The 57,671-nt window shown below is 54.9% G+C and carries 53 protein-coding genes and 3 tRNA genes (2 of these 56 running past the window's edge); 46 read left to right on the top strand and 10 right to left on the bottom strand.

The window, feature by feature from the left end; translation table 11 throughout:
- From ENH71_RS12725 to ENH71_RS12690, 8 genes are all read left to right on the top strand, one after another.
- Positions 1-264, top strand: partial view of a heme lyase CcmF/NrfE family subunit gene (locus tag ENH71_RS12725; RefSeq protein ID WP_294134875.1) — the end only. 1,761 nt of this gene lie to the left of the window's left edge; only the last 264 of its 2,025 coding nucleotides appear in the window; its start codon lies off the left edge, out of view; its stop codon occupies positions 262-264.
- Entirely contained in the window at positions 261-803 is a 543-nt protein-coding gene (locus ENH71_RS12720) for a DsbE family thiol:disulfide interchange protein (RefSeq protein ID WP_294134872.1), read from the top strand. Before ENH71_RS12725 ends, ENH71_RS12720 begins: the two co-directional genes overlap by 4 nt.
- 5 nt (positions 804-808) lie before the next feature.
- Complete coding sequence (locus ENH71_RS12715) at positions 809-1,312, top strand: cytochrome c-type biogenesis protein (protein ID WP_294134869.1); 504 nt, start codon at positions 809-811, stop codon at positions 1,310-1,312.
- Positions 1,313-1,355: 43 nt separating this feature from the next.
- Entirely contained in the window at positions 1,356-2,639 is a 1,284-nt protein-coding gene (gene ccmI / locus ENH71_RS12710; RefSeq protein WP_294134867.1) for a c-type cytochrome biogenesis protein CcmI, read from the top strand.
- A 44-nt stretch (positions 2,640-2,683) separates the two neighbouring features.
- Positions 2,684-3,757, top strand: a complete 1,074-nt coding sequence (moaA, locus tag ENH71_RS12705) for a GTP 3',8-cyclase MoaA (RefSeq protein ID WP_294134863.1) — start codon at positions 2,684-2,686, stop codon at positions 3,755-3,757.
- 10 nt (positions 3,758-3,767) lie between these two features.
- Complete coding sequence (gene moaB, locus ENH71_RS12700) at positions 3,768-4,289, top strand: molybdenum cofactor biosynthesis protein B (RefSeq protein WP_294134860.1); 522 nt, start codon at positions 3,768-3,770, stop codon at positions 4,287-4,289.
- A 484-nt stretch (positions 4,290-4,773) separates the two neighbouring features.
- Positions 4,774-5,589: an exodeoxyribonuclease III gene (locus tag ENH71_RS12695; protein ID WP_294134857.1), complete on the top strand. Its 816-nt coding sequence runs from the start codon at positions 4,774-4,776 to the stop codon at positions 5,587-5,589.
- Complete coding sequence (locus ENH71_RS12690) at positions 5,586-6,185, top strand: peptidylprolyl isomerase (protein WP_317622398.1); 600 nt, start codon at positions 5,586-5,588, stop codon at positions 6,183-6,185. The genes ENH71_RS12695 and ENH71_RS12690 overlap by 4 nt, the downstream gene beginning before the upstream one ends.
- A gap of 34 nt (positions 6,186-6,219) precedes the next feature.
- On the opposite strand, the gene ENH71_RS12685 is transcribed toward ENH71_RS12690, so the two are convergent.
- Positions 6,220-6,519, bottom strand: a complete 300-nt coding sequence (locus ENH71_RS12685) for a YciI family protein (protein WP_294134854.1) — start codon at positions 6,517-6,519, stop codon at positions 6,220-6,222.
- A 261-nt stretch (positions 6,520-6,780) separates the two neighbouring features.
- Here ENH71_RS12685 and ENH71_RS12680 point away from each other — a divergent pair, with 261 nt between their 5' ends.
- From ENH71_RS12680 to rluB, 5 genes are all read left to right on the top strand, one after another.
- Positions 6,781-7,401 (top strand): L-threonylcarbamoyladenylate synthase, encoded by a 621-nt coding sequence (locus ENH71_RS12680; RefSeq protein WP_294134851.1) that lies wholly within the window; start codon positions 6,781-6,783, stop codon positions 7,399-7,401.
- 124 nt (positions 7,402-7,525) lie between these two features.
- Positions 7,526-8,740, top strand: coding sequence for a tryptophan--tRNA ligase (locus tag ENH71_RS12675; protein ID WP_294134849.1), 1,215 nt, complete (start codon positions 7,526-7,528; stop codon positions 8,738-8,740).
- A gap of 24 nt (positions 8,741-8,764) precedes the next feature.
- Positions 8,765-9,601 (top strand): segregation and condensation protein A, encoded by an 837-nt coding sequence (locus tag ENH71_RS12670; RefSeq protein ID WP_414704711.1) that lies wholly within the window; start codon positions 8,765-8,767, stop codon positions 9,599-9,601.
- A 48-nt stretch (positions 9,602-9,649) separates the two neighbouring features.
- Positions 9,650-10,525 (top strand): SMC-Scp complex subunit ScpB, encoded by an 876-nt coding sequence (scpB, locus tag ENH71_RS12665; RefSeq protein WP_294134847.1) that lies wholly within the window; start codon positions 9,650-9,652, stop codon positions 10,523-10,525.
- Positions 10,518-11,336, top strand: a complete 819-nt coding sequence (gene rluB / locus ENH71_RS12660) for a 23S rRNA pseudouridine(2605) synthase RluB (protein WP_294134845.1) — start codon at positions 10,518-10,520, stop codon at positions 11,334-11,336. The genes scpB and rluB overlap by 8 nt, the downstream gene beginning before the upstream one ends.
- 17 nt (positions 11,337-11,353) lie before the next feature.
- Here the strand turns inward: rluB and ENH71_RS12655 are convergent, their stop codons facing one another.
- The 6 genes from ENH71_RS12655 to ENH71_RS12630 all read right to left on the bottom strand — a co-directional run bounded on the left by ENH71_RS12655 (position 11,354) and on the right by ENH71_RS12630 (position 16,570).
- Positions 11,354-11,797, bottom strand: coding sequence for a hypothetical protein (locus tag ENH71_RS12655; RefSeq protein WP_294134843.1), 444 nt, complete (start codon positions 11,795-11,797; stop codon positions 11,354-11,356).
- Between the two features lie 46 nt (positions 11,798-11,843).
- A complete protein-coding gene (locus ENH71_RS12650; RefSeq protein ID WP_294134840.1) occupies positions 11,844-12,776 on the bottom strand; it encodes a GGDEF domain-containing protein in 933 nt (310 codons plus the stop codon).
- Positions 12,777-13,003: 227 nt separating this feature from the next.
- On the bottom strand, positions 13,004-13,801 hold the full coding sequence (locus tag ENH71_RS12645) for a YciK family oxidoreductase (RefSeq protein WP_294134836.1): 798 nt from the start codon (positions 13,799-13,801) through the stop codon (positions 13,004-13,006).
- Positions 13,802-13,818: 17 nt separating this feature from the next.
- Positions 13,819-14,511: an HAD family hydrolase gene (locus tag ENH71_RS12640; RefSeq protein ID WP_294134834.1), complete on the bottom strand. Its 693-nt coding sequence runs from the start codon at positions 14,509-14,511 to the stop codon at positions 13,819-13,821.
- Positions 14,508-15,218 (bottom strand): bifunctional 2-polyprenyl-6-hydroxyphenol methylase/3-demethylubiquinol 3-O-methyltransferase UbiG, encoded by a 711-nt coding sequence (gene ubiG, locus ENH71_RS12635; RefSeq protein ID WP_294134832.1) that lies wholly within the window; start codon positions 15,216-15,218, stop codon positions 14,508-14,510. The genes ENH71_RS12640 and ubiG overlap by 4 nt, the downstream gene beginning before the upstream one ends.
- Positions 15,215-16,570, bottom strand: a complete 1,356-nt coding sequence (locus ENH71_RS12630) for a TRZ/ATZ family hydrolase (protein WP_294134829.1) — start codon at positions 16,568-16,570, stop codon at positions 15,215-15,217. The genes ubiG and ENH71_RS12630 overlap by 4 nt, the downstream gene beginning before the upstream one ends.
- 244 nt (positions 16,571-16,814) lie before the next feature.
- Here ENH71_RS12630 and gyrA point away from each other — a divergent pair, with 244 nt between their 5' ends.
- From gyrA to ENH71_RS12575, 11 genes are all read left to right on the top strand, one after another.
- Positions 16,815-19,433, top strand: coding sequence for a DNA gyrase subunit A (gene gyrA / locus ENH71_RS12625; RefSeq protein ID WP_294134826.1), 2,619 nt, complete (start codon positions 16,815-16,817; stop codon positions 19,431-19,433).
- Positions 19,426-20,292, top strand: coding sequence for a prephenate dehydratase (gene pheA / locus ENH71_RS12620; RefSeq protein WP_294134823.1), 867 nt, complete (start codon positions 19,426-19,428; stop codon positions 20,290-20,292). The genes gyrA and pheA overlap by 8 nt, the downstream gene beginning before the upstream one ends.
- A 3-nt stretch (positions 20,293-20,295) precedes the next feature.
- A complete protein-coding gene (locus ENH71_RS12615) occupies positions 20,296-22,179 on the top strand; it encodes a prephenate dehydrogenase/arogenate dehydrogenase family protein (RefSeq protein WP_294134821.1) in 1,884 nt (627 codons plus the stop codon).
- Positions 22,172-22,864, top strand: coding sequence for a (d)CMP kinase (gene cmk, locus ENH71_RS12610; protein WP_294134819.1), 693 nt, complete (start codon positions 22,172-22,174; stop codon positions 22,862-22,864). The genes ENH71_RS12615 and cmk overlap by 8 nt, the downstream gene beginning before the upstream one ends.
- A gap of 236 nt (positions 22,865-23,100) precedes the next feature.
- Entirely contained in the window at positions 23,101-24,777 is a 1,677-nt protein-coding gene (gene rpsA, locus ENH71_RS12605) for a 30S ribosomal protein S1 (protein ID WP_294134816.1), read from the top strand.
- 19 nt (positions 24,778-24,796) lie between these two features.
- Positions 24,797-25,087 (top strand): integration host factor subunit beta, encoded by a 291-nt coding sequence (gene ihfB, locus ENH71_RS12600; RefSeq protein ID WP_294134813.1) that lies wholly within the window; start codon positions 24,797-24,799, stop codon positions 25,085-25,087.
- A gap of 122 nt (positions 25,088-25,209) precedes the next feature.
- Positions 25,210-25,500, top strand: a complete 291-nt coding sequence (locus ENH71_RS12595) for a lipopolysaccharide assembly protein LapA domain-containing protein (RefSeq protein ID WP_294134808.1) — start codon at positions 25,210-25,212, stop codon at positions 25,498-25,500.
- Positions 25,501-25,563: 63 nt separating this feature from the next.
- Positions 25,564-26,268 (top strand): orotidine-5'-phosphate decarboxylase, encoded by a 705-nt coding sequence (gene pyrF, locus ENH71_RS12590; RefSeq protein WP_294134805.1) that lies wholly within the window; start codon positions 25,564-25,566, stop codon positions 26,266-26,268.
- A gap of 92 nt (positions 26,269-26,360) precedes the next feature.
- Positions 26,361-26,705 (top strand): ComEA family DNA-binding protein, encoded by a 345-nt coding sequence (locus ENH71_RS12585; protein WP_294134800.1) that lies wholly within the window; start codon positions 26,361-26,363, stop codon positions 26,703-26,705.
- Positions 26,706-26,834: 129 nt separating this feature from the next.
- Positions 26,835-27,872: an MraY family glycosyltransferase gene (locus tag ENH71_RS12580; protein ID WP_294134798.1), complete on the top strand. Its 1,038-nt coding sequence runs from the start codon at positions 26,835-26,837 to the stop codon at positions 27,870-27,872.
- Positions 27,869-29,851 carry a polysaccharide biosynthesis protein gene (locus ENH71_RS12575; RefSeq protein ID WP_294134795.1) on the top strand — a complete coding sequence of 661 codons (1,983 nt, stop codon included), beginning with the start codon at positions 27,869-27,871 and terminating at the stop codon, positions 29,849-29,851. The genes ENH71_RS12580 and ENH71_RS12575 overlap by 4 nt, the downstream gene beginning before the upstream one ends.
- A 22-nt stretch (positions 29,852-29,873) precedes the next feature.
- On the opposite strand, the gene ENH71_RS12570 is transcribed toward ENH71_RS12575, so the two are convergent.
- Together ENH71_RS12570 and ENH71_RS12565 are read right to left on the bottom strand one after the other, a co-directional pair.
- The gene (locus tag ENH71_RS12570; protein ID WP_317622397.1) at positions 29,874-30,578 is read right to left on the bottom strand and encodes a peptidylprolyl isomerase; all 705 of its coding nucleotides are present in this window, start codon (positions 30,576-30,578) and stop codon (positions 29,874-29,876) included.
- 155 nt (positions 30,579-30,733) lie between these two features.
- Positions 30,734-30,808 (bottom strand) — tRNA-Asn (locus ENH71_RS12565).
- Positions 30,809-31,013: 205 nt separating this feature from the next.
- Between ENH71_RS12565 and uvrB the strand changes: the two genes are divergently transcribed.
- The 21 genes from uvrB (at position 31,014) to ENH71_RS12460 (ending at position 56,667) form a co-directional block, all read left to right on the top strand.
- Positions 31,014-33,038: an excinuclease ABC subunit UvrB gene (gene uvrB, locus ENH71_RS12560; RefSeq protein WP_414704710.1), complete on the top strand. Its 2,025-nt coding sequence runs from the start codon at positions 31,014-31,016 to the stop codon at positions 33,036-33,038.
- Positions 33,039-33,188: 150 nt separating this feature from the next.
- Positions 33,189-33,265: transfer RNA gene (locus ENH71_RS12555), tRNA-Val, on the top strand.
- A gap of 88 nt (positions 33,266-33,353) precedes the next feature.
- Complete coding sequence (gene thrS, locus ENH71_RS12550) at positions 33,354-35,273, top strand: threonine--tRNA ligase (RefSeq protein WP_294137850.1); 1,920 nt, start codon at positions 33,354-33,356, stop codon at positions 35,271-35,273.
- Between the two features lie 54 nt (positions 35,274-35,327).
- Complete coding sequence (gene infC / locus ENH71_RS12545; protein ID WP_414704676.1) at positions 35,328-35,858, top strand: translation initiation factor IF-3; 531 nt, start codon at positions 35,328-35,330, stop codon at positions 35,856-35,858.
- 70 nt (positions 35,859-35,928) lie between these two features.
- On the top strand, positions 35,929-36,123 hold the full coding sequence (gene rpmI / locus ENH71_RS12540; protein ID WP_070115615.1) for a 50S ribosomal protein L35: 195 nt from the start codon (positions 35,929-35,931) through the stop codon (positions 36,121-36,123).
- Between the two features lie 26 nt (positions 36,124-36,149).
- Positions 36,150-36,506: a 50S ribosomal protein L20 gene (gene rplT / locus ENH71_RS12535; RefSeq protein WP_070115614.1), complete on the top strand. Its 357-nt coding sequence runs from the start codon at positions 36,150-36,152 to the stop codon at positions 36,504-36,506.
- Between the two features lie 88 nt (positions 36,507-36,594).
- The gene (gene pheS / locus ENH71_RS12530) at positions 36,595-37,611 is read left to right on the top strand and encodes a phenylalanine--tRNA ligase subunit alpha (RefSeq protein WP_294129734.1); all 1,017 of its coding nucleotides are present in this window, start codon (positions 36,595-36,597) and stop codon (positions 37,609-37,611) included.
- Positions 37,612-37,655: 44 nt separating this feature from the next.
- Positions 37,656-40,070: a phenylalanine--tRNA ligase subunit beta gene (gene pheT / locus ENH71_RS12525; protein ID WP_294129736.1), complete on the top strand. Its 2,415-nt coding sequence runs from the start codon at positions 37,656-37,658 to the stop codon at positions 40,068-40,070.
- A gap of 2 nt (positions 40,071-40,072) precedes the next feature.
- On the top strand, positions 40,073-40,378 hold the full coding sequence (ihfA, locus tag ENH71_RS12520) for an integration host factor subunit alpha (RefSeq protein ID WP_070115611.1): 306 nt from the start codon (positions 40,073-40,075) through the stop codon (positions 40,376-40,378).
- Entirely contained in the window at positions 40,362-40,715 is a 354-nt protein-coding gene (locus tag ENH71_RS12515; protein WP_294129739.1) for a MerR family transcriptional regulator, read from the top strand. The genes ihfA and ENH71_RS12515 overlap by 17 nt, the downstream gene beginning before the upstream one ends.
- A 252-nt stretch (positions 40,716-40,967) precedes the next feature.
- Positions 40,968-43,892, top strand: a complete 2,925-nt coding sequence (locus ENH71_RS12510; protein ID WP_294129741.1) for a TonB-dependent receptor domain-containing protein — start codon at positions 40,968-40,970, stop codon at positions 43,890-43,892.
- Positions 43,893-44,039: 147 nt separating this feature from the next.
- Positions 44,040-44,116: transfer RNA gene (locus ENH71_RS12505), tRNA-Pro, on the top strand.
- Between the two features lie 194 nt (positions 44,117-44,310).
- Complete coding sequence (locus ENH71_RS12500; RefSeq protein WP_294129743.1) at positions 44,311-45,627, top strand: EAL domain-containing protein; 1,317 nt, start codon at positions 44,311-44,313, stop codon at positions 45,625-45,627.
- On the top strand, positions 45,624-46,088 hold the full coding sequence (locus tag ENH71_RS12495) for a DUF6644 family protein (RefSeq protein WP_294129744.1): 465 nt from the start codon (positions 45,624-45,626) through the stop codon (positions 46,086-46,088). Before ENH71_RS12500 ends, ENH71_RS12495 begins: the two co-directional genes overlap by 4 nt.
- A gap of 4 nt (positions 46,089-46,092) precedes the next feature.
- Positions 46,093-46,581 carry a DUF6644 family protein gene (locus ENH71_RS12490; RefSeq protein WP_294129746.1) on the top strand — a complete coding sequence of 163 codons (489 nt, stop codon included), beginning with the start codon at positions 46,093-46,095 and terminating at the stop codon, positions 46,579-46,581.
- A 15-nt stretch (positions 46,582-46,596) separates the two neighbouring features.
- On the top strand, positions 46,597-47,784 hold the full coding sequence (locus ENH71_RS12485; protein ID WP_294129747.1) for an acetyl-CoA C-acyltransferase: 1,188 nt from the start codon (positions 46,597-46,599) through the stop codon (positions 47,782-47,784).
- Complete coding sequence (locus tag ENH71_RS12480; protein WP_294129748.1) at positions 47,774-49,459, top strand: protein adenylyltransferase SelO; 1,686 nt, start codon at positions 47,774-47,776, stop codon at positions 49,457-49,459. The genes ENH71_RS12485 and ENH71_RS12480 overlap by 11 nt, the downstream gene beginning before the upstream one ends.
- Positions 49,460-49,668: 209 nt before the next feature.
- A complete protein-coding gene (locus ENH71_RS12475) occupies positions 49,669-50,799 on the top strand; it encodes an efflux RND transporter periplasmic adaptor subunit (RefSeq protein ID WP_294129749.1) in 1,131 nt (376 codons plus the stop codon).
- A 60-nt stretch (positions 50,800-50,859) separates the two neighbouring features.
- Positions 50,860-54,033 carry an efflux RND transporter permease subunit gene (locus ENH71_RS12470; RefSeq protein ID WP_294129750.1) on the top strand — a complete coding sequence of 1,058 codons (3,174 nt, stop codon included), beginning with the start codon at positions 50,860-50,862 and terminating at the stop codon, positions 54,031-54,033.
- A 49-nt stretch (positions 54,034-54,082) separates the two neighbouring features.
- Positions 54,083-54,679, top strand: a complete 597-nt coding sequence (locus ENH71_RS12465) for a LemA family protein (RefSeq protein ID WP_294129752.1) — start codon at positions 54,083-54,085, stop codon at positions 54,677-54,679.
- A gap of 17 nt (positions 54,680-54,696) precedes the next feature.
- Positions 54,697-56,667, top strand: a complete 1,971-nt coding sequence (locus ENH71_RS12460) for a M48 family metallopeptidase (RefSeq protein ID WP_294129754.1) — start codon at positions 54,697-54,699, stop codon at positions 56,665-56,667.
- A gap of 33 nt (positions 56,668-56,700) precedes the next feature.
- Here the strand turns inward: ENH71_RS12460 and ygfZ are convergent, their stop codons facing one another.
- Positions 56,701-57,576 carry a CAF17-like 4Fe-4S cluster assembly/insertion protein YgfZ gene (ygfZ, locus tag ENH71_RS12455; RefSeq protein WP_294129756.1) on the bottom strand — a complete coding sequence of 292 codons (876 nt, stop codon included), beginning with the start codon at positions 57,574-57,576 and terminating at the stop codon, positions 56,701-56,703.
- Positions 57,577-57,659: 83 nt separating this feature from the next.
- Between ygfZ and ENH71_RS12450 the strand changes: the two genes are divergently transcribed.
- Positions 57,660-57,671, top strand: partial view of an FAD assembly factor SdhE gene (locus ENH71_RS12450; RefSeq protein WP_294129758.1) — the start only. It continues 258 nt past the right edge of the window; only the first 12 of its 270 coding nucleotides appear in the window; it begins with the start codon at positions 57,660-57,662; its stop codon lies off the right edge, out of view.

Below are 57,671 nucleotides of genomic sequence, written 5' to 3'. Positions count from 1 at the left end.
GACGGCCGCTTCTTCCGGGATCTTTTCGTTTCTCTGGGCGATCCTCGAGCTGGTGGCGCTTGGTCCATGACCCTGTACGTCAAGCCGTTTGTGCGCTGGATCTGGACCGGAACCATATTCATTGCCCTGGGCGGCATTCTGGCAGTGACTGACAAACGCTACCGTCGCTATAAAGTCAGGCGTGGTGAAGCGGTCAGTGTTGACTCTAAGCAAAAAACCGGGGACCAGACGAGCGCAGTTTCCGGCGGAGAGCTGACATCATGAAAAATCTGAAACTGTATCTACCTGTCATTGGTTTTGCGGTGCTGGCAGTGTTCATGTGGCGTGGCTTGTATCTGGATTCGCGAACCTTGCCTTCGGTGCTGCTGGACCGACCGCTACCCGAATTTGAGCTCAGGGCCCTGGAGACCGGCGATCAACTGGTTTCGCTGGAGGATTTGCCGGATGAGCCCTTTATTCTCAATATCTGGGGTAGCTACTGTTTACCGTGCCTGCAGGAGAATCCCATCTTCATGGCGGCCAGGGAACAGGGCATCATTCCCATTGTCGGTGTCAATTACAAAGACACTGACGACGCCGCACGTGAATGGCTCGATGACAATGGTAATCCTTTCACGCTGAGCATCGTTGATGACACCGGACGCTATGGCATAGACCTCGGTGTTTACGGCGCACCGGAAACCTTTATCGTCGATTCTCAGGGTGTGATCCGCTACAAACACATCGGTGTGATTGACTATCAGGCCTGGGATGATGAAATCATGCCGGTGATCGCTGCCGTTCAGGCTGAGGCCAGGTCATGATGCCCATGCGCGTTGTGTCCGGTTTTGCTTTGATAGTGATGCTTACGCTGGTGTCACTGGTGAGTGACGAAGCGCAGGCGGCGATTGATGTTTACGAATTTGAAACAGTAGAGCAGGAACAGCGCTTTCGTGACCTGTCCAACGAGTTTCGTTGTCCCATGTGTCAAAACGCAAACCTGACGAGTTCCCCCGGCGGCGTTGCGGCCGATTTGCGTCGCGAAATTTATCGCATGATCATGGAAGGGCAAACCGATCAGGAAATCGAAGCTTTCATGCTGGCCCGCTACGGTGATTTCATTCTGTATCGGCCCCGACTGACGATGCAGACGCTGTTGCTTTGGTTTGGGCCTCTGCTGTTTTTGCTGATTGGTATCTGGGTTGCCTTTACCATCATGAGACGCAGCGGCACCGAGTCCCCCGGATCCGGCGAGTCACTGAACGCAGACGAAGAAGCGCGCCTGAAGAAATTACTGGCGCAAAAAAACCAAGACGCTTCGGACCAGGCCTGAGCTTGCAAGTTGTTAACCTCCCCACTGCCAAAAAGGTGATATTTTGTTCTGGATAGTCAGTTTTCTGCTCATGCTACTTGCGGTACTGTTTGTTGCGGTGCCGGTGATCCGGTTTGCACGGCAGCATCAAGGAATCGATGCGGATGCTGCCAGCCAGCATTATCGCGATTCTGCGAATCTGATGATCTTCGAGGAAAGGTTGGCAGAGCTTGATGCGGAGCTGGCGACGGGCGCGCTGGATGCGGATCAGCACCAGGCCCTGAAGGCAGAGTTGCAGCGCACCCTGTTGGCTGATATCAAAACCGAAGAGGCCGCGACCGCCAGTCGCGAGCCAGCGCAGTCTGCGGCAAAACTGACATCGTCGGCTTTGTTGACGCCATCGCGCCTGATTCCCATCCTCTGTGTCGTTCTTATATTGCCAGTGTCTTTTTATCTGTATGGCCTGTGGGGATTTGAGCGTGACCTGCAGGTTGCCGATGTATTTGAACGAAGTCGTGATAATCAGGGGGATCCGGAGGAGCTTCGGGACCTGGTATTCGAGCTGGGTGCCATTATCGAAGAAGACAGGGAAAATGGTTGGGCCTGGTACTATCTTGCGCGACATCTGATCAGTCTGGGCCAGGTGCAGGAAGCCGCGCGTGCGTTTGAACGTGCGGCAGGACTCATCGAAAACACACAGGACAGAGCCATTGTGCTCGGTCAGTATGCACAGGCGGCCTACATTGCATCGGGGCAACAAATCACGCAGGAAGTACAGGCGATCATTGACCAGACTCAGCGACTCAACCCGGCGGAACAATCCGTGCTGCAGCTGCTGGGCGCCGATGCTTTCATCAACGAGAACTATCAAGGTGCGCTGACTTACTGGCAACAACTACTTGGCATGTCACCACGCGCGGAGGATCGGCAATTTCTTCAGGAGATGATCGCGGAAGCTCAGCAGCGGATGGCGGCAAACGGCGAATCAGCAGCACTTGCTGATGGCCCGCGACTGGAGATCAGTCTGTCGCTGAATCCTGATCTGGATCTGGCGCCGGACACCCGGGTATTTGTGTCTGCCCGCAACCTGCAGGCTGCCGGGCCGCCGTTGGCCGCCAAAGTGCTGACTGCCGGTGACCTGCCGGCGATTGTCACCCTGTCTGACGCGGACGCGGTGGGACCGTTTAACCTGTCATCAGCTCAGGAAGTCACGGTTGTAGCGACGGTTTCACTCAGTGGCTCTGCCGATGTACAATCAGGAGACTTCCAGGCGCGCTCAGCCACACTGCCATTGACTGACGAAGAACCGGTGAGACTGCAGCTGCAGATCACTGACCCGGTTCCCTGAATTATTCGTTGACTGGCATCATGTTTTAGCAAATCCGAGTTTTTATGTCCCGATCTGATGAAATTGAAAGCAAGCAAACATCGGCGCTTATCGACCGCTTCGGCCGGCGCGTTGATTATGTGCGGCTATCGGTTACCGATCGATGTGATTTCCGTTGTGTGTATTGCATGACCGAAGACATGCAGTTTCTGCCTCGCCAGCAGGTGCTGTCGCTGGAAGAAATCTACCGCGTAGGCCGTGCCTTTACCGAGCTTGGCGTCAGTAAACTGAGACTGACCGGCGGCGAGCCGCTGGTACGCAACAACGTGATGTCACTGATTCAGGCGCTGGGCAGGTTGCCGGGGCTGGAGGAACTGTTGCTGACCACAAACGGTGCCCAGCTCGACAAACTTGCCGGACCTCTGCGTGACGCCGGTGTTAACCGGATCAATATCAGCATCGACAGCCTTGATGCCGAACGTTTTCGTCGTATCACCCGGGTAGGGCGGCTGGACAAGGTGTTGAGCGGCATTGATGCCGCGCGCAAAGCGGGTTTTGACCGCATCCGGCTGAATGCGGTGGTCATGAAAGGTTACAACGACGATGAAGTGCTGGCACTGACTGATTATGCGGTAAGCCACGATATCGATATCGCGTTTATTGAAGAGATGCCGCTGGGACAAGCTTCCGACCATAGCCGCGAAGACACCGTGTGCAGCAATGACTGGGTGCGGGAACAGATTGAAGCGCGTTACACGCTGGTCAACAGCGCAGCGACAACGGCGGGTCCTTCGAAGTATTACCAGATTCCCGGGCAGAAAAGCCGCATCGGCTTCATTTCTCCCATGTCACATAATTTTTGTGCGGATTGCAATCGCGTGCGTGTCACCGTAGAGGGCCGACTGTTGTTGTGTCTTGGTAATGAGCATTCTGCCGACCTGCGCTCGGTGCTGCGTCAGGGGCAGGAGGTTGCGATTCAGGATGAGTTGGCCAGTCTGGAGCGAGCCAGTGCGACGCCTGTCAGCGATGCATTGAAACAGGCCATCATTGCTGCCATGGACCTCAAGCCCGAGCGACACCACTTTTACGAGCAGGATTATGCACAACCGGTGCGCCTGATGAACATGACAGGAGGCTGATAGCCCTTCGATGAGCAATAATCCCATTCCGGTAAACACTGTTGTGGTGACCGTATCCGACACCCGTACTGAAGACACCGACAGTTCCGGCCGATATCTGGCCGAACAGTTACAAGACGCCGGTCACCGACTGGTCAGTAAAGTCATTATAAAGGACGATACTTATAAGCTGCGCGCACTGGTGGCGACGCTCATCGCGGATGAACAGGTACAGGCAGTATTGTTGACCGGCGGCACCGGATTCACTGCACGTGACAATACCGTCAAAGCAGTAACACCATTGCTGGACATGCACATTGATGGTTTTGGCGAAACTTTCCGCTATCTGTCTCATGCCGAGATAGGCAGCTCAACGATTCAGTCGCGGGCGTTTGCTGGAATGAGCAATGGCACTATTGTGTTTTGCATGCCGGGCTCGACGGGTGCATGTCGTACGGCGTGGGAAGGGTTGATCGCACAGCAGCTCGACAGTCGTCACAAACCCTGTCATTTTGTGGACAAGCTAAAACAAGTGCATCAGCCCGACAACTGATCCCTGCACATTGGCAGAGTCAAAGGGCTGATGCAGAAAAAACCGTCCAGGCGGGTAATGCTAAAAACAGAGTCACGGCCAGCGTGTTAAACATCAACACTCCTGCAGACTCGTGGTATATCTGATCTATCATAATAAGCTCCCGTTTCGGGTAGGCTATCTAAGACCTCCGATTGATTTCCCTGCTGAATGTCATCAGGGCTATCGCATGGCGCTTATTTATTACTGTGCTGCCAGTATGGTCAGAACAGGTACAGCAACAGACGCGGTTACGATGGCTGCAGTTACTAATGCTGCTCGTGCGCTGATGATGAGTTCGCTCATAAAATCTTCTCCTTGTGGGTGATTCGATCAATTTTTGATTTTTCGTTACTTTCAACGTTGTGCATCTCAGTAACTGCGCGCATAGTAACATATATGCGAATAAAAGTAACACTTATGTGGTGAGATATTCACATACTCGATGAAAGGTAACGTTTAGACGATGAAAACCGGCAAACGGTTTACAATAACCACATTTAATTGTAACGGTGTGCGCTCGGCCGCCCGCAAAGGCTTCTTTCAATGGCTGGAGAGTCAGCAGCCGGATGTTGTTTGTCTGCAGGAAACCAAGGCGCAGGAGCATCAGTTGCAGGAAGGACCGTTTTTCCCTGCCGGTTACCACTGTCATTACTTTGATGCAGAAAAAAAGGGCTACGCTGGTGTCGCCATTTACAGTCGCCGGCAGCCTGACCGCATCATCAAAGGCATGGGTTGGGATATTACTGACAAGGAAGGGCGCTATATTCAGGCTGACTTCGGAGATCTGAGTGTCATTTCCCTGTATATGCCTTCCGGCTCCAGTGGCGAGGCAAGACAGGCTGTCAAATTAAGGTTTCTGGCTAATTTTATGGCGCACCTGCAAGATTTGCGCGCCGACGGTCGCGAGTATGTCATTTGTGCCGACTGGAACATGTGCCATAAGGAGATAGATCTGAAGAACTGGCGTGCAAACCGCAAAAACCCCGGTTTTTCGCCGGAGGAGCGCGCCTGGCTGGATCGGCTGTATGATGAGGTTGGTTTCGTGGACGCCTTCAGGCTGGTGAATCAGGCGCCGGATCAATATAGCTGGTGGTCAAACCGGGGGCAGGCCAGGGCCAATAACGTCGGGTGGCGTCTGGATTATCATGTCATCACACCGGCACTTGTGCCTGCAGTCAGAGCTGCTTCGATATATACTGACGAATATTTCTCGGACCATGCGCCGGTGACACTGGAGATGGATCGACAGAGCTGTTTTTCGAAAGAGGCAGGAACATGAGATTAAACAACTGTGTGGCGTTTATATTAACGATAGTTGTATTGATGGTGCCTGTCGGCAGCGTCTACGCTCAGGCAATATCAGCGGTAATCAGCACCAGCAAGGGCGATATCATGCTGGAACTGAATCAGCGCGCTGCGCCCACCACCGTGGCCAATTTTGTAAACCTGGCCAAGCGTGGGTTCTACGATGGTTTGACGTTTCACCGGGTGGAGCCGCGCTTCATGATACAGGGTGGGGACCCGCTGGGCACAGGTACCGGTAACCCCGGCTATCGTTTTAGTGGCGAAACCCATTTGCGTCATAACCGTCCGGGGGTCATTTCCATGGCGAATTCAGGGCCCGGCACCGAGGGCAGCCAGTTTTTCATCACCCATGTGCGAGCGCCTCACCTGGACGGGTTGCACTCGGTATTCGGAGGCGTGACGCAGGGCATGGAGGTTGTGAACAGCATACGGCCGGGTGATGTCATCGAACAAATCACCATAACCGGCGACATCAGTTCGCTGTGGACGCAAAAATCCGCAGTGCTGGAGAGCTGGAATGCCACCCTGGACGAGAACTACCCGGATCTTCGCCCGGCACCCACGCCGTGAACCTGGCCCTGGCACTGACCGGGCGTGCAACCCATCAGGGCAGCACCTGCTTGAAGGGTTTCACCGTGACTTTCCGGTACACACCGGCTGTCACGTAGGGATCGGCTGCGGCCCAGGTCTCTGCGTCAGCCAGAGACTCAAAGCTGGCGATAATAAGACTGCCCGTGAACCCGGCATCGCCCGGGTTCTCATCGTCAACGGCAGGATGGGGACCGGCGATAACCAGTTTGCCGGCGGCCTGCAGCGCTTCGACTCTGGCCAGGTGCGCGGGTCGGGCCTGCATGCGCAAAGGCAGGCTATTTTCAACGTCTTCACTGATAATGGCGTAAAACATAAATCTCCCTGTCACCGGTGCCGACAGCGACGCCGCGGGCAGGTGAATTGTGGTAAAAATCAAGTCATCGACTTTGGCTAAGCGGCCTGTTATTGTTGCCGGTTTGCAGCCACCGGCATGATAGAAAATCGTTGCCACAAAGGCAATTATAGCGACGCTGGACAGTTGCCGAAGCCCTATCCTGGCTGGCCGCACATAGGTCTTTGAACACAGGTCTTTGAACACAGGTCTCTGAATACAGGCAAGAGCGAACGGATTGGTATGGCACAACTATTGGAAATTCACCCGGTCGACCCCGAGCCCAGACTGATCAGGCAAGCGGCGGACGCTTTGCAGCAAGGCGGCGTCATCGTGTATCCGACGGACTCGACTTATGCACTGGCTTGTCACATGGGTGACAAAACGGCGCTGGAAAAAGTTCGACGCATTCGGCAATTGGGCGACAAACATAACATGACGCTGATGTGTTCGGATCTTTCTGCGATTGCGACCTACGCCAAGGTCAGTAACAGTGCCTATCGTTTGCTGAAAGCCTACACGCCGGGGCCATACACGTTCATCCTGGCGGCCACCGCTGAAGTTCCTCGCCGCCTGATGCACCCCAAACGTAAAACCATCGGCCTGCGAATCCCTGACCATCCGGTGGCACAGGCACTGCTGGCGGCGGTGGGCGAACCCATTCTCAGCACCAGTCTTATTCTGCCCGACGATGATCAGCCCTTATCCGAAATTTATGACATTGAAGATAAACTGGGGAAACTGGTTGATCTGATCATTGAGAGCGGCGCCTGCGGTATAGAACCATCGACAGTTATTGATCTGGTGGACGGGGTACCGGTTGTGGTCCGGGTAGGCAAAGGGGATCCGGAGCCATTCGCCTGACCGGGAAGCGCGAAGATTCAACGCGCGGTGCATGTGGCAGGCATATTTAGTGCATGTTTCATGCAATAATAGTTGGGCGTTAATAATTTGAATAGCTGGTACTCAGCAAGCAGAGGGAAAGAGTTTGTCTACAGTGGAATCGCAGAAACGGGTGTTGTCAGGCATGCGCCCGACAGGACAACTGCATTTGGGTCATTATCATGGTGTTCTGAAGAACTGGGTGAAACTTCAACACGAGTACGAATGCTTCTTTTTTGTTGCTGATTGGCATGCGCTGACGACACATTATGCGACGCCTCAGGTGATCGGTGACAACGTCCTCAGTATGGTAATTGATTGGCTCGCAGCCGGTGTTAATCCGGGTTCGGCATCCATCTTCGTTCAGTCCCGGGTGCCCGAGCACGCCGAGCTGCATCTGCTGCTGTCGATGATGACGCCGCTGGGCTGGCTGGAACGGGTTCCCAGCTACAAGGATCAACAGGAAAAATTGCGTGACAGGGATCTGGAAACCTACGGTTTTCTGGGTTATCCGTTGTTGCAAAGCGCCGACATCCTGATTTATCGCGCCGGACAGGTGCCAGTGGGGGCTGACCAGGTCGCGCACGTCGAGCTGACCCGTGAGGTTGCACGTCGCTTTAATCATCTTTATGGTCGCGAACCGGGCTTCGAGGACAATGCCGAGGCGGCGATCAAAAAAATGGGCAAGAAAGCTGCGAGGCTTTACAATAATCTGCGCACAGCCTATCAGGAGCAAGGCGATCACGATGCCCTGGAGCGTGCTCAGGCACTGATCAAAGAACAGCAGAATATCTCGCTGGGTGATCGCGAACGCCTGCTGGGTTACCTTGAAGGCAGTGGCAAAATGATCCTCGCCGAACCCCAGGCATTGCTCACTCCTGCGGCTAAAATGCCGGGTCTGGACGGACAGAAGATGTCCAAGTCCTACGGTAATACCATCGCCCTGCGTGAACCGATTGATGACGTGGCGAAAAAGATCAACACCATGCCGACAGATCCGGCCAGGGTTCGTCTCAAGGATCCCGGTGATCCGGATAAATGTCCGGTCTGGCAATTACATGAAGTCTATTCTGACGACGATACAAAAGCCTGGGTACAACAGGGATGCCGTAGTGCCGGCATTGGCTGTCTGGCTTGTAAAAAGCCCGTGATTGACGCCGTTGTCGCAGAACTGGAGCCCATCCAGCAAAGAGCCCGGCAATACGAAAAAGACCCTGATATAGTGCGCACCATCATCGCTGAAGGTTGTGAGCAGGCGCGTGAATCGGCCCGCGAAACCCTGCAGGATGTCAGAGAAGCCATGGGGCTGTCGTACCGCTAGCGCGGTCGTAACGGGAATATCGGGATGAGCGAACAGGCAGACACGTCCGGCACCAACGATATCCAGATTGTGGCGGCGCCGCCACAGCATGAGATGCCGTTTGCCTATGTGGCAGGTAAGGCAATTACTCAGTTGCCGCAGGATCTTTATATCCCGCCGGATGCACTTGAAGTTTTTCTCGAGGCCTTCGAGGGTCCACTGGATCTGCTGCTGTATCTGATCAAGCGCCAGAACATCGACATTCTGGATATTGATGTCGCCATGATAACCGAACAGTACATGGCCTACGTTGATTTAATGGAAGCGCATCAGTTTGAACTGGCCGCTGAATACCTGGTGATGGCAGCGATGCTGGCGGAAATCAAGTCGCGTATGTTGCTGCCACGCAGTACCCATGAAGAGGACGAGGAAGAGGACCCACGCGCCCAGTTGATCCGCCGTCTGCAAGAGTATGAACGCTATAAGAAGGCCGCGGAAGACATTGACCAGCTGCCCCGGCTGGAGCGTGATGTTTTTCTGGCCGGTGCCCAGGGCCCGCAGCTGGAGCGCAATACACCGGACCCGGTGGTGGAGCTACAGGAAATCCTGATGGCGCTGTCGGGTGCCTTGCGCCGGGCCGATATGTTTGAACATCACCAGATTCAGCGTGAAACGCTGTCGACGCGAGAGAAAATGGCCGAGATTCTGGTGCGACTGTCCTCGGAGCGTTTTGTCCCACTGGTGTCACTGCTGATGCGAGAGGAAGGTCGCCTTGGCGTGGTGGTGACGTTTTTGGCGGTGATGGAATTGATCAAGGATTCGCTTGTCGACATTGTGCAAAGCGAACCTTTCGCGCCTATCCATATCAAGGCGCGCAGCTAGCGGGTCTGAGCAGAAAATGACTGACAACAAACAACCGACATGACTGACATGACTGACATCAAAAACGAAGAAATGACCCAGGGTGATGACACCGATATCGATACTGTGACCGATGCTGAAGAGGCATTTGAGGAGGTTTCATATCCGGTGCAGGATATCGATGAGGAAACACGGCAACAGATCATTGAGGGTTTGTTACTCAGTGCTGGCCGGCCGTTATCAGTTGCAGCCCTGTCAGATCTGTTTCTGGAAGCCGAGCGACCCAGTGCCGAGCAAATACGCGATTCCCTGAATGCCATTGCACAAGCATGTGAAGGGCGTGGTTTCGAATTAAAGGAGGTAGCGTCCGGGTTCAGATTTCAGGTGCGTCAGAAACTGAGTCCATGGATTTCGAGATTGTCGGAGGAGAAGCCGCAACGCTACACTCGTGCATTGCTGGAAACGTTGGGCCTGATCGCTTATCGGCAACCCATTACCCGTGGCGATATCGAAGAAATCCGGGGGGTGGCGGTCAGCTCCACGATTATCAGAACCCTGCTGGATCGTGAATGGATTCGCGTTGTAGGCCACCGGGATGTACCCGGGCGCCCGGCCATGTTTGCCACCACGCGGCATTTCCTGGACTATTTTAATCTGAAGAATCTGCAGGAATTGCCACCGTTAGCGGAAATCCGTGATCTCGACCAGCTCAATCCGGAGCTTGATCTGAGTGATGAAGAAGGGCGCGTCCTGTTACTGCCGGAAGAGTCTGCCGATGGCGACGAAACAGACTCAGATATTGATCAGGCTGAGCTGCTGGACGAAGAAGAGGCTATGGCACTGGCCAAGCGGCCATTGGATGACATTCTCGGTTACGGGCGAAAACATGAAGAAGCAGCGCAAGACACCGAAGTAACGGGATCTCAGGATAAAGACAATGATTGATGCAGTGCAGGATGAAAAGATACAAAAAGTACTGGCTCGTGCCGGTTTCGGATCGCGCCGCCAGATGGAAAGCTGGATCAGTCAGGGCCGCGTACGACTGAATGGCAACGTGGCCACACTGGGTGACCGCGCCGGGCCTGATGACAAAATCGTGGTTGATGGCAAAAAAGTGTCAAATACCGCACCGGACAACACAGAGCCTCGTGTTCTTGTTTATAACAAGCCGGAAAATGAAATTTGTTCGCGTCGCGATCCGGAAGGCCGCAAGTCAGTATATGACCATCTGCCCATGATTAAACATGGCCGCTGGGTTGCTGTCGGCCGCCTGGATTTTAATACCAGCGGTTTGTTGTTGTTTACCACCGATGGTGAGCTGGCAAACCGGCTCATGCATCCGTCTGCCAATATTGATCGGGAGTATGCGGTCCGGGTCATGGGCGATGTCAGCGATGAAATGATCGCCAATCTGCAAAAAGGGGTGATGATTGAAGATCACCTGTGTCGCTTTACCGACGTGCAGTTCTTTGCCGGTGAGGGCCGCAACCGCTGGTACCATGTGGTCATCATGGAAGGGCGTAATCGGGAGGTACGAAAGCTCTGGGAATCTCAAGGCGTCAAAGTGAGCAGGCTGAAGCGTGTGCGATATGGCCCGGTGTTTATTCCCAGCCGCGTCAAAAAAGGACAGTTCTACGAAATGAAGGCCGCCGAGATCACCGGCCTGTACGAGGCAGTCGGTATGACGCCACCGGTCACCAGCAGGAAACGACCTGTTTCCCGCAACCGTAAAGACGGCAGACCAGGTCGGGGGTGATCAGCGGTTGTTCGTTGTCAGGGCGCTGATGTATCCGATCCTTCCAGTTTCTTTGATCTGAGGCTGTTGCGCAGCGGATTGACCAGCGCCGGGATCAGCGCTTCAATCAACTGTAATTCACGCTCGGTGAATTTACGGTTACGCTTGAAGACAATCTCTCCCAGATATTCGTCAGTGCATAACAGTCGATAGCCGCAGCTATGGGAAGACTGGGTTCCCACGCGAATATCAACGTCCAGGGCTTCGTGGTGATAGTGCAGTCCGTCCAGCGCTACTCCGCGTGTCATACTGTGCAGCAGGCGCTGTTGCAAAGTTGATATCTCAAGCGTACCACCCAGGTTTTCGGTCAGTATCTGACGTAATTCCTGTTCGCGTTGTTTGCGCCTGACAGATGCTTTGGTATCGGTTTCTGCAGGTTGGTGCCCGGCATCTTGTAGCGTGCTTTGCATGTAAGCTGTCATCAAACTTTCCCCTGGTTCTCCTCGCGGAGACGTGCATAAAAATGGTTTAAAGGAACGCGGACCCGTTCCCGCCCGCATTTTTCACTTTGTACATGGCCTTGTCCGCCCGATTCATCAGCAGCTGGATATTGTCGGTTTCAGCAAACGATGCAGCACCGATACTGACCGTGACCTGTAACGGTCCGGATTCGGCGCAGATCCTGAGACTGGCAACGGCTTCGCGCAACCTCTCGGCGATGACCATGGCGCCATACTTGTCAGTCTTGCTAAGCACAACAACAAACTCTTCGCCGCCGTAGCGATAACATCGATCGGTGTTGCGATTTACGTTATTGATCAGACGTACCATTTCCCGCAGCACATTGTCACCGGCAGTATGGCCTTCGGTATCGTTGATCTTTTTGAATTTATCAATATCAATCACCAGCAGTGACAGTTCATGATGATAACGCCGCGTCAGGTTCAGCTCGTGTTCCAGATTGGTCATCATCGCCAGCCGATTACCGGCGCCGGTTAACGGGTCAGTCATAGAGGCGTCAATGGCAGCCTGGTACTGCAGCGCGTTACGCAGTGGACAGAGCAGGGTACTGAGCAGGGTTTCAATACAGTCGAGATCGGCATCGGCAAACGGGGCGTTATGGTAAAGCACTATTTCACCCAGATTGTCGCGTTGGGTGATAAGGCGGTAGCTGCAACTGTGCAACTCGACACTGCCCACTGACTTTTGAATCTGCTGCGCTTCATTGACGTAAACCAGGCCACAATGATCGACCAACTCACTGGTTTCCTCATGGAAAAGGGTCAGAATTTTTTCCAGCTCCAGTGACGACTGCAATCGGGTCAACAGGCGATAGCGTGTCTGTGCCAGTGGTTTACTACCGTCTGGTAAATAGTCATTGGCAGCCGGAATCAGCATAAGCTGAGAGCGGCCCTGGGTGGCGGTATCTACTGCTGTCGCCGAGCTGAGTGGCATAGCCATGTCGGTCTCCGGGGTAAACGTCTACCGAAGACAAGCGATTATTGTGCCAAAGTGCTGATATTTTAATTAATTATATAAAAAACAGCAGGGTAGGATTCTAATGGTCGGTCGGCTGTGGTTTTGCCACCATTAAGCAGGGGTGAGTGGCAAGCGTCGGCGGCAACAATTTGCCGGTTTACTGACGCTTGCCGTACCGGGTGTCAGTTTGCTGTCACCGTAGGCTGAGTTTAGCCGGGCAGTTCGGTCAGCAGTGTCCGGATATCAATCGTTTCGCCATGGTGTGACGCGCTCCCGGGTTGCATGAGGTGCAGATAGGCCGGCATCAGGGATTCTGCCGTGGGTAAGGACATTGGATTTTCTGCCGGATAGGCCGCGCGGCGCATCTCTGTGCGGGTGGCACCCGGATTAATGCTGTTTACGCGAATCCGGGTGGTTTCTGCCAACTCTTCGGCAAGGACCTGCATCAGGCCCTCGGTGGCGAATTTGCTGACCGCATAGGCGCCCCAATAGGCGCGACCCTTGCGCCCGACACTGGAAGAGGTAAACAGGATGCGGGCGTCATCAGATTGCTGCAGCGCCGGCAGTAACGCCCGGGTCAACATAAACACCGCGTTGATGTTGATCTGCATGAGTTTCATCCAGCTCTCTGGTGCATAGTGCTGAATCGGACCCAGGGCACCAAGCTCGCTGGCGTTGTGCAAAAGGCCGTCAAGCGCCGGAAACTGTTCCTGTATCGAGCGACCGAGAGTATCGTAATCCTCGCTACCGGCGATAGCCAGATCCATTGGGTGAATGATGGCTTCCGGCAGATTTTCGCTGGCAATGGCGTCGTACACAGCTTCCAGTTTGCTCTGGGTGCGGCCCAACAGAATAACCGTAGCGCCACTGCGGGCAAATGTCCGCGCCGCTGCTTTGCCGATGCCATCGCCGGCGCCGGTGACCAGAATAGTCCGACCTTGCAGGCTGTCATTGACCGGAATCGTCAACTCGCTGCTGTCGATGGCCTGGGCTGGTTCAATTTTCATGCGTTTGTCCTTACTGATCAATTAGCGTTGTGGCGGTTGCCCAGATATTGCTGAATATCGGCAACCGTTGGTGAAATGTGGTCTGCCCCCCATTCGCTGACCGGCGGGTGGTGCGGGAGATATCCGTAAGCCGCAGCGATGGTGTGCATGTCCGCTGCATTGCCGGCCTCGATATCGCGCGGGTGATCGCCGATATAAACGCTGCGCCCCGGTGCGCAGTCAAGGCGGTCACAAGCAAGCAGCAGTGGCTCGGGATGCGGTTTGGTCTGGCTGACGTGATCGGGACAGACCAGCACTGAACAGCGGGTGTCGAGCGCCAGTTTATGCAATAGCGGGATACAGAAGCGCTCTGGTTTGTTGGTCACCACGCCCCAGGGGATATCGTGATGTTCAAGGTCTGCCAGCAATTCATCGATGGCGGGAAACAGCACCGAGCGTGTTTCCTGCAACTGTGCCATGTACTGATTAAGCAGGGTCTGCAGCAAGGTATCAAAACCCGGGCTGCCGGGCGCGAGCTGAAAAGCCAGCTCCACCAGTGCCCGTGCGCCGCTGGAAACTGTCGCCAGTATCGCAGCATCATCTGGCGGGGCAACACCCTGATCTGCGCACAGATGATGCAGGACGGCTCTGAAGTCGGGTGCCGTGTCGATCAGGGTGCCGTCGAGGTCGAATAACACAGCGTCAAATCCGGGATTGGCGGTAACACTCATGCCGGCTTCCGATAGTGGACCAGATAATTGACATCAATATTTGCTTGCAGGCGATAGCGTTTGGTTAATGGGTTGTATCCCATGCCAATCAGCTCACCCTGTTCCAGACCATAGTGTCGGCACCATGATGCAAGTTCGGATGGTTTGATGAATTTGGCGTAGTCGTGGGTGCCCTTGGGCAGCAGGCTCAGTATGTATTCAGCACCGACGATGGCGAACAGCCATGATTTGGGGTTGCGATTAAGCGTGGAAAAGAAAATGTGGCCGCCGGGTTTTGCCAGTTTGACGCAGGCGGCCACGATGGCTTCCGGGTCGGGTACATGCTCGAGCATCTCCAGGCAGGTGACGATATCGTATTGACCGGCTTCCTGGTCCGCCATGGCCTCGGCTGCTATATTTTCATAGCGGATATCGAGTCCGCTTTCCAGCTTGTGCAGCCGGGCAACGGCCAGCGACGCTTCTGCCAGATCTATGGCAGTGACTGTCGCGCCCTGATGCGCCAGCGCCTCGCTGAGGATGCCGCCGCCGCAGCCGATATCGATGCAACGCTGGCCGGCCGGGTTGATCTTGCGGCTGATAAACCCCATGCGTAACGGATTTATTTCATGTAATGGCCGAAACTCGCTGTTGGGGTCCCACCAGCGCGCGGCGAGGGCTTCGAATTTGCGGATTTCAGCATCATCGCGATTACTTTGCGGCGCACTCATGCGGTATCTCCCGGAGGCGTGGTGTGTTGCAGTCGGTGTTGCCATGATTGCGTCTGTTCCTGCACATGGCGTCGGTTAATTGTGGTCAGTTCGCCGTCATTTAACAGCAGCTTGCCATTGACCCAAACGTGGCTGACCTGGCTGGCCTGGGTTGAGTACACCAGGTGCGAGACCGGATTGAACACGGGTATTGAATTCAGGCTGTCCATGCGCACAGCGGTGAAATCGGCACGTTTACCAACTTCCAGCGTGCCAATCAATGCGTCCAGTCCCATGGCCCTGGCACCATTGATGGTGGCCATCTGCAGGGCCCGGTACGCCGGCAGCGCGCTGGCGTCATTGGCGCAGGCTTTGGCCAGCAGTGCCGCGGTGCGCATCTCTGAAAACATGTCCAGATCATTGTTACTGGCGGCGCCATCGGTGCCCAGAGCGACGTTAATACCGCCTTGCTGCAGTCTGTGTACCGGGCAGAAACCGCTGGCCAGCTTGAGGTTGGACTCGGGGCAATGGACAACATGGGTTGCGGTTTTCTGCAGCAACGCCATATCGTCATCATCTATCTGGGTGGCATGCACACACAGCATACGAGGACCCAGTAAACCCAGATCATAGAGTCTGCGCAACGGACGCTGACCAGTGTTGTTCACTGCGTCTTCCACTTCAAAAGCGGTTTCGTGGACATGCATATGAATGGGCAGATCGAGCTCTTCGGCAAACGTGAGCATCTTGCGCAGGGAGTCGTCGGAAACACTGTATGGCGCATGCGGCCCAAAGGCAGTGCTCACCAGTTCACTGTTACGCCAGGCATCGTGCAGCTCCGTGGTTTTGCGGATGCACTCGTCGGCATCAGCCGCCCAGGGCGTCGGGAAGTCTATGACAGGCACCGCCAGCTGGGCCCGAATACCGGCTTCGCTGGCCGCTCTGGCGCTGGCATCAGGATAAAAGTACATGTCGGCAAAACAGGTAGTGCCGCCACGAATCATCTCTGCGATTGCCAGTTGAGTGCCCTGGTAGACGAACTCTTCACTGATCCATTTGCCCTCCAGCGGCCAGATATGGTCATTAAGCCAGGTGTGCAAGGGCAGGTCATCAGCGATTCCGCGCAGTAAAGACATGCCGGCATGGCCATGAGTGTTGACCAGCCCGGGGATCAGGGCATGCTGATCCAGGGTAACTTCCCGGTTTGCGCGGAACAGCTGCTTGCTCTGCGCCGTGGCACACAAGCCGGTGATGGTGCCGTTACGCACGGCTATGCTGTGATGTTCGAGGATGGCCTGGTCATCGGTGGCTGGAATAATCCAGCGGGCATGTATCAGCAGATCAACGTCATGCGGGTGTTCGCTGGGGCTCATTGGGACTCCGGTTCAGGGCTTCGGGGGGCGATTATAACGAATATTGCCTTAAAGCAGGAGCTTGATATCAAACCGTATTTTTGTGTCCGGTGACAGGTCAATTGTGGTAGTATTGATCAATTTTATCGATCGGCGATTGCAGTGAAATCGACGCTTGGGAATCACCAGCAAGAACTACCCGAAAGGACTGGCCCGGGCGCGCTTGGATGAGCCGCTTACAGTCCGTATGAGAGCCTAAAAAAATATGACGGAATCTACAAATCAGATATCGCCTGTTTCTCTCGAAAGCGAGATGCGCGAATCCTATCTTGCCTACGCGATGAGCGTGATTGTTGGACGTGCATTGCCCGATGTCAGGGACGGGCTCAAGCCTGTGCACAGACGCGTGTTGTTTGCGATGAATGTGCTCTCCAATGACTGGAACAAGCCTTACAAGAAATCTGCCCGTGTCGTGGGCGATGTCATCGGTAAGTATCACCCGCACGGTGACTCCGCGGTTTACGACACCATTGTGCGCATGGCACAGGACTTCTCTTTGCGTTACCCGCTGGTTGATGGTCAGGGTAACTTTGGTTCGATAGACGGCGACTCCGCCGCTGCCATGCGTTACACCGAAATCCGCATGGCCAAGATCGCTCATGATCTGATGGCTGACCTGGACAAGGAAACCGTTGATTTTTCTGACAACTATGACGGCACGGAGCGTATTCCCGATGTGTTCCCGACGCAGGTGCCCAATCTGCTGGTGAACGGCTCATCCGGTATCGCGGTCGGTATGGCGACGAATATACCGCCGCACAATCTTACCGAAGTGGTGGATGCCTGCCTGGCATTGATGGACGATGAAGATATTTCCATTGATGATCTGATGGAGCATATCAAGGGGCCTGACTTTCCGACCGCCGCCATCATTAACGGCCGTGCGGGCATTGTTGAAGCCTACAAAACCGGTCGCGGTCGCATCTACATGCGAGCCCGCGCGGAAATTATCGAGGATGAAAAATCCAACAAACCGACCATCATCATTACGGAAATCCCGTATCAGCTTAACAAGGCGCGCCTGGTAGAAAAGATTGCCGAGCTGGTCAAGGAAAAGAAGATTGAGGGCATTACCGAGCTGCGCGACGAGTCGGACAAGGACGGTTTGCGGGTGGTCATCGAACTTCGTCGCGGTGAAGTCGGCGAAGTCGTATTGAATAATCTGTATGCGCAGACCCAGATGCAGTCGGTGTTTGGCATTAATATGGTGGCTCTGGTCGATGGCCAGCCCAAGCTGCTTAATCTGAAAGAGATTCTGCAGTCGTTTATCCGCCACCGTCGTGAAGTGGTCACACGCCGAACGGTCTACCTTCTGCGCAAGGCACGTGAAAAAGGTCACATACTGGAAGGTCTGGCGGTTGCACTGGCCAATATCGACGCCGTCATCCAGCTTATCAAGGAGTCACCCAGCTCGGCCGAAGCCAAGGAAAAACTGCTTGCCCGCTCGTGGGTTTCCACCAGCGTGCTGGCCATGCTGGGCGAGGCGGGTGCAGATTCCTGCCGCCCGGAAGAGTTGCCGGTGGAATATGGCCTGAAAGGCGAGGAATACTTCCTGTCGCCGGCGCAGGCACAAGCCATCCTGGATTTGCGTCTGCATCGCCTGACCGGCCTGGAACATGAAAAACTTATTAATGATTACAAAGATTTATTGCAACAAATTGCCGATTTCCTTGAGATTCTGGGCAGCGATACCCGGTTGTTTGAAGTCATGCGTGAAGAGCTGAATCTGGTGCGCAGCAATTATGGCGATAAGCGCCGAACCGAAATTGTTGGCTCACAGCTTGACCTGAGCATGGAAGACCTGATCACCGAAGAAGACCGCGTGGTCACCATTTCGCGCAGTGGTTATGCCAAGTCACAGCCGCTGACCGACTACCACGCGCAGCGTCGCGGCGGTATGGGCAAGGCGGCGGCCGCAGTCAAGGACGAAGATGTCGTTGAACACCTGTTGATTGCCAGCAGCCACGATACCCTGTTGTGCTTCAGTAGCGCCGGCAAGGTGTACTGGTTGCGTGTGTTCAACATTCCCCTCGCGAGCCGCACCTCAAGAGGACGCCCGCTGGTCAACATCCTGCCATTGGAAGAGGGCGAGCGCATTACCAGCATGCTGCCGATACGGGAGTATACCGAGGGTTATTTCATATTCATGGCGACCGCCATGGGTACAGTGAAAAAGACATCATTAACGAGCTTCTCGCGCCCACGCAGCGTGGGTTTGCGCGCAATTGAGCTGGATGAGGGCGACCGCCTGGTCGGTACCGCACTGACAGACGGGCAACGCGACATCATGCTGTTTGGCAGTGGCGGCAAAGTGCTGCGCTTTAATGAAGCCGGCGTCCGCACCATGGGCAGAACGGCGCGTGGGGTTCGGGGTATCCGGTTGGCGGCAGATCAGGAAATGATTGCATTGATTATTCCGGAGGAGGGCCACCAGGTGCTGACGGTCAGTGAAAATGGCTATGGCAAGCGCACTGATGTTGCTGAATTCCCGGTTTATGGTCGTGGTGGTCAGGGTGTTATTGGCATGCAGACCAGTGAGCGTAATGGCGCACTGGTGGGCGCGGTGCAGGTCGCCGATGGCGGTCAGATAATGTTGATCTCCAATAAAGGCACACTGGTGCGTATTCGGGTCGATGAAGTGTCTGTGCTGAGTCGCAACACCCAGGGCGTGCGTCTGATCAAGCTCAAGAAAGATGAGTTGCTGGTCGGTGTTGAACCTGTTGCTGATGCGGACGACGAACTGCCGGAAGATGTTGTTGACGTTGATGCCGACGGCGAAGTCATCACTACCGGGCAGCAAGCGGATGAGGCTGGTGATGAGTGATACGCCCGAGCGTGTTGCTTTTCTCGGCCCGCCCGGCACTTTTTCGCACGCAGCGGTAGATCTTTTTTTTGGCTCCGCAGACACCCCGGAACGCCTGAGCGTAGCCAACATCGATGATGTTTTTCTGGAGGTGGAGGCCGCAACTGCCCGCTTTGGTGTGGTGCCGGTGGAGAACTCCACCGAGGGTGCGGTTAACAGTACCCAGGATTGTCTGATTGATACATCCCTGACTATCGTCGGGGAGATCTATCTACCTATAGAGCACAATCTGTTGCTCAAAGACCCCGGGCGATTGTCCGATATCAGGCGTATTGTGTCGCACAAACAGACTTTGGGGCAGTGCCGGATCTGGCTGCGTACGCAGTATCCGGATATTGAGCTGCATGAAGTCAGCAGCAATGCCGAAGCTGCGCGGCTGGCCGCTGAGGACCCGACGACAGCCGCTATCGCTGGCGAAGTTGCTGCCGCCTATTTTGATTTGCAGATCGTATTTGCGCGCATCCAGGATCGCAAGAACAACACCACCCGTTTTTTGTTGCTGGCCCGCGACCACGCGGCGCTGGCAGACAGGTTTGAGCATGCCGGCATGGCCACGGGTCATGACAAGACTTCCATTCTGGTATATACCGAAAACAAACCGGGAGCCTTGTTCCGCGTGCTGGAGCCTTTTGATGCCTGCCAGGTAAGCCTGACCCGGATTGAGACGCGCCCGGCCCGGGATGATATGTGGTCTTATGTATTCTTTATCGATTTTGAGGGTCATATCGAGGACGATGCTGTCAAAAGAGTCTTTCGGCAACTTGCCGGTCGGGCGGTCAAGATCAAGAATCTCGGTTCCTATCCCAGGGCCCGGGCCTGATTCATGAGTTTGCTAAAAGACAAAACCGTACTCATAGTTGGCCTGGGCCTGATTGGCGGTTCCATTGCGCGCGGTCTGGCAACGAGCAAGGCGTGCCGCCGCATTCTGGCCGTCGGACGTGACGAAGCGGCACTGCAGACCGCCATGCTGGATGGCAGCATTCACGCCTATGCCACTGATCTGGCAACGCTGGCACCGGAAGCAGATCTGATCATGATCACGGTGCCAACGCTTTCCGTGCGGCTGATACTGGAACAGTTGCGAGATCTGGTAGATGACCGGGTCATTATCACGGACGCTGCCAGTGTCAAAGGCAATGTCGTGGCAGATGCCCGGCGGGCACTGGGCGCGCGCGTCAGCCGCTTTGTCCCGGGCCACCCAATCGCCGGATCCGAGCGCAGTGGTTATCCGGCGTCACGTGCTGACCTTTTTGACAAACGCAAGGTCATTCTCACGCCGTTGTCCGACAACGATACCCTTGCTGTGCACACGGTTATGGCACTTTGGCAAAGTCTGGGTGCCGACATTCACGCCATGAGCGTTGAGCGCCACGACAAAGTACTGGCGGGCACCAGCCACTTACCGCATCTGCTGGCGTACACCCTGGTCAATACTCTGGTGGACAGCGTCAGCGAGCCCGATCGTGTGCAACAGGTGTTTGATTATGCTGCCGGTGGATTCGCTGATTTTAGCCGCATTGCCTCCAGCGACCCGGTGATGTGGCGGGATATTTTCCTCGCCAATACCCAGGCCACGGTGGATATCCTCGACGCCTATGTAACGTCACTGCAACGGATGCGTTCGGTGTTGTTGCGCGCCGATGGCGCAGCCCTGACCCGGGAATTTGGCCGCGCCAAACAGGTCAGAGACGAGTTCTATCTGCGTTTTCAGCACAACGCTGGCCAGCGCCCGACGGCTCCGGCCGGCCAGGCTACGGCTGTGCTGACCGGCAGGCCCAGACATTCGCTGCAAGGAGAGTTTCGCGCACCGGCATCCCCCGGCACGGCGCGAAAGTACCTTGAAGACGCTGTTGCTCACAGTTCGGTATCGCGCTTGCAGGGTGTGCCGGAAGATACTGAGACACTGTGTCTGGTGCAGTCGTTGCGCGCGAACGGTGTGCCTGTTGTCGGCCCTGAACAAGGTCAGGTGACGGTTTATGGTACTGGTGATGATATTCTTGCCGGCTCTGGCTCTGGCTCTGGCTCTGGCTCTGGCGATACGGCCGATGCCGGTCACGGGCAGTCAGTGACAGTATTGCCGGCACACGACTTCCTGGTGCTGGCAATGTCACTCACCGCCTGTACCGTGACTGACTCAAGGCTGGTTCTGAGCGCAGTCTACCCGGGCATTGAGGGCAATGAACATCCGTTGCTCGCGCTGCAGCAGATGGGGGCAGATCTGCAATTCACCGGCAAAACCCTGCTGACGGTGACTGTCAGCGCTGCCACATTACGCGGTTGCGACCTGGATTTTTGCCGAAACAGCGATGCGCCGCCGCTGGATAAAGATACGCAGGATGCGGTCACTGAGCAGATACTGGCCTATATCGTTGCGGGCACGTTTGCTGACGGTGAGACCCGCCTGCGCGTGGACGATGTGCAGGGCAATGTCCGGGTGATGAATGCCTGCCAGCTCTGGCGTGGCCTTGGGGCCGATATTCAGATGGCAAAAGATGTTATTACAGTGCGTCGCTCCGTGCTCGCGTCCGGGACTCTGGCGTGCCGGGACGACCCGGAAATTGCGTTGCTGTCCGTTGTGCTGTCACAGCGCGCAGCGGGCCATATCGATATGACTGGCACGACCGCGTTTACGCTAAAGTATCCCGGTTTGGTGAGCCAGTTGCAGAGCCTGGGTTTCGGCCTGGAATTGGGGAAAAACAATGATTGAGGCAACAGTGGCAGTGCCAGTGCTTGCGATAGACGGCCCGGGAGGGGCGGGGAAGGGCACAGTCAGTCGTCTGTTGGCCGCCGCGTTGGGTTGGCACTATCTCGACAGTGGGGCGTTGTACCGGATTCTGGCGCTGGCGGCAACGCGCCATGGCGTGGGGCTGGAGGATGAGGCAGGGGTTGCTGCGCTGGCCCCCGGGCTGGATATCCGCTTTGGCACCGGCGACGATGACAGTGTCTGGCTGGACGGTGAGGAGGTGTCAGCTCAAATTCGCCATGAGAGCGCAGGCACCATGGCGTCTGTCGTTGCTGCCTTGCCGGCAGTCAGGCAGGCGCTTTTGCTGCGTCAGAGAGCTTTCCGGCAGGCACCGGGGCTGGTGGCAGATGGCCGTGATATGGGCACTGTGGTGTTTACTGATGCCCGGCAAAAAGTGTTTTTGACAGCATCGGCGCAAGAGCGTGCAGATCGCCGATATAAGCAGTTGATTGCAAAGGGTATTGATGTTAATATCGGCGACCTTTTAGCGGATATCAATGCGCGTGATGCGCGGGACAGCAACAGGGCCATAGCGCCATTGCGTCCTGCCGAAGACGCAACGGTCATCGATACAACCCGTTTGAGCATCCCGGAAGTCGTCGCTCAGATACTGGCACTGGTGACTGAAAACGGCGCAGGGGTGTCGTAAAAGGCAGAGTTACATGGCCCGGCAACTTAATGCCGGAGTGCCAGCACCGAACCACGCAAGAACCAAGCTAGAACGCAACAAGTTAGACTGAGTACCCGGCCTGATGATGGAGCCAGCATTGTCCATCAGCGGGCTTTTTGTCATTGGCCCGTACATGCTGGTGTATGGTTGAACTAAAGCTTTAGACTGTGTCTCGCGGCACTTTCGAACAGCTAATTTAATTTACAGGATTAAACATGAGTGAAAGTTTCGCTGAATTATTTGAACAAAGTCTGATTGATGTAGACATGACACCTGGCGCCATTGTCAACGGCACAGTTACTGACATCGATTCCGACTGGGTTACCGTTCACGCCGGACTCAAGTCCGAGGGCGTTATTCCCAAAAGCCAGTTCCTGGATGAGAACGGCAGTTTTTCTCTGTCTATTGGTGACATTGTTAAAGTTGCACTGGAAGCTGTGGAAGACGGCTTCGGTGAGACCCGATTGTCCAGAGAGAAAGCCAAGCGCGCTGAATCCTGGATGGAGCTGGAAGCGGCTTTCGAAAAGAACGAAGTGGTCAAAGGTATTATCAACGGCAAGGTCAAAGGTGGTTTCACTGTCGACCTCAACAATATCCGTGCGTTCCTGCCAGGCTCTCTGGTCGACATTCGTCCGATTCGCGACACCACACACCTGGAAGGTCAGCTGCTTGAATTCAAACTGATCAAGCTCGATCAGAAACGCAACAACGTTGTGGTTTCCCGTCGTGCAGTGCTGGAAGCAGTCAGCTCGGAAGAGCGTGATGAACTGCTGGCCAGCCTGCAGGAAGGCCTGGTCATCAAAGGCATCGTCAAGAACCTGACTGATTACGGTGCATTCGTTGATCTGGGTGGCGTTGACGGCCTGTTGCACATCACTGACATGTCCTGGAAGCGAATCAAGCATCCAAGCGAGATCGTGAATGTTGGCGACGAGATCAAAGTCAAAGTGCTGAAGTACGATCGTGAGCGCAACCGCGTTTCTCTCGGTCTTAAGCAGCTGGGCGAAGATCCATGGGTTGATATCAAGGCCCGTTACCCGGAAGAAACCAAGGTCAAGGCACGCGTTACCAATCTGACTGATTACGGCTGTTTTGCCGAGCTGGAAGAGGGCGTCGAAGGTCTGGTTCACGTTTCTGAAATGGACTGGACGAACAAGAACGTTCACCCGTCAAAAATCGTGCAGCTGGGTGATGAAGTCGAAGTGATGATCCTGGATATCGACGAAGAACGTCGTCGTATCTCCCTGGGTATCAAGCAGTGCTTCCAGAACCCGTGGGATCGTTTTGCCGAGCAGTTCAAGAAGGGCGACAAGATTTCCGGCAGCATCAAGTCCATCACGGACTTCGGTATCTTTATCGGTCTGGATGGCAACATCGATGGTCTGGTTCACCTGTCTGACATTTCATGGGATGAGTCGGGTGAAGATGCGGTTCGTGCCTATAAGAAAGGCGACGAAATCGAAACCGTTATTCTGTCTGTCGATCCCGAGCGTGAGCGTATTTCCCTCGGTATCAAGCAACTTTCAGAAGATCCTTTCGCAAACTACGTTGGTGAGTTTGAGAAAGGCAGCATAGTGAAAGCGACCATCATGGCCGTTGAAGCCAAGTCTGCAACTGTAGACCTGGGCAATGGTGTTGAAGGCTTGCTGCGTGCATCCGAGATCAGCCGCGACAAGGTTGAAGACGCTCGCAATGTGCTGAAAGAAGGTGACCAGATTGACGTTAAGGTGGTCAGTGTTGACCGCAAGAATCGCGTTCTTGGCGTTTCAGTTAAGGCCATTGAAATGGATGACGAGAAAGCTGCGATTCAGGATCATAAAAACCAGGACGTTGCGGCTTCAGGCCCGACAACTATTGGTGATCTGATCAAAGCGCAAATGGAAAAGAAATAACCAACTCAAGGAATTCGTCATGACAAAGTCTGAGCTTATCGAGCGCATTGCCGCCAAACAGTCGCAGTTGTCAGCAAAAGATTGCGAGTTTGCCGTCAAGGCGGTCATTGAGTATATGTCTGAGGCTTTGTCAGAAGGCGGCCGGATTGAAATTCGTGGATTTGGCAGTTTTTCCCTGCACTACCGTGTGCCTCGAATCGGGCGTAACCCGAAGACAGGCACACCGGTCGCGCTAAGTGGCAAACATGTCCCGCATTTCAAGCCAGGTAAAGAATTGAGGGACCGTGTCAACAACACCCTGGATCATTGATCAGCAATGCATGATGTGATGCAGTGTGTTGTCAGCACTGATATAAAACGGCGTATTCGAAAGAATGGCGCCGTTTTTGTTTGTAAGTCAGGAAACTGACCATTGCCCCGGAGGCAACTATCATGCAGCGATTCACACACTGGTTGGTGTTTCTATTATTGTTGCTGGTATTTATTCTCAGTGTTGGTTTTTCAATGTGGAATACCGCGCCGGTGGCGTTATCATTTGGTATCCACGAATTTGCTGCCCGCCCGTTATCGTTCTGGCTCATTGTCACTTTCTGCCTGGGTGGACTGACGGGGCTGGTCATCGGTGGCGGTCTGTTTCGGGGTGCGCGACTGCGGTTGCGTATTCGACGGCTGGAGAAAGAATTGGCCAGGCGATCAGAATTCAAGCCCAGCGAAATCGATTGAGCCGCAACAACAACTGGAAACGCCTGTATGACAGGCACCTGAATAGCCAATGGAGAGAACACCGTGCAGGATCAGAACAAAATTATTATAGCCCTTGATATGGCAAACGAGCACGACGTGATGACCTTGTTGCGGCAGCTGGATCCGGCGCAGTGCCGGGTCAAGGTCGGCAAGGAGTTGTTTACCCGCTACGGGCCGACACTGGTCCGACAAATCTCCGGTATGGGATTCGATATTTTTCTGGACCTTAAGTTCCATGATATCCCCAATACTGTCAGCAAGGCGGTTGCTGCTGCAGCCGAGCTTGGCGTCTGGATGTTGACCCTGCACGCTGCCGGTGGCGCCGAGATGCTTCGCGCCGCCCGTGATGCCGTTAGCACCTGTGAGCACAAACCGCTGTTGGTGGCCGTGACTCTGCTCACCAGCCTTGAGCAGGACGATCTCACTGTCCAGGGCGTTCAGCGAACGCCGTTGGAGCAGGTGCAGCGGCTGGCATCATTGGCCCAGGAGTGTGGCATGGATGGTGTTGTCTGCTCAGCGGCGGAAGCCGGTGAGTTGAGGAAGTTGTTGCGTAAGGACTTCTTGCTGGTTACGCCCGGTATCAGACCTCAGGGTGACGCCGCAAATGATCAGAAACGTATCGTAACGCCTGCTGCTGCGATACTTGAGGGCAGCGACTACCTGGTGATAGGCAGACCTATCACGCGGGCCCGGGAGCCGGTCGAGAAACTGGCCCTGATACAGCAAGAAATTTCTGGCATGCACTAGAATATGTGCTAAAACCTGATCAGCTCTTGTCAATAAATGATGAAAGCGCAAGGCGTCTAAATTTTTGTTCAAACCGGAAAAGGAGTTTCCAAATGCAAACAAGCAAACGTTTTATCAAGGTTTGTCTCAGTACCTTTCTGTTCAGTTTCGCCACAGGTGCTGCCGTGTTGTCGTTGTCAGCCCATGCCGCCCAGGAAGAGCCGGCACGGGCCGAGATCACGGTAGAGGAACGGGTTAATATCAACACGGCTGATGCCGAAACGCTGGCACTGGCTCTTGATGGTGTGGGCATGAGCAGGGCAATGGACATCATTGCATACCGTGAGACAAACGGTGCCTTTGAAACCGTGGAACAATTGCAGGAGGTCAATGGCATTGGCCCGGCAACCCTTGAGCGTAACCGGCCACGAATATTGCTGTCGGATCAAACCGAATGACGACGCGGGCGACCAGCATACGGTAGAATGGGAGCCCTGATTCCGGGGCTCCCTAAAACCCGGCATTGATAGAGTATGATTTTGGCCGCTGCCGTTCTCCGGCAGTCGGCGATTGATGATGGGATCACTATGTTGGTTTGGTTGGCATTGCCGGGCGTTCTTCTGATGTCCTGGCTGGTCAGTGCGATACTTGTTCGCCGGGGCTCAGATTGGTTGCTCGATATACCTGTGGCGCGCAGCGCGCACCAACGGGCAACACCTCGCGGTGGCGGCATCGCCATCGTCGTCAGTGTCTACAGCTTTCTGTTTATTCTCGTCAGCCAGGGTTACCTTGGGCTGTTTCAGTTTAGCGTGCTGATGTGCGCGTTGCCGGTAGCAGCCACCGGCTTTGCTGACGATATTCGCTCACTCTCTGTCAAGGTGCGTCTGCCGGTACAGTTGCTGGCAGCATTTGTTGCTTTGGCGCTGCTGGGGCCCGTTCCCGAACCTTTCTTCAGTGGTTTTATTGAGCTGCCCTATGTCCTGATGTCAGCTCTACTGATGCTGGCTCTGGTCTGGCTACTCAATCTGTACAATTTTATGGACGGCATCGATACGCTGGCGGCGGGGCAGTGCCTTTTTGTCAGTGGGGCCGCTGCATTTCTGTTGCCTGACTCACAAAGCGCGCTGGCCTGGGTATGTATCGGACTGTTCCTGTCAACGCTTGGCTTTTTCCTGTGGAATCTGCCGCCGGCACGGTTGTTCATGGGTGATGTCGGCAGTACCTTTCTGGGTTTTTTTCTGGGTCTTCTGGGCCTGCTCAGTCACTACGACGGCAGCCTGTCAGTCTGGGTATGGGTGCTGTTGATGGGTGTTTTTATCGCCGATACTACCTACACCTTACTGCGCCGCTGGTTATCCGGTCATAGCGTGACCCTGGGTCATAGCACGCATGCCTATCAGCACCTGGCGCGTCGCCTGGCCAGTCACAGTCGGGTGGCCATCGTGCTGACCGGGGTTAATCTGGTCTGGCTGTTCCCGCTAGCCTGGCTGGCGACGGTATACCCTGAATATGGGGTGGTGCTGGCATTCTCTGGTATAGTACCGTTAATGCTCGCGGCTGCCGCATTGGGAGCAGGGACTGATACCGGTGTAACCGGTGTCGCCGAGACAAAGGATCAGGCATGAATTTATACACGATACCATTATCGCGAACTGTAAAGCAGACGCTGCTGATGTTGGTCGACGGATTCATGCTGGCATTGGCGGCCTGGCTGTCTTTCAATATGCTGGATATCAATGCCGGTATCATGGCTGACAGGATGGTACTGTCTACCGGTCTGGCGATCCTGCTCAGTGTGCTTGGGTTTTTCCGCATTGGATTATACCGGGCGCTGTTACTTTACATGGGCGTGCAGTCCGGTTTTATCGTGCTGCAGGGTGTGACTATCGCTGCCGGTCTGTTCGGTGGTGTGTATTATTTCGTGCTCTCTGCCCAAGAGCTGAATAACGCTGTGGTACCCATTTTCTGGATGCTGGCGTTACTATTTATCGGTGGTAGCCGGTTTGTTGCGAAATTGGCGCTGCAAAGCCTTATTCAGAATTTTCGGCCCAAGGAGCCCGTTATTATTTACGGTGCCGGCAGTTCAGGTATGCAATTGGTTGCCGCGTTACAAAATGGGGATCAATACCTGCCGGTTGCTTTTGTGGACGACAGCCGTCATATCGTGGGCAGCATCGTCAATGGTATCCGTGTCTATAGCCCGTCGGCACTGGCAGAGCTGATCAAAAACTTTTCCGTGCGGCAGATTTTGCTTGCCATGCCCTCGGCCAGCCACGCCGAGCGCAAGGAAATCCTGAACCGGCTTGAGCATTTGCCCGTGCATGTCAAAACTGTGCCGGAGCTGTTTGATATGCGCTCGGGCAAGGTTCATGTAGATGAAGTCCGGGATATTGATATCGAAGATTTGCTGGGCCGAGATATCGTGCCGCCGGATCTGGACCTGATGGGAGCGTGCATCAGTGGCAAGTCGGTGCTGGTGACCGGCGCGGCGGGTTCCATCGGCTCAGAGTTGTGCCGTCAAATTGTCAATCTGCGGCCCGCCAGGCTGGTGTTACTGGACAGTTTCGAATTCGGTCTCTATGACGTAGAGCTGGAATTGCAGATGTTGCGTGACTCCCTGTCGTTGACAGATGGCTCCGTTAAAACCGAGATCATTGCGCTGCTAGGCAACGTCTGTAACCGCGGCCTCATGGAAGCAGTGATGACCCGGTTCAGTGTGAATACCGTGTATCACGTAGCCGCCTACAAACAGGTGCCGATGGTCGAGAAGAATGTCGTTGAGGGAGTTCATAACAATGTGTTTGGCACTGCCGTATCTGCACTTGCAGCTCAGCAGTGTGGTGTTGAGCACTTTGTTCTTATTTCCACCGACAAAGCCGTCCGGCCCACCAATGTTATGGGTGCCACCAAACGCTTTGCCGAACAGGTACTGCAGGCTCTGACGGTGGCGCAGGGCAGCCGCACCTGTTTCAGTATGGTTCGTTTTGGCAATGTTCTGGGCTCATCAGGTTCTGTAGTGCCCTTGTTCCGACGTCAAATCAGCGAAGGCGGGCCGGTGACTGTCACTCATCCTGAAGTAACCCGATATTTCATGACCGTTGAGGAGGCCGCGCAACTTGTTATTCAGGCGGGTTCCATGGCCAGTGGTGGCGACGTGTTTGTTCTTGATATGCACGATCCGATAAAGATCGTGGATCTGGCGCGTAAAATGATTCACCTGATGGGCTATGACGTCCGGGATGAAAATTCCTACGGCGGTGACATAGCGATCGAGTACACGGGCCTGCGGCCGGGTGAAAAACTGTTTGAGGAGCTGCTGATAGGCGAATCAGTGACTGGCACTGAACACCCTAAAATCATGCGGGCGGAAGAAGACTATCTGCCATGGAAGACTCTTGAGCCCATGTTGAAGGATCTGCAGGCAGCCTGCACCAGCATGGACCTTGGCGCTATCCGTTATATTCTGATGCGGGCAGTTGATGGTTTCGAGCCGGATACCTTGTCGGACGATCCTTTGTGGCTCGATCAAACGACCACATCACAAGACAGCGCTGTGCCCACTCGGGCAGCCCCGGCAAACGTGACGCCTCTGCACAAACGCTAGCCTGTGCAGAGGGCTGGTCTGATTAGCGTCGTGTCACAGACTCAATGATGACCGGCTCAACTGGCACATTCTGGTGCTGGTTGCGGTTGGCGGTTTCTACCGTTGCAATCTCGTCAACAACGTCCATGCCGCTGATCACTTCGCCAAAGACAGCGTAGCCGAATTGCTGCGGTGTGGTACCTGTCTGGTTAAGAAAATCATTGTCCACCAGGTTGATGAAAAACTGACTCGTTGCGCTGTCGACAACATTGGTGCGTGCCATGGCCAGTGTGCCACGGGTGTTTTCCAGCGAGGGATCAGCTTCGTTGGTAATCGGGGGATAGCCCGATATTTCGACAAAATCGCTGTCATAACCACCGCCCTGAATCATGAATCCGGGAATGACCCGGTGGAAGGTCAGGTTATCGTACAGATTATTATCGACATAACGCAGAAAATTTTCGACCGAGATCGGCGCCCGATCGGCCCACAATTCAATCTCGATGGTACCTGCGCTGGTTTCCATGACGACTACCGGGTTGCCGTCGAGCTCATCGCTGACGGATTCGACAGTGTCGGATACGGCATCAGAGACTGTTTCGGCAGCATTACTTGCAGTCTCGGCGGCCTGTTCAGCCATTGACTCAAGTTCCGCCGGCGCTTCTGTGTCGCCGGAGCAGGCCCCCAGGGCCAGCGTGCCGCCAAGCAACAAGGCCATCAGCACGTGTTTGTAGTTTTTTGAAATCATAATCATATCCCGCTTAGTCTTACTTGTTTCGGTTCGAGGCATTTTTGTTTCGAGTCAGTTTGACCCGAGCGCCTGATTATAACCGGAGATAAAAATGATGCCAGTGTTTGCTGGTGTCATGCGTTGGCGGTGGGGATATAACGAAGGGGGGGATATGGCTGCCCAACCAGGACTCGAACCTGGAACCAAGTGATTAACAGTCACCTACTCTACCATTGAGCTATTGGGCAATCGTGTTGGTCATCTGAGTGACCTCAACAGGACGCGTATACTAATGAGATTTTTAAGGGGGGTCAACCCTTCTTTGTCATCTTTTGGCGGTACTGAGACCCGTTCGCACAATGTCACGACAAGCGTGGCCCGGCTGTGGATTCAGCTCATCGCTAACCGGGATGGCAACCGTGTATACTGCCGATCATGAGTACTCAATTCAGAATGTCTTCACCTTTTAAACCGGCAGGCGATCAGCCTGCTGCGATCGAGACGCTGGTCAGCGGACTGGAGGAGGGGCTGTTGGCGCAAACCCTGCTGGGCGTTACCGGTTCCGGCAAGACCTTCACCATAGCCAATGTCATTGAGAAAACCCAGCGCCCGGCGCTGGTCATGGCGCCCAACAAGACGCTGGCAGCACAGCTCTACGGTGAATTCGCCGAATTCTTCCCCGACAATGCCGTCGAGTATTTTGTCTCATACTACGATTATTACCAGCCTGAGGCATATGTGCCTTCCTCTGATCTGTACATTGAGAAAGATTCCTCGATAAACGAACATATTGAGCAGATGCGACTGTCTGCTACCAAAGCCCTGCTTGAACGGCGCGATGTTATTGTGGTGGCGACGGTGTCTGCGATCTACGGTCTGGGTGATCCCGGGTCCTACCTGAAAATGGTCTTACACCTGGACCGTGGTGACAAGATTGATCAGCGCTATATTCTGCGTCGTCTCGCCGACATGCAGTACACGCGTAACGACATGGAGTTGCAACGTGCCACTTATCGGGTCCGGGGTGATGTTATTGACGTCTATCCGGCCGATTCGGAAAAATACGCAGTACGCATAGAGTTGTTTGATGACGAGATAGAGAATCTGGCGTTCTTCGATCCCCTGACTGGTGAGGTGTTGCGAAAAGTACCGCGTCTAACAATATTCCCGAAATCCCACTATGTGACCCCCAGAGAGAAGGTGCTGGACGCGCTCGAGAATATCAAGGTTGAGCTTAATGAACGTGTGCTGCAGCTTGAAAGTAACCACCAGTTGGTAGAGGCGCAACGGTTGTCGCAGCGAACCAAGTTCGATCTGGAAATGATGAATGAACTGGGCTACTGCACTGGCATCGAAAATTACTCGCGCTATCTGTCGGGACGCCAGGCAGGGCAGCCACCGCCTACGCTGTTTGATTATCTGCCTCCGGACGCTCTGGTGATAGTGGACGAATCGCATGTATCGATTCCGCAAATCGGCGCGATGTATAAAGGCGATCGCTCACGCAAGGAAACCCTGGTGCAATACGGTTTCCGTCTGCCGTCTGCGCTTGATAACAGGCCTTTGCGCTTTGAGGAGTGGGAGTCATTGACGCCTCAGTTGATATTTGTGTCAGCGACGCCAGGGCCCTATGAAGGTGAGCGTGCCGGGCAAACAGTGCGGCAGGTGGTGCGGCCAACCGGCCTGATTGATCCGGCGGTCGAAGTGCGTCCGGCAGGCACCCAGGTTGATGACCTGCTGTCGGAGATACGACACGTCGTGGCACGGCAGGAGCGTGTTCTGGTGACGGTACTGACCAAACGCATGGCTGAAGATTTGACCGACTACCTGATGGATCATGATGTGCGGGTACGGTACCTGCACTCGGATATCGATACCGTGGAGCGCTCTGAAATCATTCGCGATCTGCGTCTGGGTAATTTTGACGTACTGGTAGGCATTAACCTGTTACGTGAAGGGCTGGATATCCCGGAAGTGTCACTGGTCGCCATTCTGGACGCGGATAAAGAGGGATTTCTGCGCTCCGAGCGTTCACTGATTCAGACCATGGGCCGGGCGGCAAGAAATATTCGTGGCCGTGCCATTCTGTATGCTGACCGGATTACCGGCTCCATGCAGCGTGCCATGGATGAAGGTGATCGGCGCCGCGAAGTACAGATCGCCTTCAATACAGCTAACAATATTACACCCGCTGGCGTCACCAAAAGCGTCATGGACGTGATGGAAGGCGCTTATGGTGGAGGCGGCGAGGGCAAGGGACGCAAGTCTAACCGGAAGGGCGCCTCCGTAGCAGAAAAAATAGCGGCCTATGGCACCGGTGCGCAGACTGATTTACCGACAGACGCCAAGGCTCTGGCAAAGGAAATCAGTCGACTCGAGGCCAGAATGCTTGAACTTGCCAGAAACCTGGAGTTTGAAGAGGCTGCCACCCTGCGAGATGAAGTCGCCGTTCTGCGTAAACAACTGCTGCAAGTGTAAAACGGCGCTAATATCGATAAAAAGCACAGGCAACTCCGGCACTTGCTATTGTAGTTTGGGCGTACTGCCCCTATAATCGCCAACCTTGATAAAAGCACCCTCGCAGCAGTTTGGTCGGCGATTACTGTAAATAGTTGTAAAGCGAATTACAGGCGCGTAGCTCAGTTGGTTAGAGCGCTACCTTGACATGGTAGAGGTCACCAGTTCGAATCTGGTCGTGCCTACCACCTTTCTGCCCAGAAGACGGCGTCTCACGAGCCGCTTTTGGTGTTGCTTTTGTTTAAACAGACCCTTAACTGATAAACATCTCATCCTATGCCTGCAATTACTCTTCCTGACGGTAGTCAACGCAACTTTGATGCGGCCGTAACGGTTGCTCAAGTAGCTGAATCCATCGGTGCCGGACTCGCCAAAGCCGCTCTGGCTGGTCGTGTGGATGGCACTCTGGTAGATACATCGTATCTGATGACCGATGATGCAGAGCTGGCGATTATCACTGAGCGTGACCCGGAAGGCCTGGACGTGATCCGCCACTCCTGTGCGCACTTGATGGCACAGGCAGTGCAGCGTCTGTTTCCGGAGGCGCAGGTCACCATTGGTCCGGTCATAGACGACGGCTTTTTTTACGACTTTGCTTACGAGCGCGCCTTCACCCCTGAAGATCTGGAACAGATCGAAAAAGTGATGGGAGACATCGTCAAGGAAAATCTGCCCGTGTCACGGGAGGTGATGAGTCGTGATGACGCCATTGCCATGTTTGACAGCATGGGTGAGAAGTACAAAGTTGAGATTATCAGGGACATCCCGGGTAACGAAGAGCTTTCGTTTTATCGCCAGGGTGATTTTGTTGACCTGTGTCGCGGCCCGCACGTGCCCAACACCGGCAAGTTCAAGGCGTTCAAACTGACGTCGGTTGCCGGCGCCTACTGGCGTGGCGACTCAAACAACGAAATGCTGCAACGTATTTATGGCACGGCGTGGGGCGATAAAAAAGCCCTGGCCGATTACCTGTTCCGTCTGGAAGAGGCGCAAAAGCGCGATCACCGCAAAATTGGCAAGAAACTCGACCTGTTCCATTTCCAGGAAGAGGCCCCTGGCATGGTGTTCTGGCATCCCAAAGGCTGGTCAATCTATCAGACCATCCAGCACTACATGCAGAAACTGCAGAACGACAACGGTTATCAGGAGATCCGGACGCCTCAGCTGGTCGACTATACATTGTGGGAAAAATCCGGGCATGCTGACAAGTTTGCCGACGAGATGTTCAGTGTCGAGTCTGAAAACCGCATGTACGCCATCAAGCCGATGAACTGCCCCTGCCATGTGCAGGTGTTCAACCAGGGTCTGAAGAGCTACCGCGATCTGCCCTTGCGGCTGGCTGAGTTCGGCTCCTGTCACCGTTTTGAGCCCTCAGGTTCCATGCACGGGCTGATGCGCGTGCGCAGCTTTACCCAGGATGACGCGCATATATTCTGCGCCGAATCGGCGATTCAGGAAGAAGTGGCGCAGTTTATGGAGTTGCTGTTCCAGGTGTACAAGGATTTCGGTTTTGACGAAATCATCTTGCGCCTGTCCACCCGACCGGAAAAGCGGGTCGGCAGCGATGAGATGTGGGACAAGGCAGAGGAGGCTCTGCGCCAGGCGTTGAACAATAGCGGTCTGGCCTGGGAGTTGCTGCCCGGTGAAGGTGCCTTCTATGGCCCCAAAATCGAATTCTCACTGAAAGACTGCATGGGCCGTGTACAACAATGTGGCACGATTCAGGTAGATTTCTCCATGCCGGAACGTCTTGGCGCACAGTATGTGGCTGAAGATGGCAACCGCAAGGTACCGGTCATGTTACACCGCGCCATTCTGGGCTCATTCGAGCGCTTTATAGGCGTTCTGATCGAACATTATGCCGGCGCGCTGCCGGTGTGGCTGGCCCCCGAGCAGGCGGTAATTCTCAATATTACTGACAAACAGGGCGATTATTGTGAAAAAGTGCGTAGAATATTGGCAGAAAAGGGTTTTCGTGTCAGTGCGGACTTGAGAAATGAGAAGATCGGCTTTAAAATCCGCGAGCACACAATGCAGAAGGTACCGTTCCTTCTGGTGGCCGGTGACCGTGAAATGGAAAATGGTCAGATTTCCGTCCGCACGCAGGACGGCCAGGATCTGGGTACCATGACAATCGAGGCGTTTGCAGACCATCTGGCAACAGCGGTCACACGCTTGGGTCGTACCGGTAACTGAAGGTCGCAAGGCCGACCAATTTGAACTTATACAGGAGAGAAGACGCTGTCCAATATGAAGAGCAGTTCCAAAAAACCCGTCATTAACGAAAACATTGACGCCACGGAAGTCCGGCTGGTTTTGGCCGATGGTGAACAAAAAGGTGTTGTGACGATTGAGGAAGCACGAGCTGAGGCCGCTGAGGCGAAGCTTGACCTGGTGTTGATCGCTCCTGATGCCGAGCCACCAGTCTGCAAAATCATGGATTACGGCAAGCATGTCTTTGACATCAAGAAGCAGAAGGCTGCCAGCAAGAAAAAGCAGCGCAAGACACAGATTAAAGAAATTAAGTTTCGACCAGGGACGGAAGAAGGGGATTATCAGGTAAAACTACGCAACCTGATACGTTTCCTAGAAGATGGGGACAAGGCCAAGGTATCGTTAAGATTCCGCGGACGCGAACTCGCCCATCAGCATCTTGGTCTCGAACTGGTACAGCGGATCGCTAAGGATCTGGAAGAGTACGGTACCGTCGAGCAGGACCCCAAGATGGAAGGTCGTCAGATCGTTATGGTTCTGGCGCCGACGAAGAAGAAGAAAGCCTGACACCAGTCAGACTTTCAATTATCTAAACTGTATCGCCAGTGATGGCTGATAAATGCGGAGTAATACCCGAATGAGCAAGATGAAGACCCATAGTGGCGCCTCCAAGCGCTTCAAGAAAACAGCCTCTGGCTGGAAGTGCAAAAGCGCTAATAAAAGCCACATCCTCACCAAAATGACCACCAAGCGCAAACGTCATCTGCGCGGTACTTCTCTGGTTGCGGCCAGCGACAAACCGTTGATCGACCGTATGTTGCGTAAAATTTAATCATTTAGGATACCGAGGAGACTGATATGGCCCGAGTTAAGCGAGGCGTAACGGCACGTCGCCGTCACAAAAAGATTCTGAAAGCGGCAAAAGGTTACTACGGTGCCCGTAGTCGTGTTTATCGCGTAGCGTTCCAGGCGGTTATCAAAGCCGGCCAGTACGCCTACCGCGACCGTCGTACCAAGAAGCGGGTATTCCGTTCACTGTGGATTACGCGTATCAACGCGCAATCACGTGTCAATGGTATGACATACAGCCAGCTCATCGCTGGCCTGAAAAAAGCCAACATTGCTGTCGATCGTCGAGTTATGGCTGATCTGGCTGTGCATGACAAAGCAGCCTTTGCCGCGCTGGTGAATCAGGCAAAAGCCGCACTGGCGTAAGTAAAAACGTTACCTCTTGCAGAGCCGGTCCGGGTTTTCCACTGTCCCGTTCCGGCTTTGTGCATTCATGGTATAAGCGGATTAATCCATGACTGATACAGCAACTCTGTTAGACACAGCCCTGCAAGCCATCAACGCGACGCACGACGAACGCGAGCTGGAGCAATTGCGGGTTGATTACCTGGGCAAAAAAGGCCAGTTGACTGACCTTCTGAAAGGTCTGGGCAAATTGCCGCCTGAGCAGAGACCTGCTGCCGGCGAATCAATCAACATCGCCAAACGCCAGGTTCAGGAAGCACTCGATATACGGCGAAAGCTGTTGGTCGAGCAGGCGCTTGAGTCACAGCTGGCGAAAGAAACCATTGATGTCACCTTGCCGGGGCGACGCCAGTCCGCCGGTGGTCTGCATCCGGTCAGCCGCACTATTGACCGGATTCAACGTCTCTTCGAATCGGCTGGTTACAGCGTAGCTGAAGGCCCCGAGATAGAAGATGATTATCATAATTTCGAGGCACTGAATATTCCGGGCCACCATCCGGCCAGGGCCATGCATGACACCTTTTATATAAATCCGTCAACCGTGCTCCGCACACATACGTCGCCAGTGCAGGTCAGGGTCATGGAGCAGGGCAAGCCCCCGTTTCGCATGATTTGCCCGGGGCGGGTATACCGTTGTGATTCCGACCTGACACACACACCCATGTTTCATCAGGTCGAAGGCTTGTTGATTGCGGAAGACGTCAGCTTTGCCGATCTGAAAGGTACGCTGGAAGAATTTCTGCGGGCGTTTTTTGAGGCAGATCTGGCGGTTCGTTTTCGTCCGTCATATTTTCCGTTCACTGAACCCTCCGCTGAAGTCGACATGAGCTGTGTCATGTGTGAAGGCAAGGGTTGCCGCGTGTGCAAACAGACCGGCTGGCTGGAGGTACTGGGTTGCGGCATGGTGCATCCTTCGGTGCTGGAGGCGTCGGGCATCGACAGCGAGCAGTATCGCGGTTATGCCTTTGGTATGGGGGTCGAGCGCCTGGCAATGCTGCGTTACGGCGTCAATGACCTGCGACTGTTTTTCGAGAACGACCTGCGCTTCCTGAAACAGTTTAACTGAACTGTGTAACTCAAGCGGCACTGCAATCAAAAGAGCATTAAGACATGATCTTCACACAACAATGGATTCGTGAGTGGCTGGATGCGAGCGCTGACCAGGCGATCCTGACGCCGGAAAGGCTGGTAACCCAACTCACCATGGCGGGCCTCGAAGTGGATGCACACGGTCCGGTTGCCGCCACATTCAGCGGCGTCATCGTGGCACAGGTTGTTGATGTACAGCCGCACCCGGATGCAGACAAGTTGCGTGTCTGCACTGTCGATGATGGCACACAAAGGCTGCAGGTTGTTTGTGGTGCACCAAACGTATGCGCCGGTCTCAAAGTGCCGTATGCCACTATTGGTGCTGAGCTCCCGGGCGCAGATGAGGGCAAACCGTTTCGCATCAAGAAAGCCAAACTGCGTGGCGTCGAGTCCTTCGGCATGCTGTGCTCGGCGGCAGAGCTGGGCCTGTCCGAGGCGGCTGACGGTCTGTTTGAATTACCCGCAGAGGCCCCCGTCGGCACGGATATACGCAGCTATCTCGACCTCAACGACACCTTCTTTGAACTCGACCTGACGCCCAACCGCGGCGACTGTCTTGGCATCAATGGTATTGCGCGTGAAATAGGTGCACTAAATGGCATACCGGTAGCCGCTCCGGAGATGCCGATAGTACCCGCGACAATCGAGGATACCTTCCCGGTCAGCATATCAGCGACGGATGCGTGTCCCCGGTATCTGGGGCGGGTTGTTCGCAATATTGATGTTGCCGCACCCACACCGCTGTGGATGCAGGAAAAATTGCGCCGCTGTGGTTTACGCAGCATAGATCCGGTGGTTGATATCACCAACTATGTGCTATTGGAGCTCGGCCAGCCCATGCACGCCTTTGACCTGGCACGGTTACAACAGGAAATCTGTGTGCGCCTGGCCACGCCTGATGATGAGCTTGTGCTGCTGGATGGCAAAACTGTGCAACCTGATACTGACACCTTGCTGATCGCAGATGCCTCCGGCCCGTTGGCACTGGCCGGTATCATGGGCGGCGAGCACAGTGGCGTCACTGAAAACACACGCGATGTGTTTCTGGAGTGCGCGTTTTTTGCACCTCTGGCCGTTGCCGGCCGCGCCCGCCGTTACGGGCTGCACACTGATGCCTCGCATCGCTACGAGCGTGGCGTGGATTTCGGCTTACAGGCCATGGCGATGGAGCGTGCGACCTCACTATTGCTGCAGATATGTGGCGGCGAGGCAGGGCCGGTGACTGAGCAGTTGGGCGACCTGCCGGCGACGCGCGAAGTGTCCCTTAAGCCGACCCACGTCGCCCGGTTGCTTGGCATGACCATGAGCGACGAAAATATTATCAGTATTCTCAGTGGCCTGGGGGTTGAACTTATAGCACAATCTGACGATACGATGCGATTTTCAGTGCCTTCATTCCGCTTTGATATCAGCATCGAGGTGGACCTGATTGAAGAGCTGGCCCGGGTTCATGGCTACGACAAACTGCCTGTTACACGGCCGGCAGTACGCATGCAACTGCCGGAACAGCCAGAATCCGTCGTCAGCATAACTCGTCTGCGTGAGCGGTTGGTCACGCTTGGGTATCAGCAGGTCATCACCTATAGCTTCGTGGAGCCCGGTCTGATGGCGGCAGTGCAAGCGAGCCCGCCACCGGTACCTTTACAAAATCCGATTTCCGCCGATATGTCAGTCATGCGAACCAGCCTCTGGCCAGGACTTATCAGCACACTGAAACACAATGTAAATCGACAACAGTCCCGCGTTCGGCTGTTTGAGACGGGTCAGGTGTTTCTGCGCCGGGAAGGTGACCACGAGCAGACTATCCGACAACCCGAGATGCTGGGCGGCCTGGTATATGGCACCCGCGAGCCGATGGAATGGTCTCAGGGCCGGCAATTTGTCGACTTCTTTGACATCAAAGGCGATCTGGAAACACTGATGGGACTGACGGGGCATGCCGATACTTTCAGTTTCGCGAATGCCGAGCATCAGGCCTTGCACGCCGGACAGTGCGCCAGAATTGTACTGAATGGCAGACATGTAGGCCTCATAGGCGCTCTCGCGCCGCGGCTGCAGCGTGAGCTTGACTTCAGTCAGCGGGTATTCGTGTTCGAGATCGAACTTGACGCATTGCTGGCGGCAAAAGTGCCGGAATTCAGCCCCCTGTCCCGGTTCCCCGAAGTGAGCCGGGACCTGGCAATTGTCATCGAGCACCAGGTGTCTGCTCAGGCTTTGCGTGAGGTTTTGCGGGCGGAAGCCGGCGAATACCTTGTGGGGTTGCGAATATTTGATGTATTTCAAGGCGATGCGCTGGGTAAAAACGAAAAAAGTGTCGCCCTGGGCTTGACCTGGCAGCATCCTTCGCGCACTCTAGGCGACGACGATATCAATGTGATAATTGAGCGTTGTGTCAAAGGCCTGGAAGACAAATTTAATGCAAAGTTAAGGAAATGAGCATGGAGAAGGGCGCGCTGACAAAAGCTGAGATGGCTGAACGCTTGTTTGATGAATTAGGTGTCAATAAACGTGAGGCCAAGGAACTGGTTGAACAGTTTTTTGAGGAGATACGCCTGGCATTGGAAAGCAGCGAACAGGTCAAGTTGTCCGGATTCGGCAATTTCGATCTGCGCGATAAAAAACAACGTCCGGGCCGCAACCCTAAAACAGGTGAAGAAATTCCTATCAAGGCACGACGTGTTGTCACATTCCGGCCAGGCCAGAAGCTGAAGGCACGGGTAGAAAAGTATGCTGGAACCCAATAGCACCAAGGAACTTCCGCCAATACCGGCGAAGCGTTACTTCACTATTGGTGAGGTCGGTGAACTGTGTACGGTAAAACCTCATGTACTGCGCTATTGGGAGCAGGAATTTCCTCAGTTAAAACCTGTCAAACGTCGCGGCAATCGTCGATATTACCAGCGTGAAGATGTACTTCTGATACGCCAGATCAAATCTTTATTATATGAACAGGGCTTCACTATTGGTGGCGCGCGTCAACGCATGAATGGCCATCAGGAGACGACTGCCGGATCTGCGGTAGAGTCAGGTGAGCTCAAGCAGATGATCAAAGAACTGGAAGAAGCGCTGTCACTTCTCTGAATCCTGTCTTGCCACCCGGCGGTTGCTTAGCGCAGAACTAAGGTGCCGTATCGAACACTCGCCCGATCGAAAGTGTAACAATCCTTCACTTCTTCCCTTTACATCATTTTCTGCAGTGATATAGTCCATAACGTGCAAAAAGTGCCTCGGCACACCTTTAGCATAACAGGCAAAATATATTGCCGATCGATGTCATGCATCCCATCAGCATGGCAGACCGAACAATCATAATAAGCATCAAGAGGTCTATGGATGAAATCACGTTCTGTTTTTACCTACAGAGTCAGTCTGCTGTCCGCAGCGATTGCAGCCAGTCTACTCGTTCCCACGGGCGCCGCCATGGCGCAACAAACTGCTGAAATAGAAGACGTTCAGCAGGGAGCAACCGATATAGAAGAGGTTGTCGTTACCGGCTCCTTTATTCGACGTACCGAAGGTTTCCAGGCGGCGTCGCCCATTCTTCAATTTGACGCCGAAGACATTGCCACCGAAGGCACACCTAATATGGGTGATGTCATCAACAGCCTGAGTTTCAACCAGGGCTCATCAATTACCCAAAACTCCCTGACTGGCGCGTCCAGCACAGCCACTTCAATCAACCTGCGTGGTTTGGGGGCAGGTGCAACCTTGAATCTGGTCGATGGCATGCGTGTCATTGGCACCAACGTCAATACGTTTCTGCCACAGATCGCGATAGGCCGCATGGATATCGTGACAGATGGCGCTGCCGCGCTGTACGGTTCGCAAGCTGTCGCTGGCGTAGTGAACTTTGTACCGCGCAAGTCCTACGACGGTGTGCGCGTCGAAGTTTACCGCCAAGGTGATGACCGTGGTGATTATACCGATGACCAGGTCAGTCTGCTGGCCGGTACCGAGTGGAACGGTTTTGATATTGTGGTGGCCGGTGAGTATCGTACCAACGGTCGCCTGCGCATGATCGATCGTCCGGAACAGATGAATGCCGGCCTGACCTCGTCAAGCACACCCAATCCGGGCCGTTACCGGGTTCCGGTGCGTGACGAAAACGGCCAGCTGACCGGTGCCACGGCTGTGCGCTCCGACCCCAATTGCGGTGGCGTGCGTCAGGATCCTACCCAGGTTGGCAACAACCCCAATGGCTTCACGTTTGGCGGCCAATGCTGGTTTGACTTCGGTGAGTTCTGGGACTATCGCGCGGAGCAGGATTCCGCTCAGGCTTTCACTCATGTAACCTATGATGTCAGCTCAGACCTGACGCTGTCGGGCCAGTGGAGCTATTACAAGCGCTGGACAGCCAACCGGGGCTCTCCTTCCAACCCGGGTGGCCGTACCGGCGAACTGCCTGCGATCCGTGGTGAAATCCCTGGCAACCCGTTCCCCGCTCAGGATGCCAGCGGCAATCAATTGTATGCGCTTGATGCGAATGGCGATGGCGTGCCCGATCGTGGTCAGAATGGTCAGGTTATCCAGGATCCAAATGGCATCCCGTTCAATGAAGATGTTGAATTCTCTGCCTGGCGCCCCTGGGGCAAACACGGTACGTTGCCATCGCAGCTGGGGGCCGATGGCTCCACTGTTGGCTCCGGTCTGCTGTTCGGCTTCCGTACTGCGTTGACAGCTGATTTCACCGTTCCTTTTGTTGACGGCTGGGATGGTAAGGCGACCTACATGTATGCGCGCTCTACTGATAACAGTCGTGCCAACAACTTCAGCCTGGGTATGTTGACCCAGGGTCTGAATTGCGACGTGGTCAATGACCGGGACGCCTGTTTTAATCCGTTTGTCTCGCCAGACGGCAATAATCTGAATACGCAGGCTGTAGCCGACTCCACTTACGTTCAGAACCGGGTAGACGACGTCGACACCTTGCAGACGCTGGACCTGGTGTTTAACGGTGTGATTGCGCCGGGTGGTTTTGAGTTGCCGGGCGGACAGATTGGTGCGGCGATTGGTTATCAGCGTCGTGAAGACCGCTTCGATAATACACCCAGTCTGCACAGCCTGACCGGTGACGTATTTATCGGCACTCAATTGTTCCCGTTCAGCGATGGCCGTTCTGCGGACGCGTTCTTTGGGGAACTGGCACTGCCTGTGCTTGACAACCTGGAGCTTCAGGTTGCCTTGCGCAACGAGGAGTACAGTACCGGGCAGAGCTCGACTGATCCCAAGTTCGGACTTATCTACCTGCCGACTGACTGGATGTCGATACGTGCAACCAAAGGGACATCCTTCATTGCGCCATCACTCAACCAGTTGAATGCTCCGCAGTCCTGCGGTCTGACCAATGTGGCAGATCCGTTTACGACATTTGCTGCGTTCACCGCGAACTGTTCTCAGGGTAACCCTGATCTGGTACCGGAATCAGCGGATACCATGGGCGTGGGCATTACACTGAACCTGCTGGAAGGCATGACGCTCGATATCGACTACAGCGAGACCGATTTTACTGACCGTATTATCTCGTCAACCACCGCCGATATTCTGGCCTCGGACTTCTTTAACTTCCGTCAGGCTACTGGCTACTCAGGTACTGGCACACCGCCGATAGACATGGTTCGTTCCTGGGTTGCCAGCCCGCAATCTGATCCCCGGATCCAGCGCGACCCCAATAACGTGGCGCAGATAGACCGCATCATCAGCAGCGATACCAATGCATCCAGCATGCTGGTGGAAGCCATTGATATCAAGTTCGACTATCTGTTCCCGATTGCCGATCTGGGTATGTTCAATGTCGGCGTCGATGCAACATTCGTAGATACCTACCAGTATCAGCTGTCACCGGATCGTGAAGTGGTGGAAGCTGTAGGTAATCAGAATGCTCTCACCGGCGCGGTGCCGCCAATGCCGGAATGGAAGGCGAATGTGCGCTTGGGCTGGACGCAAGATCAGCACAGCGTCAATGTCACTGTCCGGTACCTGGACGACATGACGTTCGATTCCAGCAATTTCTCGTTCCAGCGGTTCCTGCCATTCAGCAACTACCGTGACGTTGATGTGCTGCGCGCGTCTACCATCACTGATGCCAGCTATAACTATCGCGGTTTGCAGGCATTTGGTGGTGAATTCGCGTTTACTGTCGGGGCACGCAACCTGTTTGACAGGCTGCCACAGAAAGTGCCGATGCTCGGTGGCATGGAGTCATTCCTGTATGACCCGACTGGCCGTATGGTATATGGCCGGGTGACGTTCGAAATGTAAGCTGTGTCCGTGCCGGCAGGCAGTAGTGCCGGCGCATTACATGGTCTTACAATAAAAAAGGCGGCCAGGTTCCCCCCGGGCCGCCTTTTTTATCTCTGCCCAGGCTTGCAAGCCGGCGCAGGGCAAGTATAATGCCAGCTCGATTTTCGGGGCGTAGCGCAGTCTGGTAGCGCACTACACTGGGGGTGTAGGGGTCGCAGGTTCAAATCCTGCCGTTCCGACCAAATACAGGGCATTCGGTACCATCAAAAATGCCTGCAAAAAAGAGAGCGAACCGCAGGTTTGCTCTCTTTTTTGTTTCTGCCTGTCAATTGTGTCCCGGCTTTATACCCTTTTGTTTCAGATGCTTGGATACTGGCGTTGAGCAGCGATCCATCGTAAACTCTGGGCATGAATCAGCCAGCAAAAAGCCTTTAATGTGAAAGCAAAAACTGAACATGGCTCCAAGCCTGCTCCCGAATCATCCGCGGCTGCCGACGTAGCAGGGTCGACGCCAGCGATGCCGGAGCTGGATACCGTTGAGGCACTGCAGGTCGAGAAACTGTATCGTGCCGGTGAAGTCATCATGCGACAGAATGAGCCAGGTGACTGCGCCTATTTTGTCCAAAGCGGGCTGGTCGAAATTGTGCTTCAGCGTCCGGATGGCAGCGAAATGGAAGTCGGCCGCCGTGGCCCCGGCACACTGATTGGCGAAATGGCCATTGTCGACGACGGGCCGCGCAGCGCCACCGTGCGCGCGCTGGAAGATTGCCGGTTGCTGGAGATATCCAAAGCGGATTTCAGTCGCGCGGTGAAAAACGCCAACCCCATTGTCGGTCTGGTCACCAAACTCATTCTGATGCGTTACCGGGATATCCTGCAGCGCTCGGAGAACGTTCGTGAGTTTGCCGGAGTCACCACCATGCTGGAGCAGCAGGAGCGCTACCACGCTGAAGAGAGCAGGGTGCTTGATGCAGTGCGCATGGCTAACGAATTCAAGGTGGCGGTCGCCAGACAGGAGCTATTTCTCGAGTATCAACCCTTCATAGAAATCGATAGTGGCCGCATCATAGGGTTCGAGGCGCTCATGCGCTGGCATCATCCAGTTTCCGGGCGCATGCGGCCTGATTTGTTTATCCCCATGGCAGAAGATACCGGATTGATTATCGAAGCCACACGCTGGGCGTTCCGTGAGTCCTGCAAGGCACTGAAGCGGATGATCACGCAAACCGGTGATTCGGCACTATTTATCAGTGTCAATTTTTCCGCGCAGGACTTCGACGACCCGGCGTTCCTCGATGAGATGCTGTTCACATTGCATGACACCGGCATCCATCCGTCACAGATCCATCTGGAAATCACTGAGCGCTTGCTGTTGAGGCAGTCCGAGCATGTCAAAAAAATTCTGTTGCAGTGCCGTGAGCATGATATGCAGATCGCCATTGACGACTTTGGTACCGGTTACTCGTCGCTAAGCTACCTGCACCAGTATCCGGTCACCACTCTGAAAATCGATCAAAGTTTTGTCCGCAACATGACCAGTGATGAAGGCGCTCTGGGTCTGGTGAAGTCGATCCTGTCTCTGAGTGAAAACATGGGGTTGGCGATCATTGCGGAAGGGGTGGAAACGCAGCAACACGTCGATATGCTGAAGTCTCTGGGTTGTCAGGTTGCACAGGGATTTTTCTTCGCCAGACCCGTGTCAGAACACGATGCAGCCGGCTTGCTGGCGGCGCAGCCCACGACCGCGCCATGACTGAATTGAGTATCAAGCTGCTGAGTACAGTGCCGGGGTTGCCTCCGATACTGCAAACCATCCACCTGTTGGGGCTGACGATGCTGATGGCATCGGCGGTTATGATGAATTTACGCTTGCTGAATCTCGCCGGTCGTGGTCAACAGCTGCAGGAGATGCTGCAGCGCCTGTTTCCCTGGGTGTTCTGGGCGTTGCCGGTCATGTTACTGAGCGGGTTGCCGTTTCTGCTTGCCCGTCCGCAACGTTATCTCAATAACCCGGTTTTTGCCTACAAAGCCGCCTTCCTGTGCCTGGCGTTGATACTGACAGCCGCACTCTGGCTTGCATTTCGCCGGGGCAGGATTCAACAACAAACCTGGTTGGTAAAAGCGCTGGCTTTGGTGTCTCTGTCAGCCTGGTTGATGACAGCCATGTCGGGGCGCTGGATCGCATACGCTGACTATCTGTTCTGGCCGGGATAATTCTATGTTGCAGCACGAATTCTGGCTCAATCTTGAATATACCTGGCTGGCTGAGCAAATTGGCGCCACCTGGCTGTTTCCTTTGTTTAATTCTCTGCACGTTGTGAGCATTACCCTGATGCTCGGTGCCTTGCTCATGCTCGATCTGCGTCTTTCCGGCGTGGCTGCCAATGTCTACCCGTATCGTACCCTGAGCCGGGATTTCCTGCTCTGGATCTGGCTGGCATTTATTGTCGCCGTCGTGACGGGACTTGGCCTGTTTATCACACGCGCCAGCGCGCACGTACTGAACCCTGCCTTTCAATGGAAAATGCTGTTGATGTTGCTCGCCGGGCTCAACATGCTGGTTTTTCATCGTCGTAGCCTGCGACTCAGCGAGGGTTGGGACAACGCCCGGTCCATACCTTTGTCAATACGGCTGACCGGCCTGGCTTCCTTGCTATTGTGGGCCGGTGTTATGCTGGGAGGACGCTGGATGGGGCATATCATTTAGAAAGGGAGAGGGAAGATGGGTGAAGCATATATTGTAGCCGCCGTACGCACCGCTTGCGGTCGCCGGAACGGGAGATTAAGCGGCATCCACCCGATTGATCTGGGCGCCGCAGTGGTAGATGAGTTGTTGGACAGAACCGCTTTACCTGCCGATGCGGTGGATGATGTGATCTTTGGTTGCGTCAGTCAGGTGGGTGCCCAGGCGGGGAATCTGGCACGCAATGTGGCACTGGCATCACGTCTTGACGTCTGTGTCCCTGGTGTGACCGTCGATCGTCAATGTGGCTCTTCGTTGCAGGCTATCCATTTCGGCGCCCAGGCGGTCATGTCCGGCACCCAGGATCTGGTCATCTGCGGGGGTGTGGAGAGCATGAGCCTGGTGCCAATCGGATCCAATATCAATGATACGCTGGACAAGGGCCGCGGAGTCCCCCGTGGTGAACGCATTGACGAATTGTATGCCGGCATTGAGTTCAGCCAGTTCAATGGCGCCGAGCTGCTGGCACAGAAATATCATATAAGTCGCAAGGAGCTGGACAAATTCGGCGTACTCAGCCACCAGCGTGCAGCGGAAGCCACCCAAAACGGGCATTTTCGCCGGGAGGTCGTGCCGGTGGAAGTGACACTGCCCGATGGCAGTATCGACACCCATGTGCTGGATGAAGGTATTCGCTATGATGCCAGTATCGAGTCCATGCAGGGGCTCAAAACACTGTTTGAAGACGGTGTCATCACCGCCGGTACTGCCAGCCAGATCGCAGATGGTTCTGCCGCACTGCTCATTGCCAGTCGGCGTGCGGTTGAAAAATACAATCTGCCGGTACGGGCGCGAATCCATACGCTGGTGGTCGTAGGCTCGGACCCGGAGATTATGCTGGAAGGCCCGATACCGGCGACTGAAAAACTGCTGGACAGAGCCGACCTGACAATAGACGACATTGATCTGTATGAAGTCAACGAAGCGTTTGGTTCGGTGCCGCTGGCGTGGGCCAAAGCACTGGGCGCAGATATACGCCGTCTGAATGTTAACGGTGGCGCCCAGGCACTGGGACACCCGCTGGGCGCAACCGGCGCCAAGCTGATGACCACGTTGCTGCATGAGCTGGAGCGTCGGGAAGGGCGATACGGGCTGGTCGCTATTTGTGAGGGTGGTGGTACTGCTAATGCAACACTGATAGAGCGGATAGATACCCTTGACTGGTAAACCCTGCAGCCTGGACAAACTGCGCTTCTGTAATCGATTCAGTCGGGAGTTGCCAGCAGATCCGATCACTGACAACTATTGTCGGCAGGTCAGTGGGGCAATTTTTTCCAGAGTGCAGCCGACCCCGGTCAAAGCGCCGGCTTTAGTAGCGCTGACCGATGAGGTTGCTGAGCTAATCGGCCTGTCTGCCGCTGATTGTGATCAAACCCGACTGGCCCGGGTATTGTCCGGCAATGAAATTCTGACAGGCATGGATCCGCATGCCAGCGTATATGGTGGCCATCAGTTTGGCCATTGGGCAGGGCAGTTGGGCGACGGTCGCGCCATCAATCTGGGTGAAGTGCTTGGACCCGATGACAAAACATGGACGCTGCAGCTAAAAGGTGCCGGCGCGACTCCCTATTCGAGACAGGCCGACGGCAGGGCCGTGCTGCGGTCTTCGGTTCGCGAATTTCTCTGCAGTGAAGCGATGTATCATCTGGGTGTGCCAACAACGCGCGCTTTGAGCCTGGTGCAAACCGGGGATAGTGTTGTTCGGGACATGCTTTATGATGGCCATGCCAAAGCCGAGCCCGGTGCTATTGTGTGCCGGGTAGCCCCCTCGTTTGTGCGCTTTGGGCACTTTGAGCTGCTGGCCGCCCGTGGTGACCTGAGCTTACTGGAAACCTTGCTGAATTTTGTGATCACCACTGACCAGCCGGCGCTGGGTGCCAGGTTGCGTGAAGGCGGCCCGGCGGAGCGTAAGGGCATTTACCTGGACTGGTTCACTCAGGTATGTCACGCCACCCGGGATATGATTGTGCACTGGACCCGAGTGGGTTTTGTCCATGGCGTGATGAACACTGACAACATGTCTGTGCTGGGCCTGACCATCGATTATGGGCCCTACGGCTGGATCGATGATTACAATCCGGATTGGACGCCCAATACCACTGACGCCGAACAGCGTCGCTATCGATTCGGTCAACAGGCTGCCGTTGCACGCTGGAACCTGTATCAACTGGCGAATGCGCTGTATCCCGTTATTCAGGATGCAGATGCGCTGCAAGCAATACTGCATACACTGCCGACATCTTTCGGGAATGCCAGGCAAGCGATGATGGCACAGAAGCTTGGCTTGTCGCATGAGGCGCTGAGCCACCCGCTGTACGGAGACTTGCTGGACGGGCTGGAGCGATTGCTGTGTAGTCAGCCAATCGACATGACAATATTCTATCGTTGCCTGATTGAGTTCGCCTGCCAGCATGAAACCGATGCGGACGCGGAACCGGGCGCAGTGTCATTGGCCCGCTCAGTCGCCCCCGCGCTATACCCGTCCGAAACAAACGGCTCGGCAGATGCGCATGGTAACGCCGTACCCGATGCCAACAATCTGCCGTTATTTCGGGACTGGGAAATATTGTACCGACAGTTTCTGCAGATACCCGCGTTTAACACTGCCAACAGACGGGCAACCATGAGTGCTGCGAATCCGGCATTTGTATTGCGCAATTATCTTGTGCAACAGGCGATAGACTTGCTGGAGCAGGGCGACAGAACCGAGTTTGATACTTTGCAACGGTTACTTCGCCAGCCTTATGACACCCTGTCCGCAGCGGATAAACGCTTTGCCGCACGGCGTCCGGCGTGGGCAAACAACCGGGCCGGCTGCTCGATGTTGTCGTGTAGCTCATGAGGCGATCTGCGACGGTGTATCGGGAGACAGATCTGGGGGCGGCCTCCTGTCGTATGTACTATGTTGTTTGCCGCATAAACAGCAATTGGTAACACTTTGTCACCGTTGTACCTTGCTTAGAATTGGGCTTTCGCGGATGCTACGCGATATTTGAATTTACCTTCAACACCGCTGAATCAGTGCGGCCTCTCAGGCCCGGGAGCTGGACCTTGCGATTTATCCTGCGTCATCCATTAGTAATCATTTTTGTTATAGCTGCGATAGCATTGTCATATGGCGTTTACAGTCGCCTGACCCAGGAGCCTGCCGGCGGTGGCGGTCCGGGCATGATGCGTGGCGGCATGGGGCCGGTCTCGGTCACTGTTGCTGTCGTCACCCGGCAGACACTCGCGGATGAAGTTGAGTCGATCGGAACGGCACAGGCCAATGAATCTGTCAATCTGACAGCGAAAGTCACCGACACCGTTACCGCCGTGCATTTTGAGGACGGCGACCTTGTTGAACAGGGCGATATTCTGGTCGAATTGACCAATAGTGCTGAAGCCGCCCGATTGTCCGAGGTGCAGTCCGAACTGGATGAAGCCAAACGGCAATACGAGCGACTGCAAAGTCTGATTGCTACCAATCTGATTTCACAGACTGACCTTGAGGTGGCACGAACCCGGTTCGCTACAGCGCAGGCCAGGCTTGAAGGGGTTGCTGCGAACATGGATGACCGGCTGATCAGGGCGCCATTTGCCGGCGTTTTGGGTTTTCGCAATATCAGCGAAGGCACCCTGGTAACACCCAATACGGTCATCACCACACTGGACGATATATCCACGATAAAGCTGGATTTTAACGTCGCGGAAGTGTTTTTCGCGCAGCTGGAGCCAGGTCTCAGCGTGAAAGCTAATAGTATTGCCTATCGTGGACGTGATTTTGAAGGAAAGGTGCAAAATGTAGGGTCACGCATCGATGAAGTGACACGATCCGTTCAGGTGCGCGCGGAAATCGATAACAGCGATCGGGTCCTGCGCCCGGGGATGTTATTGACAGTTGGCCTGACACTGAACGAGCGCGACACCATCGTGGTGCCAGAGGCGGCCCTGATTCCCAGCCAGGGACGCCAGTATGTTTTTGTGGTAGACGAGGAAAGCACGGCGCGGCGCGTTGAGGTCGAGATTGGTCGCCGGCAGCCGGGTCTGGCTGAAATTGTATCAGGTGTTGTGCCGGGGCAACGCGTCATAACCCAGGGCATTGCCCAGGTTCGTCCTGGCCAGCCTGTGCGTATCATGAATAGCGGTGACTCCAGTTCCAGCGCCGCCGGCAGAACCGCCAGCCCGGGAGATCAGACTTAAGACTCGCCAGTATCGATCCGTATCGATCGGCCCAGAGCTAATTGCAGAGGATAACGCACAATGATTTTGTCTGACGTCTCGGTCAAGCGCCCGGTCTTCGCCGCTGTGATCAGCTTGTTGCTGGTTGCGTTTGGCATTCTTTCTTTCATGGAACTGCCAGTGCGGGAATACCCCGAAACCAATCCGCCAGTGGTATCGGTCAGCACCAGTTACCCTGGCGCTTCTGCAGAGATTGTGGAAGCTCAGATTACCCAGTTGATTGAAGATCAGATCAACGGCGTCGAAGGTGTGCAGACCATCAGCTCTTCAAGCAGCGACGGCAGCTCGCGCGTATCTGTTGAGTTTGCGGTCAGTCGCGACATTGATCAGGCTGCCAACGATATTCGTGACAAGGTTTCACGTGTCACACGTCGCCTGCCGGAGGGTGTTGATCCGCCCGAAATAGCCAAAGCGGATTCTGACGCACGACCGATGGCCTACTACAATCTGCAAAGCACACAAATGAGCTTTCTCGAACTCAACGATTATGCTGATCGTTATATCGTTGATCAGTTTGCTGTTATCAACGGTGTCGCCGGGGTTTCTGTCAGTGGCACCGGTGGTTATGCCATGCGGGTCTGGCTGGATCGTGTTGCGCTTGCGGCCCGCGGCCTGACGGTGCTTGACGTAGAGTCTGCCTTGCGGCGTCAGAATATAGAATTGCCTGCTGGCCGTATTGACTCGCTGGAGCGAGAGTTCAGTGTTCGTGTGGAACGAGTCTATCAGTCAGCTGACGATTTTCGGGATCTGGTCATCAGCCGTGGTGACGACGGCCAATTGGTGACACTGAATGAGGTGGCACGCGTTGAGCTGGCCGCAGCCAGCAATCGGGCGATGTTCCGCGGCAACGGAGTTGATGCTGTCGGGCTGGGAATTATCAGGCAATCCAACGCAAACAGTCTGCAGATTTTACGGGACACCATTGCTGTCGCGGAACGTGTCAACACCACGTTACCGGATCACATGACGCTTGAATTATCCAACAGCGATGCTGAGTTCATTGAATACGCGATTGAGTCGGTTTACAGCACCATCATAATGACCGTCATTCTTGTCAGCCTGGTCATCTACATGTTTCTGGGTTCGTTTCGAAGTATGCTGATCCCTGCGGTGACGATCCCGGTGTGTCTGATATCAGCCTTTATGGTAATGCTGATGTTTGGTTTGACGATCAATCTGATAACTCTGCTGGCACTGGTACTGTGCGTTGGATTGATTGTGGATGATTCCATCGTGGTGCTGGAGAATATTCAGCGCCGGGTCGAATCCGGAGAGCCGCCATTGCTGGCGTCCTACAACGGCGCCCGACAGGTGGGGTTTGCGGTCATTGCGACAACGCTGGTACTGCTGGCAGTATTCGTGCCGGTTGTCTTCATGGAAGGCAACATGGGCATTCTGTTTTATGAACTGGCAATCACTATTGGTGGCTCCGTTGTTATCTCGACAATACTTGCCTTGTCCTTGACTCCCATGATGAGCTCAAAGCTGCTCAACAGCCATTCCCATGAGAGTTTTCTGACACGTATTGTTGATCGGATTTTTCGGTGGCTGCAACGAGGCTATCATGCGGCTCTGGAGTTCGCTTTGGGGATCCGTTATGTCATTCTGGCCGGCCTCGTTCTGGTTGGTGTCGGCGTTTATTTCCTGTGGCAGGAGGTGCCCTCTGAGTTTGCACCGCAGGAAGATCAGGGCGTGTTCTTTGTGCGCATGAGCGGCCCCGAAGGTGCCAGCATGGCCTATATGCAGGAACAGGTTAATGACATGCAAGAGGGTGTCACGCCGTTTCTGGAGAATGGCGAAATACGAAGTAGCGTCACCATTTTGCCTGGCTGGGGTTCGGGCAGTGGTGTCAGCGGCGGGGTGTCGATCATGGCGCTGGCGGACTGGGAGGTCAGAGAAAAACCCACTCAGCAGGTCATGAATGAACTGGCTGCGGAGTGGCAGGATCTCCCGGGCCTGCAGATCATGATGTTTATGCGTTCAGGCCTGGTACGGGGTGGCGGCGGGCAGCCCGTACAATTTGTGATTGGCGGTCGCACCTATGAAGAGTTGGTGCAGTGGCGGGATATACTTATTGAGCGCGGAGAAGGTAGCGGGTTATTCACGCGGATGAATTCGGATTTTCTGGAAACACGGCCTAGTCTCACTGTGACTGTGAATAAAACCAGAGCGGCTGACCTGGGCGTCTCAATTCAGGCGATAGGCCGTACGCTGCAGGCAATGATGAGCGAGAGCCGCGTCACCACGTTCGCTGACCGGGGAGAGGAGTACGATGTTATTTTGCAAGCTGAGGAAAGTCAGCGCGCTTCACCGGACGATCTCACCAATATCTATGTCAGATCGGAGAGCAGTGGTCAGCTGATCCCCTTGTCCAATCTGATCACGATCGAGAACACGTCGTCACCCAATTCATTGAATCGATATATGCGGATGCGCGCAATTACCCTCAGTGCAGGGCTGCAGCCGGGAGTAACCCTGGAAGAAGGACTCAGTTTCCTGGAACAGGCGGTTTTAACGGAACTGCCGGAGCATGCGCAGATAAACTACAAGGGTGAGTCACTGGAGCTGAAGGAAGCCAGTGGCGGCCTTGCCTTCATTTTTGCCATGTCATTGCTGGTTGTGTTCCTGGTTCTGGCTGCTCAGTTCGAGAGTTTTGTGCACCCGCTGGTTATCATGACCACAGTGCCGCTGGCCATTTTCGGTGCTTTAATCGGGCTATTGCTAACCGACGGCACCTTGAATATCTATACCAATATCGGACTGATCATTCTGGTCGGCATCGCCAGCAAAAACGGCATTCTGATCGTTGAGTTTGCCAATCAGCTTCGGGATGAAGGCAAAGCGTTCCGTGAAGCTCTTGTGGAGGCCTGTGACCTGCGTCTGCGACCGGTCCTGATGACTGCACTGTCGACGATGATGGGGTCACTGCCATTGATTTTTGCCACGGGTGCCGGCTCAGAAAGTCGTGTTCTGCTGGGAACCGTCATTTTCTCCGGTGTATTGATGACGACGTTGATGACATTGTTTATCGTGCCGGTGGTTTATGATTTGCTGGCCAGGAACACCGGGTCGCCACAAACTGTATCCCGCTTGCTTAACAAGTTACAAAGCAAATACACTGAGGAATCCAAACCGGCCGCGTCAGCGGCAGGCGGTGCCAATCAGGCTGTCAGTCAGCGTCGGGAAGACATCTGACCGACAGCGTTCTGATATGGCAATGGTTCATCTAAGGGAGTAACAGTGTATGGAAGTGACAACCATAGTCATACTGGTGGTGGTGGCGATACTGGTATTTTACGGTATCGGCATTTTCAACCAGCTGGTCAGCCTGCGAAATCGCTACCAAAACGCATTCGCGCAGATTGAAGTCCAGTTGAAACGACGCTATGACCTGATCCCCAATCTTGTGGAAACTGCAAAAGCCTATATGGCGCATGAGCGCGAGACGCTGGAATCGGTCATTTCGGCACGGAATGCCGCCGCCCAGGGGCTCAGCGACGCGGCAGCAAAACCCGGTGATGCGGCCGCCATGCAGGCACTGGCGGCGCAGGAAGGTGCACTGGGCGGCGCTCTGGGCAGACTGAATGTAGTGATGGAGGCCTATCCGGATCTGAAAGCCAGTCAGAATATGATGCAACTGACTGAAGAGCTTACCAGCACTGAAAACAAGGTGGCCTTCGCCCGGCAGGCGTTCAATGACCAGGTCATGGCTTACAACACATACAAACAAAGCTTTCCACCAGTTGTGTTTGCCGGTGTTTTCGGTCACGGTGCTGATGCGTCGCTGCTTGAATTTGCTGACAGCGAACAGATACAGGACGCACCCAAAGTCAGTTTCTAGCCAGTACCGGAGCGTCCATGGACTTTTTCCAGGCACAGGACACCGCCCGTCGTAAAACCGGGCGGTTGGTAGTATTGTTTGCTCTCGCCGTGATCAGCCTGATTGTTATTACCAATGTGCTGGTCCTGGTCACTCTGGGCATGGCATCCGCGGAGACGGGTGGCGCTCCTGCGTTAGCCGACGTTGAGCCCGCTGTTTTTGTGGCTATCAGCCTCGCCGTTATTACTGTTGTCGGCTTCGGCAGCCTTTATAAAACTGCCACTTTGCGTGGCGGTGGCGCTCGTGTTGCCGAGTCGCTCGGCGCCAGACTGCTGGTCCCCGGTAGTGGGGATATTGATGAGCAACGCGTGCTCAATGTAGTCGAGGAAATGGCAATTGCCTCGTCTACTCCGGTGCCACCGGTTTATCTGATGGAGGAGGACGCCATTAATGCGTTTGCAGCCGGGTTCTCGCCATCGGATGCCGTCATTGGTGTCACCCGCGGTGCCATTGGTAAATTGTCGCGCGAAGAACTGCAGGGTGTCATAGCCCATGAGTTCAGTCACATTCTGCATGGCGATATGCGACTCAATATCAGATTGATAGGCCTGCTGCACGGCATCCTGGTATTGGGCATGATGGGCTATTACCTGATGCGCAGCGCAGCCATCAGCCGCCGGGGAAAAAACGGTAACGGCCTGGTTTTTCTGGGGCTGGGGTTGATAGTCATCGGTGCTGCAGGCACCTTTTTTGGCAATCTGATCAAGGCTGCCGTCAGTCGCCAGCGTGAATACCTGGCAGATGCCTCCGCTGTCCAGTTCACCCGCAGTGCGGATGGTATCGCCGGCGCGCTGAAGCGGATTGGCGGTGATGCGTCGGGCTCGCAACTGAGTAATCCTGGCGCCCGTGAGATCAGTCACGCCTTATTCAGTCAGGGGGTCAGCACGTCATTTTCAGCGCTGTTTGCCACCCACCCACCATTGCCACAACGTATCCAACGACTGCAGCCGCAATGGGACGGCGAATTCTCGCAACCGACGTCGTCGCCCGACACCAGCGCAGAGGCCCGTGGCGAAACTAATGAAAGGCAATCCAACACCGCACCTGACGCACGTCAGCGCAGTGCAACGGTACTTGAAGTGGCTGCGGTCGCCGCTCTGCAGCGTGCAGGGGCACCGGATTCAGCCGATCTGCAACAGGCAATTCGTGTCCGCGATCGTCTGCCGGCGGCGTTTATCAATGCCGCCCACGAACCCCATGGCGCTCGTGCCCTGATTTACTTTTTGCTGCTGGATACGACCACCGCAGGTGACTTGTCGCTGGCTGCCGGCAAGCCCGATGACAATCAGTTAGACGCAGCACGCACGGCCCAGTGCAAATATCTGGAAGCGAATGCCGATGCCGGCGTATATCCCGAACTGAGCAGACTTGTCGCGGACAGCAGCCGGCTGTCCGCCGGTGATCGCCTCGCTTTGGTCAATATCTCGCTGTCAGCACTGCATCAACTCAGCCCGGCGCAGTACACCATGTTCGAGCGCAATATGCGCGCGATACTGGATCGGTCTGCGGACATCGCGCCGATGAGCTGGCTGTACCATTATCTTGTACTGAAACACCTGCGCCCGGTCTTTGACCACCCGGCGCGCAGCACACGAGGGCGGCGCCTGACGCAGTGTAAACAGGCGTGCACAGTAACACTGTCGGTTATGGCGTATCTGGGTCAGGCGGAAGCAGCCGCGGCAGACGCCTTCGACAGCGCTGCCCACAGGTTGTATGCGCAGTTACCGGGTCTGGCCAAACCAGCAATTATGCCCAGGGCTGAACTTGACCGGGTGGCGCTGACGTCTGCGTTTGATGCCTTGCAAGGCCTGACAGCCAGCGACAAGCAGGCGTTCCTGCTGGCGGCGGCCGCCTGCATGCAATCGGACGGTCAGGTCACGGCGGCAGAACAGGAACTGTTTCAGACATTTGCAGAAATACTGGACTGTCCGACTCCGGCACTGTTTTAAACGGGTCCCGAGACCAACGCCCCGCGTGTGTGTTCAGTCTGCCGTTACCGGCATGATGGCCAGGGCATGGGTTTGCCCTGACGGCAGCTCAAGGGCATCAACCACTTCGCTGTTTTCCGGCACCGGTTGCCCGGCTTCCAGTGTGATGTAGCGCAAGCGCTTTTTAGCTTCAGCCCGGTAATACATTCTCGCCACCACTTCCTGACCCGTGTAACAGCCTTTCCTGAAGTCGATGACACCGTCAGTGTCATAGTTCAGCACCTGGGGTGTGTAAAGTTCCTGCTGACCGGGGCGGATATGGGCGATGCCGGCGGCAATGTCAGCCAATCGCCAATCCTGCTCAGAGCCGGATTTACATCTGGATGACAACGCTGATGCGAGGTCGCTTTCGCTGTCTGTGAGCACGCAAAAAAAACGGGCAGGGGAATCCTGTACGCGGACAAAAGCAGCGCCATGTTCAATAGAACAGGCATCTGTCATTTCCGGAGGCTGGGCACCACTGGCACTGAGCGCCTGGCCGCTACCGTCACCGCCAATGCCAAGCAATACGTACTGCTCACTGACGTCGGTTAACTCGGTCTTGAAAAAAACTTTGTATTTGTTAAGTGTCGTCAATACGATAGCAGCCATACCTGCACTGCAGATCAACAATATGCCATCCTGGTGGCGGATGACCCGCAGATCCGCGACCACGCGCCCCTTGAGGTTGCACAAGGCTGCACGCAGAGATTGCGCAGGGGACAGGCGGGACATATTGCAACTCAGTTGTCCCTGCAGGAAGCGTTCGCTGTCAGGCCCCGTGACCGCTATGATATCGGCATCCGTCAATTGAGTGAGCCAGGCATGCGGTTCTGGTACGGATCCCGCAGTGGCAGGCTCGGTATGATTGGGCTCTATTGTCTCAGGCATAGTGTCGTAGTCCGGTAAAACTTGCTGGATTCGTTTAAAATCCCGTTATGGCCAACGTTCTGGCACATCAGACAGGAAAAATCATGTTATCAGAT

Origin of the sequence: Pseudohongiella sp. (assembly GCF_011050365.1) — a bacterium.
Lineage (GTDB): Bacteria > Pseudomonadota > Gammaproteobacteria > Pseudomonadales > Pseudohongiellaceae > Pseudohongiella.
This window is presented reverse-complemented; position numbering and strand designations above follow the sequence as displayed.

Excerpts from the sequence above, each read along its gene's own strand:
- ENH71_RS12720 (WP_294134872.1), top strand. The coding sequence starts at position 261 with ATGAAAAATCTGAAACTGTATCTACCTGTCATTGGTTTTGCGGTGCTG.
- ENH71_RS12715 (WP_294134869.1), top strand. The coding sequence starts at position 809 with ATGCGCGTTGTGTCCGGTTTTGCTTTGATAGTGATGCTTACGCTGGTG.
- moaA (WP_294134863.1), top strand. The coding sequence starts at position 2,684 with ATGTCCCGATCTGATGAAATTGAAAGCAAGCAAACATCGGCGCTTATC.
- moaB (WP_294134860.1), top strand. The coding sequence starts at position 3,768 with ATGAGCAATAATCCCATTCCGGTAAACACTGTTGTGGTGACCGTATCC.
- ENH71_RS12695 (WP_294134857.1), top strand. The coding sequence starts at position 4,774 with ATGAAAACCGGCAAACGGTTTACAATAACCACATTTAATTGTAACGGT.
- ENH71_RS12690 (WP_317622398.1), top strand. The coding sequence starts at position 5,586 with ATGAGATTAAACAACTGTGTGGCGTTTATATTAACGATAGTTGTATTG.
- ENH71_RS12685 (WP_294134854.1), bottom strand. The coding sequence starts at position 6,519 with ATGTTTTACGCCATTATCAGTGAAGACGTTGAAAATAGCCTGCCTTTG.
- ENH71_RS12680 (WP_294134851.1), top strand. The coding sequence starts at position 6,781 with ATGGCACAACTATTGGAAATTCACCCGGTCGACCCCGAGCCCAGACTG.
- ENH71_RS12670 (WP_414704711.1), top strand. The coding sequence starts at position 8,765 with ATGAGCGAACAGGCAGACACGTCCGGCACCAACGATATCCAGATTGTG.
- scpB (WP_294134847.1), top strand. The coding sequence starts at position 9,650 with ATGACTGACATCAAAAACGAAGAAATGACCCAGGGTGATGACACCGAT.
- rluB (WP_294134845.1), top strand. The coding sequence starts at position 10,518 with ATGATTGATGCAGTGCAGGATGAAAAGATACAAAAAGTACTGGCTCGT.
- ENH71_RS12655 (WP_294134843.1), bottom strand. The coding sequence starts at position 11,797 with ATGACAGCTTACATGCAAAGCACGCTACAAGATGCCGGGCACCAACCT.
- ENH71_RS12650 (WP_294134840.1), bottom strand. The coding sequence starts at position 12,776 with ATGGCTATGCCACTCAGCTCGGCGACAGCAGTAGATACCGCCACCCAG.
- ENH71_RS12645 (WP_294134836.1), bottom strand. The coding sequence starts at position 13,801 with ATGAAAATTGAACCAGCCCAGGCCATCGACAGCAGCGAGTTGACGATT.
- ENH71_RS12640 (WP_294134834.1), bottom strand. The coding sequence starts at position 14,511 with ATGAGTGTTACCGCCAATCCCGGATTTGACGCTGTGTTATTCGACCTC.
- ubiG (WP_294134832.1), bottom strand. The coding sequence starts at position 15,218 with ATGAGTGCGCCGCAAAGTAATCGCGATGATGCTGAAATCCGCAAATTC.
- ENH71_RS12630 (WP_294134829.1), bottom strand. The coding sequence starts at position 16,570 with ATGAGCCCCAGCGAACACCCGCATGACGTTGATCTGCTGATACATGCC.
- gyrA (WP_294134826.1), top strand. The coding sequence starts at position 16,815 with ATGACGGAATCTACAAATCAGATATCGCCTGTTTCTCTCGAAAGCGAG.
- pheA (WP_294134823.1), top strand. The coding sequence starts at position 19,426 with ATGAGTGATACGCCCGAGCGTGTTGCTTTTCTCGGCCCGCCCGGCACT.
- ENH71_RS12615 (WP_294134821.1), top strand. The coding sequence starts at position 20,296 with ATGAGTTTGCTAAAAGACAAAACCGTACTCATAGTTGGCCTGGGCCTG.
- cmk (WP_294134819.1), top strand. The coding sequence starts at position 22,172 with ATGATTGAGGCAACAGTGGCAGTGCCAGTGCTTGCGATAGACGGCCCG.
- rpsA (WP_294134816.1), top strand. The coding sequence starts at position 23,101 with ATGAGTGAAAGTTTCGCTGAATTATTTGAACAAAGTCTGATTGATGTA.
- ihfB (WP_294134813.1), top strand. The coding sequence starts at position 24,797 with ATGACAAAGTCTGAGCTTATCGAGCGCATTGCCGCCAAACAGTCGCAG.
- ENH71_RS12595 (WP_294134808.1), top strand. The coding sequence starts at position 25,210 with ATGCAGCGATTCACACACTGGTTGGTGTTTCTATTATTGTTGCTGGTA.
- ENH71_RS12585 (WP_294134800.1), top strand. The coding sequence starts at position 26,361 with ATGCAAACAAGCAAACGTTTTATCAAGGTTTGTCTCAGTACCTTTCTG.
- ENH71_RS12580 (WP_294134798.1), top strand. The coding sequence starts at position 26,835 with ATGTTGGTTTGGTTGGCATTGCCGGGCGTTCTTCTGATGTCCTGGCTG.
- ENH71_RS12575 (WP_294134795.1), top strand. The coding sequence starts at position 27,869 with ATGAATTTATACACGATACCATTATCGCGAACTGTAAAGCAGACGCTG.
- ENH71_RS12570 (WP_317622397.1), bottom strand. The coding sequence starts at position 30,578 with ATGATTTCAAAAAACTACAAACACGTGCTGATGGCCTTGTTGCTTGGC.
- uvrB (WP_414704710.1), top strand. The coding sequence starts at position 31,014 with ATGTCTTCACCTTTTAAACCGGCAGGCGATCAGCCTGCTGCGATCGAG.
- thrS (WP_294137850.1), top strand. The coding sequence starts at position 33,354 with ATGCCTGCAATTACTCTTCCTGACGGTAGTCAACGCAACTTTGATGCG.
- infC (WP_414704676.1), top strand. The coding sequence starts at position 35,328 with ATGAAGAGCAGTTCCAAAAAACCCGTCATTAACGAAAACATTGACGCC.
- rpmI (WP_070115615.1), top strand. The coding sequence starts at position 35,929 with ATGAGCAAGATGAAGACCCATAGTGGCGCCTCCAAGCGCTTCAAGAAA.
- rplT (WP_070115614.1), top strand. The coding sequence starts at position 36,150 with ATGGCCCGAGTTAAGCGAGGCGTAACGGCACGTCGCCGTCACAAAAAG.
- pheS (WP_294129734.1), top strand. The coding sequence starts at position 36,595 with ATGACTGATACAGCAACTCTGTTAGACACAGCCCTGCAAGCCATCAAC.
- pheT (WP_294129736.1), top strand. The coding sequence starts at position 37,656 with ATGATCTTCACACAACAATGGATTCGTGAGTGGCTGGATGCGAGCGCT.
- ihfA (WP_070115611.1), top strand. The coding sequence starts at position 40,073 with ATGGAGAAGGGCGCGCTGACAAAAGCTGAGATGGCTGAACGCTTGTTT.
- ENH71_RS12515 (WP_294129739.1), top strand. The coding sequence starts at position 40,362 with ATGCTGGAACCCAATAGCACCAAGGAACTTCCGCCAATACCGGCGAAG.
- ENH71_RS12510 (WP_294129741.1), top strand. The coding sequence starts at position 40,968 with ATGAAATCACGTTCTGTTTTTACCTACAGAGTCAGTCTGCTGTCCGCA.
- ENH71_RS12495 (WP_294129744.1), top strand. The coding sequence starts at position 45,624 with ATGACTGAATTGAGTATCAAGCTGCTGAGTACAGTGCCGGGGTTGCCT.
- ENH71_RS12490 (WP_294129746.1), top strand. The coding sequence starts at position 46,093 with ATGTTGCAGCACGAATTCTGGCTCAATCTTGAATATACCTGGCTGGCT.
- ENH71_RS12485 (WP_294129747.1), top strand. The coding sequence starts at position 46,597 with ATGGGTGAAGCATATATTGTAGCCGCCGTACGCACCGCTTGCGGTCGC.
- ENH71_RS12470 (WP_294129750.1), top strand. The coding sequence starts at position 50,860 with ATGATTTTGTCTGACGTCTCGGTCAAGCGCCCGGTCTTCGCCGCTGTG.
- ENH71_RS12465 (WP_294129752.1), top strand. The coding sequence starts at position 54,083 with ATGGAAGTGACAACCATAGTCATACTGGTGGTGGTGGCGATACTGGTA.
- ENH71_RS12460 (WP_294129754.1), top strand. The coding sequence starts at position 54,697 with ATGGACTTTTTCCAGGCACAGGACACCGCCCGTCGTAAAACCGGGCGG.
- ygfZ (WP_294129756.1), bottom strand. The coding sequence starts at position 57,576 with ATGCCTGAGACAATAGAGCCCAATCATACCGAGCCTGCCACTGCGGGA.